Below are 57,671 nucleotides of genomic sequence, written 5' to 3' on the forward strand. Positions count from 1 at the left end.
CAGCTCACCGCTTTCTTCGGTGATGATGGTGTGTTGCGGGTAGGATTTGCGAATCACTTCGACAATCAGACGTTCTGCGTCGCGGTCAACATTGGTAACGAAGTCGTTGCTGCCTTTCTGGCTGGCTTCGACGGCGTCCGGGGTTTCATAATTCTTGGCAATTAAATTTCCGGCCTTGCGCGCTGCGCGCACGGCGATGTTGAGCATCGGATGCATCGGTATCTCTCACTGGATGTTAAAGAACGGGGTGAAAACGGCGCGGAGTATATCAGGGTGTTCAGCAAATGTCCTGCTTTTATGTTAGGATGCGCGCCATCATTTCCTTATCGCTATCTATTATGCTGCAAAATATCCGAATCGTACTGGTAGAAACCTCGCACACCGGCAACATGGGTTCCGTTGCCCGCGCCATGAAAACCATGGGCTTAAGCAACCTGTATCTGGTCAATCCGCTGGTGAAACCGGACTCGCAGGCTATTTCACTGGCTGCCGGTGCCAGCGATGTGATCGGTGAGGCGAAGATCGTCGATACGCTGGATGAGGCGATTGCCGGCTGTAGCCTGGTGGTGGGGACCAGCGCCCGCTCGCGCTCGCTGCCGTGGCCGATGCTTGACTCGCGTGAATGCGGCATCAAAAGCGTGGAAGAGGGCCAGCAGGCGCCGGTAGCGCTGGTGTTTGGTCGCGAACGCGTGGGCCTGACCAACGAAGAGCTGCAGAAGTGCCACTATCATGTCGCCATTCAGGCCAACCCGGAGTACAGCTCGCTCAACCTGGCGATGGCGGTGCAGATTATTGCCTATGAAGTGCGCATGGCGTGGCTGGACGCGCAGGAGAAAGCCAGTCCGCAGCCGCAGTATGAAGCCTCACCGTATCCGCTGGTTGACGATCTGGAGCGCTTCTATCAGCACATCGAGCAGATGATGCTGAACAGCGGCTTTATCCGCCAGGGCACACCGAGCCAGGTGATGAGCAAACTGCGTCGCCTCTATACCCGTGCGCGTCCGGAGCGCGACGAACTCAACATTCTGCGCGGCATGCTGTCGTCGTTTGAAAAACCCAAAAACGACAAGGGTAATAGTTGAGTAAAACACCAGGTTAAATAGTTGAGCGAAATACTCGGTTAAATAGTTGACCAAAATACTCGGGAATGTCAGACTGGCCTCCATTCTTCAGATAACCCGCCAACTCGCTGGCGGACGCTTACGAGGTTGTATGCTATGAGACTGACATCCAAAGGACGTTATGCCGTAACCGCTATGCTGGACGTTGCCCTGCACTCGCACGAGGGCCCGGTACCGCTGGCCGATATTTCAGAGCGTCAGGGCATTTCGCTCTCCTATCTGGAGCAGTTATTCTCGCGTCTGCGTAAGCACGGTCTGGTGGCCAGCGTGCGGGGTCCGGGCGGCGGTTATCTGTTAGGCAAAGACGCCGGCGCGATTGCGGTCGGCGCGGTGATTACCGCGGTGGACGAATCCGTTGACGCCACCAAATGCCAGGGTAAAGAGGGTTGCCAGGGCGGCGAGCGCTGCCTGACCCACGTTCTGTGGCGCGACCTGAGCGAGCGCATCAGCGATTTCCTCAACAACATCACGCTGGCGGAACTGGTTAATAACCAGGAGATCCTCGACGTGGCCGATCGCCAGAACAGCGTTGATAACCGTCGCTTCCAGCAGCATCGCGTGCAGGAAACCATCAACGTCAATCTGCGCGCCTGATCCTCTCCCGTTCAGCCTCTGCTGTTAACCCAGGAGAGGCTGAATCGTGCTATAAAGACGTATGATTTTTTATACGGAGTTTTAGCGCAATGAAATTACCGATCTACCTGGATTACGCAGCGACAACGCCTGCGGATCCGCGTGTCGCCAGCAAAATGATGCAGTTCCTCACTTTGGATGGCACCTTCGGTAACCCCGCTTCCCGTTCCCACCGTTTTGGCTGGCAGGCTGAAGAGGCCGTTGACGTGGCGCGCAACCAGGTTGCCGAACTGATCAACGCCGATCCACGCGAAATCGTGTTTACCTCCGGTGCCACCGAAGCCGATAACCTGGCGCTCAAGGGCGCGGCGCAGCAGCATCAGGCGCGCGGTAAACACATCATCACCAGTCAGACCGAACACAAAGCGGTGCTCGACAGCTGTGCCCAGCTGGCGCGTGAAGGCTTTGACGTCACCTTTCTGCAGCCCGGCGCGGACGGCATCGTCACGCCTGCGATGCTGGAGGCGGCACTGCGCGACGACACCGTGCTGGTGTCGCTGATGCACGTCAATAATGAAACCGGCGTGATTCAGGACATCGCCGCGCTGGGTGCGCTGTGTCACGCGCGCGACATCCTGTTCCACGTGGACGCCACGCAAAGCGTGGGCAAACTGCCGCTCGATGTCAGCGCGCTGCCGGTGGATTTGATGTCGTTCTCAGCGCACAAGCTGTACGGGCCGAAAGGCATCGGCGCGCTGTGGGTGCGGCGTAAACCAAAACTGCAGATCGACGCGCAGATGCATGGCGGCGGTCACGAGCGCGGCATGCGTTCGGGGACCTTGCCGGTGCACCAGATTGTCGGCATGGGCGAAGCCTATCGCATCGCGCGCGAAGAGATGGCGGACGAGAGTGCGCGCCTGGCTACGCTGCGCCATCGTCTGTGGCAGGGCATCAGCACGCTAAGCGACGTACAGCTCAACGGTTCACTCGAACAGGGCGCGCCGAATATCCTCAATATCAGTTTTGCCCACGTCGATGGCGAATCGCTGATCATGGCGCTGAAAGATCTGGCGCTGTCGTCGGGATCCGCCTGTACCTCTGCCAGCCTTGAACCTTCCTACGTTCTGCGCGCCATGGGCGTGGATCAGCAGCTGGCTTACAGCTCGCTGCGCTTTTCGCTGGGTCGCTTTACCACGCAGGAAGAGATCGATTATGCCATCGGGGTGGTACATAAGGCGGTAACGCGCTTACGGGCGCTGACGCCGGCCACTTCCCGCTAAATTTTCGCCCTGCGCCGGTCAGTGCGCAGGGATAACAAACGCAAACGGAGCCACGCGATGACAACACAACCCATGACGATTACGCTCAGCTCCCAGGCCGCCGACGCGCGCTGGGGCGAGAAAGCCTTGCTGAGCAGCAATGAAAGTGGCATGACCGTTCACCTGACCGGTGCCGATGCGCTGATGAGCATTCAACGTGCCGGACGCAAGCTGGACGGCCAGGGCATCCGCCACGTCGCGCTGAGCGGCGAAGGCTGGGATCTGGAGAAATGCTGGGCGTTCTGGCAGGGTTTCCGCAGCCCGAAAGGCCAGCGTCAGGTCGAATGGCCGACGCTGAGTGAGGCCGATCAGGCCGAATTCGATCGGCGCCTGAAGATCGTTGACTGGGTGCGCGACACCATCAACCTGCCTGCGGAAGATTTCAGTCCGGAGCAGCTGGCGCACAGCGCCATCGATCTGATCAGCGAAGTAGGCGGTGACGCGGTGAGCTATCGCATCATCAAAGGTGAGGATCTGCGTGAGCAGGGCTATGCCGGGATTCATACCGTGGGCCGCGGCTCGACGCGTCCGCCAGTGCTGCTGACGCTGGACTTCAACCCCGGCGGCGACGACAGCACACCGGTGTACGCCTGCCTGGTGGGCAAAGGCATCACCTTTGATACCGGCGGCTACAGCCTGAAGCAGAGCGCGTTCATGGATTCGATGAAATCCGATATGGGCGGCGCGGCAACGGTAACCGGTGCGCTGGCGCTGGCGATTGCGCGCGGCCTGGATAAGCGCGTAAAGCTGTTCCTGTGCTGCGCCGATAACATGGTCAGCGGCAACGCGTTCCGCCTCGGCGACATCATCCGCTATCGCAACGGGAAATCCGTTGAAGTGATGAACACCGACGCCGAAGGGCGTCTGGTACTGGCCGATGGACTGATCGATGCCAGCGAACAGCGTCCGCAGCTGCTGATTGATGCGGCCACGCTGACCGGTGCCGCGAAAACCGCGCTGGGCAACGATTATCATGCGCTGTTTACCTTTGACGACGTGCTGGCGGAGTCGCTGCTGGGCAGCGCCACCAGCGAAAACGAAGCCTTCTGGCGTCTGCCGCTGGCCGAGTTCCACCGCAACCACCTGCCGTCCAATTTTGCCGATCTGAATAACATCGCCAGCGCAGCCCACGCGGCGGGCGCCAGCAGCGCGGCAGCGTTTCTCTCGTGGTTCGTCAGCAACTATCAGCAGGGCTGGCTGCACATTGACTGCTCCGCGACCTATCGCAAAAGCGCGGTGGATCAGTGGTCCGCCGGTGCGACAGGCCTTGGCGTGCGGACCATTGCCAGTCTGTTACTGAAATAATCCCGACAACGGCAGGCTGCAACCTGCCGTCTTTTTTGGAAGCCTATCCCTTATGAGTAACCGTCTTGAAGAGGTGCTGAAGCTGGCGGCCACCGAGCCTGCGCACCGTCCGGAATTTTTTCAGCTGTTGCTGGAGGCCGATGTCTGGGTGCCGGGCGAAAGTCCCGCAGAGCAGTTTGATGCCACCTCGCCGGTAGAATTACAGCACTGGGAGAAAGAGGGCGGCGGCAGCGTGATCCCTTTCTTTACCTCAGAAGCAGCGATGAGCGAAGCCATTCAGGGTGAGCAGCCGTATCTGCGTTTACCGACGCGCACGCTGTTTGAAATGACGCTGGGCGAAACGCTGTTCCTCAATCCAAAACTGCCGGCCGGCAAAGAGTTTTCACCCGGCGAGATCGCGCATCTGCTGGGCGAAGAGGGCAGTGCGCTGAGCCAGCAAACGGTGCTGGAGGGCGGTCATGCATTGCTGCTGTCCGAAGTGGCCGAGCCGCCGGCGCAGATGATCGATTCGCTGACCCAGCTGTTTGCGAAATACAAACAGGTGCGTCGCGCCTACGTTGCCAGCATTCGTGAGCGTGCCGATGAACAGGCGAATCTGTTGATTGGGATTGAAGCCGACAGCGATATTGATGCGATTATTCAGGCGGCCGGCAGCGTGGCGACTGATACGCTGCCCGATGACGCGCCAATTGATATCTGTGAAGTGGTCAGTAATGAGCAGGGTGTCAGCCATTTCTTCACCGCGCACATTACGCCGTTTTATGAGCGCCGCTGGGGCAGTTTCCTGCGCGATTTCAAAGGCAGCCAGCGGATTATTTAGTGCCGGTGCGCATCAGTGCGCCGGTAAATCGCACCGATTTCACCCAGGTGCGCATAAATGCGTCATCAACATTGTACCGATTTCACCCAGGTGCGCATTAATGCGTCATCAACATTGCACCGATTCACCCAGGTGCGCATAAATGCGTCATCAAAATCGCACCGATTTCACCCAGGTGCGCATAAATGCGCACCCTACGTGTAGGGTCGCCGTTCACGGCGACCGGATACACTTATTTCTCAATCGGTAAATCGTCGCGGCTGCCCCATTCTCCCCACGAACCGTCGTACAGCGTCACGTCACGTACGCCCAGCGCGGTCAGCGCCAGAATCACCACCACCGCCGTCACGCCGGAGCCGCAGCTGGCGACAATCGGCTGATCCAGCTTAATCCCTGCCTTTGCAAACAGATCGCGCAGCTCGGCGGCCGGTTTCAGCTCACCGTTGGCCACCAGATTGTTCCACGGCATATTCAGACTGTGCGGGATATGGCCGCGCAGCAGGCCGGGACGCGGCTCATCCACTTCGGCATTGAAACGGTTGGCCGCGCGCGCATCGACAATCTGCGCGCCGCCCTCGTGGCTGATCAGCAGGACATCGGTCAGGCGCTTTACCTGGCTGCTGTCGTATTGCGCGTCAAACTCGCCTTCAGGCAGATTCACCGGACCGGTAGCCAGGCTGAAGCCAGCGGCTTTCCAGCCCTGCAGGCCGCCCGCCAGAATCGACACCTGTTCACAGCCAAAGGCACGCAGCATCCACCAGGCGCGCGGCGCGGAGAACAGATTGCCTTCGTCGTACACCACCAGATGTTTATCCTGGCTGATGCCCAGCTCGCGCATCGCCACGGCAAAGGTCTCTGCGCGCGGCATCATATGCGGATACGGGCTGGTGTGATCGGACAGCGCTTCGATGTTGAAAAAAGGCGCATCCGGCAGATGCCCGGCCAGATACTCCGCCGTGATATCGCGCACCGCTTCCTGACCTGGCGGCAGCATGCGGGCATCCAGCACCTGCAAACGCTCTTCGTGGTAATGTTCATTCAACCAATCAGCGGACACAAACATGGCTGTCATAGCAACCTCTTCTCCATCAGCGGCAAAGGCCCAGTGTCCGGGAATGTGAAGGCTATCTCAAGGGTAACATTGCTAAAGTTGGCGGCTTGATGTGAAATTGCGCAGCACAACACGTTTAACCTTTTGGGGCTGGTGAGGGAATTACCATGGCAAGATGTGTAAAACGACTGCTGTTCAGCGTGCTGCTCGGCGGCGCATTACTGGGCGGCGCGCAGCCGTCGCTGCAGGCGGCTGATACGCCTGCGCCGCAGGCCGCGACACGCGATCTCGCGGTGATCGACCTTTCCGAGCTGCAGCTGGACGGCGCGGCGGCGCTGGTACTGACCTTCAACCGCGCGCTCGACGGTCAGCAGGATTTCAACCATTGGATCAGCCTCACCGACGACAGCAGCGGCAAGGTCGACGGAGGCTGGGAGCTAGCGCAGAACGGCAAAGTGCTGCGCTTCCGCCATCCGCAGCCGGCGCGCAAGCTCACCGTCACCGTCAATGCCGGCCTGAAGGCCGCGGATGGCAGTGCCTTAGCCAGCCCATTCAGCCAGACACTCACCACGCGCGACATCCAGCCGATGGTCGGTTTCGCCAGTCGTGGCTCGCTGCTGCCGCTGCGCCTGGCGCAGGGACTGCCGGTGCTGGCGCTCAACGTTAACCAGATCGATGTTGATTTCTTCCGGGTGAAAAATGCCTCGCTGGCGGATTTTCTCGCCCAGTGGAATTACGGCAACAATTTGTCGTACTGGGAATCGCGCGATCTGCTGAAAAACGCCGATCTGGTTTACAGCGGCCGCTTCGATCTCAACCCGGCACGCAATACGCGGGAAAAAATGCAGCTGCCGCTCGGCGACGTCGCGGCGCTGAAACAGCCGGGTGTCTATCTGGCGGTGATGAAACAGGCCGGCACCTACAACTACACGCAACCGGCGACACTGTTCACCCTGAGCGACATTGGTCTGTCGCTGCACCGTTTTCCCACCCAGCTGGAACTGTTTACACAAAGCCTCGCCAGTGGCGATCCGCTGGCGGATGTCAGCGTGCAGCTACTGGATGAAAAAGGCCAACAGCTGGCGAGCGGCAGCAGCGACAGCGAAGGTCATCTGCATTTAGCGGCTAACGCCAAAGGCAAGCTGCTGCTGGCGACCAGTAAAGGCCAGACTTCGCTCATCGACCTTAATCGCCCGGCGCTGGATCTGGCCGAATTCCCGATTGATGGCCCGCAAGGCTACGACAAACAGTTCTTCATTTTTAGCCCGCGCGATCTCTATCGCCCCGGCGAAACGGTCATCGTTAATGCGCTGCTGCGCGATGCCGATGGCAAACCACTGCCGCCGCAGCCGGTGAAAGCTGAAGTGGTGCAGCCGAATGGTGAAGTGGCACAAACCTTCGTCTGGCAGCCAGAGAACGGCGTTTATCAACAACGTTTTGCCTTACCGGCCTCGGCGATGACCGGTAAATGGACGCTGCGTATTAACAGCGGCGACAACCAGCCGCGCAGCTGGCCGTTCAATGTAGAAGATTTCCTGCCAGAACGGATGGCGCTGTCGCTTAAAAGCAACACTCAGCCCCTGTCGCCAGATGCCAACGTCACCTTTGATATCGAAGGTCGTTATTTGTATGGCGCGCCAGCGGCAGGCAACGAACTGCAAGGCCAGCTGTTCCTGCGCCCGGCGCGTGAAGCGGTCGCTGCGTTGCCCGGTTATCAGTTTGGCGACATCACGGAGGAACTGAAACGAAGCCTTGATGATGTGGATGAAAAGCTGGACGACAGCGGCAGGCTGCAGCTTAAGGTCGAAAGCAGCTGGGCGGAGAGCCACTCTCCGCTCAACCTGATTTTGCAGGCCAGCCTGCTGGAGACCGGCGGTCGTCCGGTAACGCGCCGCGCCACGCAAGCGATCTGGCCGGCGGCCGCGCTGCCGGGCATTCGTCCGTTGTTTAACAGCGAATCGGTGTACGACTATCGCACCGATCGTTATAACGATGAGCCAACCGTACCGGAAAACAGCCTCGCCGAATTTGACGTGGTGTACGCCAATGCGCAGGGCGAAAAGCTGGCGGCGCAGGATCTTGATGTGCGTTTGATCCACGAACGTCGCGACTACTTCTGGAGCTTCTCCGACAGCGAAGGCTGGCAGTCACGTTACGATGAAAAAGATCTGCAGGAAGAGCAGCAGCGCATCAGCATTGCGGCGGGCGGCACCCAGAAAGTCAGCTTCCCGGTAGAGTGGGGCACCTATCGTCTTGAAGTGCATGTCGGTGACAACATCGTCAGCAGCGTGCGTTTCCAGGCTGGTTACTGGTGGCAGGATAACACTAACGGCACCGGGGCGCTGCGTCCGGATCAGGTCAAACTGAAGATCGACAAAGCCGCCTATCAACCCGGCGACACCGCGCGTGTCACGGTGGAATCCCCGGCGGCCGGCAAAGGCTATCTGCTGGTGGAGTCGAGCAGCGGCACCTTGTGGTGGCAACCGCTGGATGTGCCGGCGGGCGGCGCTACCATTAATGTGCCAGTCAGTGCGGAGTGGAAACGCCACGATCTGTATCTCAGCGCGATTGTGGTGCGCGACGGCGACAAAGCGAATGGCACCACGCCAAAACGCGCGGTCGGCTTGTTGCATCTGCCGATGGCAACCGCCGCGCGCCGCCTGACGCTGGCGCTGGAGGCACCGGACAGGATTCGGCCGGAACAAACTGTGCAAGTGAAGGTTAAAGCCCGCCGCGAGGGCGGTGCGCTGCCGCAGCAGGTGCAGGTATTGTTGTCGGCGGTGGACAGCGGCGTGCTGAGCATTACCGACTATGCCACCCCCGATCCGTGGAACGGCTTCTTTGGCCGCAAGCGCTACAACGCCGATCAGTATGACGTGTTCGGACAGTTGATTGAGGGTGGTGGCAAACTGGCGGCGCTGCGTTTTGGCGGTGACGGGGATGATGCCGATGCGCTGTCGCGCGGCGGTAAAAAGCCGGTCACCGAGGCGCAGATTGTGGCGCAGCAGCTGCAGCCGGTGACGCTGGATGCCAGCGGCGAGGGCACGCTGGAACTGCCGGTACCGGCCTTTAACGGCGAGCTGCGGCTGATGGCGCAGGTGTGGAGCGAAGACAGTTTCGGCGCGGCGGATCGTAAAATGGTGGTCGCCGCACCGCTGGTAAGCGAACTGGCGACGCCGCGCTTTCTTGCCAGCGGCGATCAATCAACACTGGCGCTGGATTTGACCAACCTCACCGATCAACCTCAAACGTTGAACGTCGCGGTTAACGCCAGCGGCTTGATTGCACTCAACGGCCAAATCCCGGCCAGGGTGCAGCTGGCGAAAGGGGCGCGGACCACGCTGGCGATCCCGGTTAAAGCGCAGGACGGTTTTGGTGAGGGCGACGTGCAGGTGACCGTTTCGGGGCTGAGCCTGCCGAACGAGACGCTGGTACCGAGCGTGCGCCGCTGGAAGATTGGTGTGCGTCCGGCTTATCCGGCGCAAACCCTGAGTTTCGATAACGTAATGAACAGCGGGCAGCGCTGGCAGGTGATGGCGAGCGCGTTCAACGGCCTGCAGGCCAGCACGCTGAGTGGCCAGCTGTCGCTGAGTTCTCAGCCGCCGCTGAATATCGCCAGCTACATCAGCCAGCTTTACGCTTATCCCTATGGCTGTCTGGAGCAGACCGCCAGCGGCATCTGGCCTTCACTCTTCACTAATCACGCCCAGCTCAGCGCGATGGGCATCAAAACCAGCAGTGATGAGGCGCGCCGCGCGGCAATTGACACCGGCATTGCGCGCCTGGCCGGCATGCAGCGCGGTAACGGCAGCTTTGGCCTGTGGAGCAAAGAGAGCAGCGAGGAGTTCTGGCTCACCGCTTACGTCACTGACTTCCTGCTGCGCGCCAGCGAAGCGGGCTACAGCGTGCCGGAGGGCGTGATTAATCGCGCCGACCAGCGCCTGCTGCGTTATTTGCAGGATCCGGCGCAAATCGAAACCAGCTGGAGTAGCAATGCCGATGCGCTGCGTTTTAGCGTGCAGGCCTATGCGGGGCTGGTGCTGGCGCGTCAGCAGCAGGCGCCGCTCGGCGCGCTGCGGGCGCTGTATAACCAACGCGCCCAGGCGAAGTCCGGACTGGCGCTGGTGCAGCTTGGCGTGGCGTTGCAGCAGATGGGCGATACGCAGCGCGCCCAGCTGGCGCTGATGCAGGGCATCGCGCTGCAACGCCAGCCTGACATGTGGCTGGGCGATTACGGCAGTCCGCTGCGTGACCGCGCGCTAACGCTGGCGCTGCTGACGGAAAATCAGCTGCTGCCGGAGCAGCAGGGGCCATTGCTGATTGAACTGGCGCAAACGCTGCACGGGCAGCGCTGGTTCTCTACCCAGGAGAACAATGCGCTGTTCCTCGCCGCGCGGACGCTGCAGCAGCATCAGGGTGAAGCCTGGCAGGCCACACTGCAGGACCAGTCGCTGCGCAGCGATCGACCGCTGAGTCTCGGGCTGAGCGCGCAGCAGTTGCAGCAGGGCCTGACGGTGACCAGCGACACGCCGTCGCCGCTGTACGGCACGCTCAATGTGGTCGGCTATCCGCGCAGTGCGCCGTCACCGGTCAGCAACGTGCTCAGCATCAGTCGCGAATACTTCACGCTGGACGGCAAACCGGCCGATCTCAATAACCTGAAGAGCGGTGAGCTGCTGGTGGTGCGGCTGAAGGTGGGCGCCAGCCAGCGCGTCAGCGATGCGCTGGTGGTGGATCTGCTGCCGGCCGGGCTGGAGCTGGAAAATCAAAACCTGAGCGACAGCAGCGCCAGCCTGGGCGACAGTGCCGATGCGCTGAAAGAGAGCATGATGGACATGCAGCAGGCCAACATCAAACATCTTGAGTTCCGCGACGACCGCTTTGTCGCCGCGCTGGCGCTGGATGGCTACACGCCCGGCACGCTGCTGTATCTGGCGCGTGCGGTGACGCCGGGCAGTTATCGTCTGCCGCCACCGCAGGTGGAGTCGATGTATGTGCCCGCGTGGCGCGCCATCGGCACCACGCCGGAAAAACTTCATGTGCGTTAAGCGCCCGTGACGCTGGGCCACCGACGCCTGTGCGGGCTGACGCTGCTGTTACTGCTGCTGGTGGGCGCAGTATGGCTGCTGGACCGGCTCGATCCGCTGCCGCTGCGCCAGTTACAGCCGGCGCGGGTGGTGGTAGCGGAAGATGGCACGCCGCTGTGGCGCTTTGCCGATCGACAGGGTGTGTGGCGCTATCCGGTGACGCTGGACGAGGTGTCACCGGCCTATATTGAGGCGCTGCTGACCTACGAAGACCGCTGGTTCTGGCACCATCCCGGCATTAACCCGCTGGCGATAGTGCGCGCCGTCGGGCAAAACCTGCTGCAGCACGGCATTGTCTCCGGCGGCAGCACGCTGACCATGCAGGTGGCGCGGCTGATTGATCCGCAGCCGCGTACCCTGAGTGGCAAAGTGGTGCAGGCGTGGCGCGCGCTGCAGCTGGAGTGGCATCTGTCGAAGCGCGAGATCCTCACGCTGTATCTCAACCGCGCCCCGTTTGGCGGCACGGTTGAGGGCGTCGGCGCCGCCAGCTGGATGTGGCTGGGCAAACCGGCCTCGCAGCTTACCCGCGGCGAGGCGGCGCTGCTGGCGGTGCTGCCGCAGGCACCCAGCCGTTTGCGCCCGGACCGCTGGCCGCAGCGCGCTGAAGCTGCCCGCAATAAAGTGCTGGATCGCCTGGCGCAGTATCAGGTGTGGCCGGCGCAGACCGTCGCCGAAATCAAACAGGAGCCGGTATGGCTGCCGCCGCGTCAGCTGCCGCAGCTGGCACCGCTGCTGGCGCGCCGGCTGCTGTCGCTGTCGCCCGACAGCAAAATTACCTCCACGCTGGATGTGTCGCTGCAGCGCGAACTGGAGAACCTCGCTGCGTCGCTGCAAACCCGGCTGCCGCCGCGCACCTCGCTGGCACTGCTGGTTGTCGACCACAGCAGCATGAAGGTGCGCGGCTACGTCGGCTCGGTGTCTTTCAATGACGACAGCCGCTTTGGCCATGTGGATATGATTGCCAGCGTGCGTTCGCCGGGATCGCTGCTCAAGCCGTTTGTCTACGGCATGGCGCTGGATGATGGTCTGATTCATGGCGAATCGCTGCTGCAGGATGTGCCACGCCGCTTTGGCGACTATCGTCCCGGCAATTTCGACAGCGGCTTTCACGGCCCGGTCAGCGCCAGCGAAGCGCTGCAGCGTTCGCTCAACCTGCCGGCGGTACAGCTGCTGGAGGCGCTTGGACCGAAAAACGTCGCCGCGCGGCTGCGCAACGTCGGCCTGAATCTGCGTTTTCCGGCGGGCGGTGAACCGAATCTGTCGCTGGTGCTGGGCGGCACCGGCGCGCGGCTGGACGACATTGTCGCCGCCTACAGCGCCTTTGCCCGCCACGGTAATGCTGCGCAGCTGCGCTGGCTGCCGCAGCAGCCGCTGCTGCAGCGCCCGTTACTGTCGCCCGGCGCGGCGTGGATTGTGCGCCGCATCCTCGCCGGTGAGGCGCAGCCTGCCGCCAGCGGGGCGGTCGCCGATATCGTGCCGCTGGCGTGGAAAACCGGCACCAGCTACGGCTATCGCGACGCCTGGAGCGTTGGTATCACGCCACGCTATCTGATTGGCGTCTGGGTGGGCAGGCCGGATGCCACACCGGTTGCCGGCCAGTTCGGTTACGCGTCGGCGGTGCCGGTGATGCAGCAGGTTAATCACCTGCTGGCGGGACACCTGCCGGCGCGCGGCGTGCCCGGCGATCCGCGCCCGGCGACGGTCAGCGCCGTCAGTATCTGCTGGCCCGGCGGCCAGCCGTTGCCCGCCGGCGACGAGAACTGCCGGCAGCGGCGTTACAGCTGGGTGCTGAATCAGACCGTGCCGCCAACGCTGCTGGCGCCGGGGCAGGAGGGCGTCAATGGCTTACGCCAGCGCTTCTGGCAAAATAGCAAAGGGCTGCGCGTGGCGGCGGATTGTCCGGATGCGCAAAGCCGGGAACGCGTAATGTGGCCGCTGCCGCTTGAGCCGTGGCTGCCACCGGGCGAACGGCGGGCGCAGCGCCTGCCGCCAGTGGATGCGACCTGCCCGCCGCTCAATCAGGGGGACAGCGTGCCGCTGCTGGTGACCGGCGTGATCAATGGCCAGCGCGTGCAGCCGCTGCCTGGTAAGGCCGTATTGCTGCTGCCGGTGGCGGTGCAGGGCGGGCAGGGTACGCAGCGCTGGTGGTTTTTAAACGGGCAGCCGGTGGAGCTTGCTGCGGGAAAAAGCAGCGCCTCGCTGGTGCTGCGCGAGCCCGGTCGTTATCAGCTGGTGGTGATGGATGAGGCCGGGCAGCTGGCTTCGGTGTCTTTCACGCGCGGCTAAACGCAGCGCTATGGCATATTTTTTGCGTGTTTGCCCCGACAGAAATCAATTATTTTCAATAATTCCTCTCTTCACTCATAGGCAAGGCGCGCCGATCTCCCTATAATCGGCGCGTTTTCTTACCGGGAGCGGGTTCCCGGTTTCTTCAGGATGCTAATCAGAGGTAATCATGGCAATCGAACGCACTTTCTCCATCATCAAACCAAACGCCGTCGCTAAGAACGTGATTGGTGCTATCTACAACCGTTTCGAAAGCGCTGGCTTCAAAATCGTTGGTGCGAAAATGCTGCACCTGACCAAAGAGCAGGCTGAAGGCTTCTACGCGGAGCACAAAGGCCGTCCGTTCTTTGATGGTCTGGTTGAGTTCATGACTTCTGGCCCGGTTGTGGTATCTGTTCTGGAAGGCGAAAACGCTATCCAGCGTCACCGCGATCTGATGGGTGCAACTAACCCGGACAACGCGCTGGCCGGTACGCTGCGTGCTGACTACGCAGACAGCTTCACCGAAAACGCCACCCACGGTTCTGACTCTGCAGAATCTGCGGCACGCGAAATCGCTTACTTCTTCGCAGAAAACGAAGTCTGCCCACGTACCCGCTAAGTGCGCGGTAGCGGATGCGGACAGACGTCTTTACACCTTGTAACCGGTGGCTAAGACGTTCCCCTGGCATCACGCAGCAGATGTAGTACAATTATGCGCCCTTGTTGAGCCTGGCTCAGCGAGGGCGCTGTTTTTTTCCTATTCTTAACCAGAGCCGTAACGTGTAACAACGAGGCCAGAGAACATTATGTCCGAACAGATTGTGACGCCGTCGTCCGCTTCCCCCGTGGTTGTTTCCCCGAAAAACGAAAAAATTAACCTGCTGGATCTTAACCGTCAGCAGATGCGCGAATTCTTTGTTGAGATGGGCGAAAAACCGTTCCGTGCCGATCAGGTCATGAAGTGGATGTATCACTACTGCTGCGATGATTTCGAGCAGATGACAGACATCAATAAAGTGCTGCGTGGCAAGCTGATGCAGCGCGCTGAAATTCGTGCGCCGGAAGTGGCGGAAGAGATGCGCTCCAGCGATGGCACCATCAAGTGGGCGATTCGCGTCGGCGATCAGCTGGTGGAAACCGTGTATATCCCGGAAGCCGACCGCGCCACGCTGTGCGTCTCCTCGCAGGTAGGTTGTGCGCTGGAGTGTAAATTCTGTTCGACCGCGCAGCAGGGCTTTAACCGTAACCTGCGCGTGTCTGAAATCATCGGTCAGGTATGGCGTGCGGCAAAAATTATCGGTGCCGCTAAAGTGACCGGCCAGCGTCCGATCACCAACGTGGTCATGATGGGCATGGGCGAGCCGCTGCTCAACCTTACCAACGTGGTACCGGCGATGGAGATCATGCTGGATGACTTCGGTTTCGGCCTCTCCAAACGTCGCGTGACGCTGTCGACCTCGGGCGTAGTGCCGGCGCTGGACAAGCTCGGCGATATGATCGACGTGGCGCTGGCGATTTCGCTGCACGCACCGAATGACACCATCCGCGATGACATCGTGCCAATCAACAAAAAGTACAACATCGAAGCTTTCCTGGCGGCGGTGAAGCGCTACATTGGCAAATCCAACGCTAATCAGGGCCGCGTGACGATTGAGTACGTGATGCTGGATCACGTCAACGACAGCACCGAACATGCGCATGAGCTGGCGGCGCTGCTGAAAGAGACGCCGTGCAAGATCAACCTGATTCCGTGGAACCCCTTCCCGGGCGCGCCGTATGGCCGCAGCTCGAACAGCCGTATTGACCGCTTCTCCAAAGTGCTGATGGAGTACGGTTTCACCACCATCGTGCGTAAAACGCGCGGCGACGACATTGATGCCGCCTGTGGTCAGCTGGCGGGCGATGTTATCGACCGCACCAAGCGTACGCTGCGTAAAAAAATGGCCGGTGAAGCCATCTCTGTGAAGGCGCTCTGAAAGATCGCGCCCGCTGCTACGCATCGGGCGTCAGGCATGGCAGTCTCTGCGCTGAACTGACAGGGAGAGACTGAGATGCGTAAAGGATTACCCGCCGCGCTGCTGGCCGGCTTTGTTGTAACCGGGTGTGTCGAAGCACCGGCGCGGCACGGCGCGGCCGATATCCGGCTGCAGCTGGGATTGCACTATCTGGCGGTGAAGGATTATGCCGCGGCGCAGCGCAATTTGCTGCGCGCGCAGCAGGCCGCGCCGCGCGATTACCGGGTGCCGCTGGCGCTTGCGCGCGTCGCGCAGGCACAGCAGAATAATGCCCGGACGCGCCATTACTACCAGCGCGCGCAGCAGTTAGCGCCGCTGAATGGTTATGTGGCTAACAATTACGGTGCGTTTCTCTGCGGTTTGAGGCAGTATGACGAAGCGCATCAACAGTTTAAGCTGGCAACTGAAGCGCAGCACAGCGACGCCGCTCAGGATGCCCTGCTGTTTTCGGGCTATTGTTACCTGCAGGCGGGAGAGGATCGCGCCGCGCGCCAGCAGTTCGATCTCGCGCTGGATGCCGCACCGGAGCAGGGCAGTATGCTGCTGACGGAAGTGGAACGACGGCTTGAACAGCAGCAGTGGGCTTCAGTGCCGCTGCTTTTAGAAGTTTACCATCAGCATTTGCCGGCAACGGCAGAGAGTCTGGGGTTACAGATACGTTTCGCCGCGCAACAGGGAAACGCTGCTGACGTTACACGTTATGGCGACCGGTTGGCGCGAAGTTTTCCACAATCGATACAGTACCAGCGTTATTTAGCTAATGAATACTGAAGCCACTCAAGAGAATTCTGCAGTACATTCCACAGGTGAACGCCTGCGTCTGGCCCGTGAGCAGATGGGGCTGACCCAGCAAAACGTCGCTGAGCGCCTGTGCCTGAAACTTTCTACCGTGCGTGATATTGAAGAGGATAAATCCCCGGCGGATTTGGCCTCGACCTTCCTGCGCGGCTACATTCGCTCTTATGCGCGTCTGGTGCATGTACCTGAAGATGATCTGCTGCCGATGATGGCAAAGCAGGCTCCGGTGCGTGCGGCGAAAATTGAGCCGATGCAGAGCTTCTCACTGGGTAAGCGTCGTAAAAAGCGTGACGGCTGGTTGATGATCTTCACCTGGCTGGTGATTTTTGTGGTGGTCGGCCTGACCGGCGCCTGGTGGTGGCAGAACCATAAAGCCTCACAGGCGGATCTGGTGTCGATGGCTGACCAGAACGGCAGCAGCAGCGACAACAGCCAGTCGATTCCGCTGGGTGATAACAGCACGGACAGCACTACCGACAGCGACACTAACGCAGCCGGTACGCCGATTGACACCGGTGCCGGTGCGGTCAGCACGCCAGACAACGCTGGCAGTACCAGCAGTGCGCCAGCAGCGACCAGCAGCAACACGGCAACCAGCAGCGACAACGCGGTGGTGTCTCCGAGCCAGGCGCCGATTGATAACGCACCGCCAGCGGCCACCTTACCGGCGCCGGCCAACAGCGTGCCGGCAGGCTCAATGCCAACCGGTACCGCTGCCGTCAGCCAGCCCGCGGGCGATCCTAACGCCGTGGTGATGAACTTCAAAGCTGACTGCTGGCTGGAAGTCACCGATGCGACCGGTAAGAAGCTGTTCAGCGGATTGCAACGTAGCGGCGGTAAACTCAGCCTGTCCGGCACCGCTCCGTATCGTCTGAAAATTGGCGCTCCGGGTGCGGTTGACGTGCAATATCAGAATCAGCCCGTTGATTTAAGTCGTTTTATCCGTAATAACCAGGTTGCCCGTCTGACGCTGGGTGCGCAATAACGCGCAGCGCGCTTTCCGGGTAATTGTGGAGAGAGAATATGCATAACGAAGCACCCATTATCCGTCGCAAATCTACACGTATTTACGTCGGCAAGGTGCCGGTTGGCGATGGCGCGCCTATCGCCGTTCAGTCAATGACCAACACCCGTACCACGGACGTCGAAGCCACGGTGAATCAGATCCGTCAGCTGGAGCGCGTCGGCGTGGATATCGTGCGTGTGTCCGTGCCCACTATGGATGCGGCGGAAGCCTTCAAACTGATTAAGCAGCAGGTCAACGTGCCGCTGGTAGCGGACATTCACTTTGACTACCGCATCGCTCTGAAAGTGGCCGAGTACGGCGTCGATTGCCTGCGCATTAACCCGGGCAACATCGGTAACAACGAGCGTATTCGCCAGGTAGTGGATTGCGCCCGTGACCACAATATTCCGATCCGTATCGGCGTTAATGCCGGTTCGCTGGAAAAAGATCTGCAGGAAAAATACGGTGAGCCAACGCCGCAGGCGCTGCTCGAATCCGCGATGCGTCATGTTGATCACCTCGATCGCCTCAACTTTGACCAGTTCAAAGTGAGCGTCAAAGCCTCCGATGTGTTCCTGGCGGTGGAATCTTACCGTCTGCTGGCAAAAGCCATCGATCAGCCGTTGCACCTTGGCATCACCGAAGCCGGTGGCGCGCGTGCGGGAGCGGTGAAATCAGCGATCGGCCTTGGTCTGCTGCTGGCGGAAGGGATTGGCGATACGCTGCGCATTTCGCTGGCCGCCGACCCGGTTGAAGAGGTCAAAGTCGGCTACGACATCCTGAAATCACTGCGCATCCGCTCACGCGGCATCAACTTCATCGCCTGCCCGACCTGTTCGCGCCAGGAGTTTGACGTCATTGGTACGGTGAACGCACTGGAAGAGCGGCTGGAAGACATCATCACGCCGATGGACGTCTCGATCATTGGCTGCGTGGTGAACGGTCCCGGCGAAGCCACGGTCTCGACGCTCGGCGTGACCGGTGGCAACAAGAAGAGCGGTTTCTACGAAGATGGCGTGCGCCAGCGCGATCGCCTCGACAACAATGACATGATCGATCAGCTGGAAGCGCGCATCCGTGCGAAAGCCACCATGCTGGACGAGAGCCGCCGCATCAACGTGCAGCAGCTGGAAAAATAAAGGACGGTGTGCGCCCGGCGCACGCCAGTTGTGATTGAACCTGTGCGGTTTCATCCTCATAAGGTATGATGCCGGACAGGTTTTTTTGTATTAAGAGATTCTAACGTGGCGAAGAATATTCAAGCGATTCGCGGGATGAACGATTACCTGCCGGCAGATACCGCCATCTGGCAGCGTATTGAGGGCACCCTGAAGCAGGTGCTGGCCAGCTACGGCTACAGTGAAATCCGTCTGCCAATCGTCGAGCAAACCCCCCTGTTCAGCCGCGCGATCGGTGAAGTCACCGACGTGGTTGAAAAAGAGATGTACACCTTTGAAGACCGCAACGGCGAAAGCCTGACGCTGCGTCCGGAAGGCACCGCAGGCTGCGTGCGCGCCGGTATCGAACATGGTCTGCTGTACAATCAGGAGCAGCGCCTGTGGTACATCGGTCCGATGTTCCGCTACGAGCGTCCGCAGAAGGGGCGCTATCGTCAGTTCCACCAGATGGGTGTGGAAGTGTTTGGCCTGCAGGGGCCGGACGTGGACGCCGAGCTGATCATGCTGACCCATCGCTGGTGGAAAGCGCTGGGTATCGCTGACCACGTTGAGCTGGAGCTGAACTCCATCGGTTCACTGGACGCGCGCGCCAACTACCGCAGCGCGCTGGTGGCCTTCCTTGAACAGCATAAAGAGGTGCTGGACGAAGATTGCAAACGCCGCATGTATACCAATCCGCTGCGCGTGCTGGACAGCAAAAATCCGGATATTCAGACGCTGCTGAACGACGCGCCGACGCTGGGTGAATTCCTCGACGAGGAGTCACGTGAACACTTCAGCGGCCTGTGCGCGCTGCTCGACGATGCCGGCATCAAATACCGCATCAATCAGCGCCTGGTGCGCGGCCTCGATTACTACAACCGCACCGTGTTCGAATGGGTGACCAGCAGCCTCGGCTCGCAGGGCACCGTGTGCGGCGGCGGTCGCTATGATGGTCTGGTGGAGCAACTGGGCGGCCGCGCAACGCCGGCGGTCGGTTTTGCCATGGGGCTCGAGCGTCTGGTGCTGCTGGTGCAGGCGGTGAATCCGGAATTTGAACCGACGCGCATTGTTGATGTCTATGTTATCGCTTCGGGGCAGGGCGTGCAGTCCGCCGCGATGCAACTGGCGGAAAAACTGCGTGATGCCGACCCGGCGCTGAAGCTGATGACCAACTTCGGCGGCGGTAACTTCAAGAAGCAGTTTGCCCGTGCAGACAAGTGGGGCGCACGCATTGCGCTGGTGCTGGGCGAAGACGAAGTGAAAGCGGGCCAGGTGGTGATTAAAGACCTGCGCACCGGCGATCAGCAGACGCTGGCGCAGAGCGACGCCGCCGCGACGCTGCACACGCTGCTGCAGTAAGCGCAGCACTGCAACAGGCATTTTAAGGAGAGGGATTGCGTGGAAGTTTACAGCAACGAAAACGAACAGGTTGATGCGCTGCGTCGCTTCTTTGCCAATAATGGCAAAGCGCTGGCGGTCGGGGTCATCGTCGGTATCGCTGCGCTGGGTGGCTGGCGTTTCTGGAGCAGCCATCAGGAAGGAGCGGACAAAGCCGCGTCGGCGCAGTATCAGCAGCTGACCAGCGCCATGCAGGCAGACAAGCCGCAGACGCTGGAAGCGGTCGCCAGCTTCGCCAGCGAGAACAACAACACCTACGGTGCGCTGGCCGCGCTGGATCTGGCTAAACAGTACGTTGCCGCCAATCAGTTAGACAAAGCCATCACGCTGTTACAGAGCGGGCTGAAAGACACCAAAGATGCCAATCTGCAGGCGGTGATCAACCTGCGTCTGGCACGCATTCAACTGCAGCAAAATCAGGCCGATGCCGCCCTTACTACCCTGAACAATGTGAAGGGTGATGGCTGGACAGCCATTGTGGCGGACATTCGTGGCGAAGCACTGCTGAGCAAAGGCGATAAGCAGGGCGCCCGTGATGCCTGGAGCAAAGGTGCGGAATCGCAGGCTTCTCCTGCGCTGAAGCAGATGCTGCAGATGAAGATGAATAACTTAAGTTAAGCCAGTCAAGAGAGCGCACATGGAATTACGTAAATACCTGCTGCCAGGGCTGATGTCAGTCACTCTGCTCAGCGGTTGCTCGCTGTTCAGCGGCGAAGAAGATGTAGTGAAAATGGCCCCGCTGCCGAAGGTTGAAAACCAGTTCACGCCGGAAACCGCGTGGAGCACCTCGGTCGGTGACGGCGTGGGTGATTTCTACTCCAATCTGCATCCCGCCTGGCAGGACGGCACCGTGTATGCCGCCGACCGCTTCGGTATCGTGAAAGCGCTCGACGCCAGCAACGGCAAAGATAAGTGGAAAGTGAACCTCTCTGAGAAGACCGGCTTCTTCTCGAAAAACATTTCGGCACTGCTGTCTGGCGGTATCACGGCCAATGGCGATCGCCTCTACATCGGTAGCGAGCGGGGGCAGGTATTTGCCCTGAACAGCAGCGACGGCAGCATTGCCTGGCAGACCAAAGTGGCCGGTGAAGCGCTGTCGCGTCCGGTGGTCAGCGATGGCCAGGTACTGATTCACACCAGCAACGGTATGCTGCAGGGGCTCGATCAGAGCAGCGGCGCGGTGAAATGGAGCGTGAATCTGGATATGCCAGCGCTGTCGCTGCGCGGTGAATCGGCGCCGGCAGTAGCGTTCGGCGGCGCGATTGTTGGCGGCGATAACGGCCGCGTCAGCGCGGTGATCATGAACCAGGGCCAGCTGATCTGGCAGCAGCGTATCTCCCAGCCAAGCGGCGCAACTGAGATTGATCGTCTTAACGATGTCGACACCACGCCGGTGATCGTCAATGGCGTGGTTTATGCGCTGGCCTACAACGGTAACCTGACGGCGCTGGATCTGCGTTCCGGTCAGATTCTGTGGAAGCGTGAAATCGGCGGCGTCAAAGATCTGATCGTCGATGCCGGTCGCATCTATCTGGTGGATCAGGATGACCGCGTGATTGCGCTCAACGCCGATGGCGGCGTGGCGATCTGGCGTCAGAGCGATCTGCTGCACCGTAACCTGACGTCTCCGGTGCTGTTCAACGGTTACCTGGTGGTCGCCGATAGCGAAGGCTACGTGCACTGGATCAACACCCTGGACGGCCGCTTTGTGGCGCAGCAGAAACTGGACAGCGACGGCTTCCAGACCGAGCCAGTCGTGGCCGGTGACAAGCTGCTGATCCAGGCGAAAGGCGGTGAGGTCTACGCCATCACCCGTTAAGGCGATGGCCCGACGGGCAGCGTTTCGCACGCATTGATACGGCTCCTGATTCGTCAGGGGCCGTTCTGTTTTTAGTCAGGCATGATATTCTTGGCGCCTGCGGCCTGAACCTGACGGCAAATGCCGTTATAATCACGCCATTCGGGCGATTTATTTTTAAAACTGAGGCAAGTGTTATGGTACCTGTGGTCGCGCTGGTTGGGCGTCCCAATGTGGGGAAATCCACGCTGTTTAACCGCTTAACGCGCACACGTGATGCGTTAGTGGCCGATTTCCCTGGACTGACTCGCGATCGCAAATATGGTCGCGCCGAAGTGGAAGGGCGCGAATTTATTGTTATCGATACCGGCGGTATTGATGGCACCGAGGAAGGCGTGGAAAACCGCATGGCGGAGCAGTCGCTGCTGGCGATTGAAGAGGCCGATGTGGTGCTGTTTTTAGTTGATGCGCGTGCTGGCGTCATGCCGGCGGATCAGCAGATCGCCAATCATCTGCGTTCGCGCGATAAAGCGACGTTCCTCGTTGCCAACAAAACTGACGGTCTCGATCCGGATGCTGCGGTGCTGGACTTTTACGCGCTCGGCCTGGGTGAGATTCACCCGATTGCCGCGTCGCACGGTCGTGGCGTCACCAGCCTGCTGGAAACCGCGTTGCTGCCGTGGATGGATGACATCGCGCCGCGGGAAGTCAGCGAAGAGGACGAAAACGAAGCCTACTGGGCCGCGTTAGCCGCCGAAGAGAACGGTGAAGCGCTGGAGGAAGAAGAGGAAGAAGCCTTCGATCCGACCGGTCTGCCGATCAAACTGGCGATTGTCGGGCGTCCCAACGTAGGTAAGTCAACGCTTACCAACCGTATCCTCGGTGAAGACCGTGTGGTGGTGTACGACATGCCGGGCACCACGCGCGACAGCATCTACATTCCGATGGAGCGTGATGACCGCGAGTACATTCTGATTGATACCGCGGGCGTGCGTAAGCGCGGCAAAATCACTGATACGGTGGAAAAATTCTCCGTCATCAAAACGCTGCAGGCGATTGAAGATGCCAACGTGGTGATGCTGGTGATTGACGCGCGCGCGGGCATTTCCGATCAGGACCTGTCGCTGCTCGGCTTTATCCTGAATAGTGGGCGCTCACTGGTGATTGTGGTCAACAAGTGGGATGGCCTGTCGCAGGAGATTAAAGATGAAGTGAAAGAGACGCTGGACTTCCGTCTCGGCTTTATCGACTTCGCGCGCGTGCACTTTATCTCGGCACTGCACGGCAGCGGCGTGGGCAACCTGTTCGAATCCGTGACCGAAGCGTACGACTGCTCGACCAAACGCGTAAATACCTCCATGCTGACACGTATCATGAACATGGCTGCTGATGACCATCAGCCGCCGCTGGTGCGTGGCCGCCGCGTGAAACTCAAATATGCGCATGCCGGTGGTTATAACCCGCCGATTGTGGTGATTCACGGTAATCAGGTGAAGGATCTGCCGGATTCCTACAAGCGTTACCTGATGAACTACTTCCGCCGCTCGCTGAACGTGATGGGAACGCCGATTCGCATCCAGTTTAAAGAGGGTGATAACCCGTATGCGGGCAAACGCAACCTGCTGACGCCAACCCAGCAGCGTAAGCGTAAGCGTCTGATATCGCATCTGAAGAAAAACAAACGCTAAACATGATGAGGGCCCGGATGGGCCCTCTTTTTTTGGCGTAACATCCGGTTTATCACGATCCTCAGCCACGATTCCGGAGTCATCATGCTCACCCCATGCCCTCACTGTCAGCAACCGCTCACTTACAGCGAACAACGCTTCGATTGCCCGCACTGCCAGCGTCATTTCACCGCGCTGGCCTGCTGTCCCGACTGCCAGCAGCCGCTGCAGGTGCTAAAAGCGTGCGGTGCCATAGATTATTTCTGTACCCACGGTCACGGCCTGATCTCCAGCAGGCGCGTGCATTATCGCCCGGAAGACGTCATGGAATGAGGGTTTGCGATAGCGCGAAGTGGCGCTGGCTGCTCGCTTCGCGCTGCGTTTGTAGCAAAAATGCTATTGCCCAGTAACTACCGCGTTATGGATGTTCACTTTTAATTGTACCGGATGGTACAATCCTGCCCGCCTTGTCGCGAATGCCAGCGGATATTGATCCTGCGGCCTCGCTCACAAGCGCTGCATAACGGGCGTAGCTCCCGTACCAACAGATATAAAATAAAGCGTAACGGATAACTTCCTGTCCCTGCTCAGCCAGGAAGACATTGATCGGCTGCTCCCGCATTCCGGCCGCCACGCGTTATTTTTTCAGGAGAGTTTGTGTTATGGCAGAAAATTCCGCTCGTCCCGGTAAAGGGTTGAGTCTCTGGTCCGTGTTATTCGGGCTGGTCCTGCTGGCGATCGGCCTGTTCTTCGCGATCGGTGGCGGTAAACTGGTGGCCCTGGGCGGCAGCTGGTACTTCCTCATTGCCGGTATCGTCATGTTACTGTCGGCGATTCAGTTCTTTCGCCGTAAATCCTCGGCGGTTACGCTGTTCATTCTGGTCTTCGCCGGCACGCTGATCTGGGCGCTGTACGATGCTGGCTGGCAGTTCTGGCCGCTGGTGTCGCGCCTGATGGTGCCGGCCGGCCTGATGGTGCTGGCATTTATTACCTGGCCGGCGCTGCGTAAGCGTGAAGGCAAGGCCTCGCTGGCGAAGCTTTCATATGCGCTGTCAGCGGTGATTGCCGTTGGTATGGTGGTCACCTTTGTCCAGATGTTCCAGCCGCATCCGACTGTGGCTTTCACCGGCAAGCAGCTGCCGCTGATCCCGGTAGATAAGAGCAAACCGCAGCAGGACTGGAGCAGCTACGGCCGTACGCCGCAGGGTGACCGTTTTGCCGCTATCGACCAGATTACCCGCGACAACGTGAAAGACTTGCAGGTTGCCTGGACGTTCCATACCGGCGACACGCCGATCAGCCCGACCGGTAACGGTGCAGAAGATCAGGAAACGCCACTGCAGGTGGGTAACACCCTGTATCTGTGTACGCCGCACAACAACGTGATTGCGGTGGAAGCTGACAGCGGTAAGCAGATCTGGAAGCGCGAAATCAATGCGCAGGCGCAGGTGTGGAACCGCTGCCGTGGTCTGGCGTACTTTGATGCCACCAAACCGGTACAGCAGCCAACGCAGCCGGGCTCCACGCCGGTGCCAGCGGTAACGCTGGCGGCGGGCGATAGCTGCCAGCGTCGCATCCTGATGAACACCATCGATGCACGTCTGATTGCCATCAATGCCGATAACGGCGAGCTGTGTGAAAACTTCGGCAACCACGGTGTGGTCGATCTGAAGCAAGGTCTCGGCAGCGCGCCGGACCCGCAGTATCAGCTGACCTCGCCGCCGCAGGTGGCGGGCACCACGGTCGTGGTGGGCGGTCGCGTCGCGGATAACGTACAGACAGACATGCCTGGCGGCGTTCTGCGTGGCTTCGACGTCATCACCGGCCAGATGCGCTGGGCGTTTGACCCGGGCAATGAAGATCCAAATGCCGTACTGATGCCAGGTCAGGATTACACCCGCAGCACGCCAAACTCATGGGCGCCAATCTCTTACGATCCGGCGATGAACACCGTGTTCCTGCCGATGGGCAGTTCGTCGGTGGACCTGTGGGGTGCCAACCGTACCGCGCTGGATCACAAATATGGCGCGTCGGTGCTGGCGCTGGATGCCACCACCGGTAAAGAGAAGTGGGTGTATCAGACGGTCCACAATGACCTGTGGGATTTCGACCTGCCAATGCAGCCGAGCCTGGTGGACTTCCCGATGAAGGACGGTACCACCAAACCTGCGGTGGTGATCGGCGGGAAAACCGGCATGATCTGGGTGCTGGATCGCCTGACCGGCAAGCCTTTAACCAAAGTTGAAGAGCTGCCGATGCCGCAGGGCCATATCCCGAACGAGCAGTACACCAAAACTCAGCCGCACTCGGTAGAAATGCCAAACATTGGCAATCAGAAACTGACCGAGTCAGACATGTGGGGTGCGACGCCGTTTGACCAGCTGGCTTGCCGTATTGCCTTTAAAGGCATGCGTTATGACGGCCTGTTCACGGTGCCGGACACCGATGTTTCGCTCAGCTTCCCGGGCTCGCTCGGCGGCATGAACTGGGGCAGCATCTCGTTCGATCTGAACAACCAGTACATGTTCGTTAACGATATGCGTCTCGGCCTGTGGGTGCAGATGATTCCGCAGGACACCACCAAATCGGCTGCCAGCAACGGCGGTGAAGCCATCAACACCGGCATGGGTGCGGTACCGCTGAAAGGCACGCCGTACGCAGTAAACAAAAACCGCTTCATGTCGCCGCTGGGCATTCCATGCCAGGCACCGCCGTTCGGTACGCTGTCGGCCATCGACATGAAGACCCGTCAGATTGTGTGGCAGGTGCCGGTGGGTACGGTGCAGGATACCGGTCCGTTTGGTATCAAAATGCATGCGCAGATGCCGGTCGGTATGCCGACGCTGGGCGGTACGCTGGCAACGCAGGGCGGTCTGGTATTTATTGCCGGCACCCAGGATTACTACCTGCGCGCCTTCGACAGCTCAACCGGTAAAGAAGTGTGGAAAGCACGTCTGCCGGTGGGCAGCCAGGGCGGACCAATCAGCTATGTTTCGCCGAAAACCGGCAAACAGTACATCCTGATCTCTGCAGGCGGTGCGCGTCAGTCGCCGGATCGCGGTGATTACGTGATTGCTTACGCGCTGCCCGACAGCAAGTAAGCCGCAGTAAAAGAAAGGCCGACATCATGATGTCGGCCTTTTTTATTAACCGTCCGTGGCGTACTCCTTCCTGTAAGGATCCTTACTTACTTCTGCTTAGAGGGGCGACGGCTTTTTTGACCTCCTTTTCTTCCAGCTTCCCTGGCTCTCTCAGGATCGTTCCTGAAATTGCCCCCACTGACTTTGCCGCCCGCGCTACCGGCTTCCCTGGCGCGCTCCGGGTCCTCTGCAAAGTTCCCGGCACCGCCTCGTTGCTTGGTTTGTGTCATAGCAGAGACCTCATCTAAGGGTATTTTCTTTGATGTGGACTAGCTAGCCACGTTATCCAGTATAGTCAGTTAGTTACGGCGATGCTGTGGGAACTGTCTAAGTTATTCTTCGCCATCGCGCCACAGCGCCTGCAGTTCAGGAGGCGCAACGTTTTCCGGAATCAGAATCACAATCGTTCCGGCTTCGCGGTGGGTCGCGTAGCTAATCTGGATGCGGAAATAGCGCTGGTCGCCGCGCCCGATGCTGGCGGCCTGTTCCTCCGGCTCGCCGAGCGGCAGCGCCTGCTCCAGCACGTTGCACACGCGCTGCTTCTGCGGTTCCGGCAACTGCGCCAGCGCAAATCGCCGCTCGCTGCGCAGGCCGGGGATAAATGCAATGCCGCCTTCACGCGCCAGCTCAATGATGGCGTCATCGGTCAGCTGAATATTCACCTTACACCTACCTCGTGCCACGCGGACTGGATCGCCTGTGCCACCGTATTATCAAAACGTTTTGCGGCATGCTGTACGGTAAAGCGCGCAAAGGTGCTGAAGTCGGCATCCTGCGGCAGTTCCTTGTCGCACAGCGTGTCGTACCATGCCTGACCGGCCCGTTCCCAGGCAAAGCCGCCCAGCGCGGTCGCCGCCAGATAGAAGGCGCGATTGGGAATGCCGGAGTTAAGATGTACGCCGCCGTTGTCTTCGCGCGTGTCGATATAGTGATCCATATCGGCAGGCTGCGGATCTTTGCCGAGCAGCGGATCGTCATAGGCGGTACCGGGCGCGGACATCGAGCGCAGGCCGCTGCCCTTAATACCTGCCGCCAGCAGCCCTTCGCCGATGATCCAGTCGGCCTGATCGGCGCTTTGCTTAAGGTGATACTGCTTCACCAGCGAGCCGAACACATCGGACATCGATTCGTTGAGCGCACCCGCCTGCTGGAAGTAAATCAGCCCGGCTTCGGTTTCGGTCACGCCGTGCGTCAACTCGTGCGCGACCACATCAATGGCAATGGTAAAACGATTGAAGATCTCACCGTCGCCGTCGCCAAATACCATCTGCTGGCCATTCCAGAAGGCGTTCTGGTACTCCTTACCGTAATGCACGGTGCCATCCAGTTTCAGGCCTTTGTTGTCCAGCGAGTTGCGCTGGTAGATCTGCCAGTAGAAATCATAGGTGATGCCGAGATAGTTCCACGCTTCGTCGGCGGCGACGTCACCGTTACCGGGCTGGCCTTCCTCACGGATCAGGGTGCCGGGCAGATTTTGCGTATTACCCGCATCGTAGATAGCACGCAAAACACTGCCGGGCTGCGCAGTGCTGGCTGTGCTGGCGGTGTGAGGATGTTCCGCCATCAGCTGTTGCACGTGGGTGAGGGTGCGCCGCGCGTAATCCTGCTGTGCGCCGGAACAGTTATCGATGATATTTCGCAGAATATACGGAGGAATAACGCTGTAAGGCATGTCGGACTCCCTGACGGATGGGTATGTCAGAAAGTATAGACCCGCTTATCAATCGCGCGCCGCTGCGTCTGCAGTACGCGCGATTTACGGGGTTTTATCAACCATTTATGCGGCTGAAAAGATTATCACGCCTTACGGCTGCGCGTCTTCTGTGGTTGTAACGCCGTCACCTGACTCTCCACCCAGCCATCATCCAGCCGGGTACGCAGCAGATCGCCGGTATGCAGCTGACGGGTCTTTTTCACCACCTGGCCCTGAGCATCGGTGGTGACGCTAAAGCCGCGCGCCAGCGTCGCCAGCGGACTCACGCCTTCCAGCTGTGCTGCCAGCGTACCAAAACGCTGCCGGCTGTGATTGAGCTGTTTTTCCATGCCCTGCTGCAGCCGGTAGTGCCACTGCTGTAACTGCTGCTGAGCGCGCAGAATTCGTCCCTGCGGCTGCTGGGATTGCAGGCGCTGCAGCAGGCGATCCTGCTGGCGATGCGCCAGGCGCAGCCGCTGATCGGCCGCTTCCTGCAGACGACGCTGCAGCTGAATCAGCGTGGTTTGCTGCCGTGCCAGGCGCAGCTGCGGATGCTGCTGTTGCAGACGATGCTGCAGTCGGGTGAAGCGGCGCTGCTGCTGCGCCACGTAATAGTCCATCGCCATCTCCATGCGCTGCTGCTGAGACTGCAAACGGCGCAGCAGCTCGATCTGGTTGCGGCTCACCAGTTCGGCAGCGGCAGAAGGCGTCGGCGCGCGCAGATCGGCAACAAAGTCGGCGATGGTGACATCGGTTTCATGCCCAACGGCGCTGACGATCGGCAGGCGGCTGGCAAAGATGGCCCGCGCCACGCGCTCGTCGTTGAAGCTCCACAGATCTTCCAGTGAACCGCCGCCGCGACCGACGATCAGCACGTCGCACTCGTCACGCTGGTTGGCCAGCTCGATGGCGCGCACGATGGCGGCGGGCGCATCAACGCCTTGCACTGCGGTTGGATAGATCACCACCGGCAGCGAGGGATCACGGCGATGCAGCACGCGCAGCACGTCGTGTAATGCCGCACCGGTGGCGGAGGTGATCACACCCACCTGGCGCGCCGGCTCCGGCAGCGGTTGTTTAAACTGCTGGTCGAACAGCCCCTCTGCCGCCAGCCGGGCTTTCAGCTGCTCAAACTGTTGCTGCAGCAGCCCTTCACCGGCCGGATGCATGCTTTCGATAATCAGCTGATAGTCGCCGCGCGGCTCATACAGCGTGATGCTGGCGCGCACCAGCACCTGCTGACCGTGCTGCGGGCGAAAGCTGACGCGTCGATTGCTGTTGCGGAACATGGCACAGCGCACCTGCGCGCCATCGTCCTTCAGAGTGAAGTACCAGTGACCGGAAGCGGGCTGAGTGAAATTGGAAATTTCAGCGCTGAGCCACACCAGGCCCATCTCATTTTCCAGCAGTTGGCGCACCGTGGTGTTCAGGCGGCTGACAGTAAAAATATTGGCGGTTGGCGGTAGCGACATGTGATGAGGATCAAATTTCAAATCAGAGGGTTAATTAACCGATACTACATGCCTGCCCCGGAGGATCAAGACTTTTTCCGAAAAAACACTGGAGGCAACCGATTTCGGCCTGTATAATGCCGCGGCAATATTTTATCTGTTTTAAACGCCCCAGGTGGAGATATTGCAATGTTAAGAATCGCGAAAGAAGCCCTCACATTTGACGACGTCCTGCTCGTTCCCGCTCACTCCACTGTTTTACCCAACACGGCCGATCTCAGCACCCAGCTGACCAAAAACATCCGTCTCAACATTCCTATGCTGTCTGCAGCGATGGACACCGTGACCGAAGCCGGTCTGGCGATTGCGCTGGCCCAGGAAGGCGGTCTGGGCTTTATCCACAAAAACATGTCGATTGAGCGCCAGGCGGATGAAGTTCGCAAGGTGAAAAAACACGAAAGCGGCGTCGTAACGGAGCCACAGACCGTGCTGCCAACCACCACGCTGGCCGAGGTGAAAGAGCTGACCGAACGTAACGGCTTCGCCGGTTACCCGGTGGTTAACGCCGACAACGAGCTGGTGGGCATCATTACCGGTCGTGACGTGCGCTTCGTGACCGATATGACGCTGCCGGTGACCGCGGTTATGACGCCGAAAGAGCGCCTGGTGACGGTGAAAGAGGGTGAAGCGCGTGAAGTCGTGCTGCAGAAAATGCACGAAAAACGCGTCGAGAAAGCGCTGGTTGTTGACGACAGCTTCCACCTGCTGGGCATGATTACCGTTAAAGATTTCCAGAAAGCCGAGCGTAAACCTAACGCCTGTAAAGATGCGCAGGGTCGTCTGCGCGTCGGTGCTGCGGTGGGTGCCGGTGCCGGCAACGAAGAGCGCGTTGATGCGCTGGTCGCTGCGGGCGTTGACGTACTGCTGATCGACTCCTCGCACGGCCACTCCGAAGGCGTGCTGCAGCGTATCCGTGAAACCCGCGCAAAATATCCAGACCTCGAAATCATCGGCGGCAACGTGGCGACCGGTGCAGGCGCACTGGCGCTGGCTAACGCGGGCGTGAGCGCGGTGAAAGTGGGCATCGGCCCGGGCTCCATCTGTACTACCCGTATCGTTACTGGCGTTGGCGTACCGCAGATCACGGCGGTATCCGACGCGGTTGAAGCGCTGGAAGGTACCGGTATTCCGGTCATCGCTGACGGCGGTATCCGTTTCTCTGGCGACATCGCCAAAGCCATCGCCGCGGGTGCGTCGGCGGTAATGGTTGGCTCAATGCTGGCCGGTACCGAAGAATCGCCGGGCGAAATCGAGCTCTACCAGGGCCGTGCGTTCAAATCCTACCGCGGGATGGGTTCACTGGGCGCGATGTCCAAAGGCTCGTCTGACCGCTACTTCCAGAGCGATAACGCTGCCGACAAACTGGTGCCGGAAGGTATCGAAGGGCGCGTTGCCTATAAAGGCCGCCTGAAAGAGATCGTGCACCAGCAGATGGGCGGCCTGCGCTCCTGCATGGGCCTGACCGGTTGCCCGACCATCGACGATCTGCGCACCAAAGCCGAGTTCGTGCGCATCAGCGGCGCCGGCATCAACGAAAGCCACGTGCACGATGTGACCATCACCAAAGAGTCACCGAACTACCGCATGGGTTCATAATCCCGTAAGATTTCCCGCCCGGCTCCAGCCGGGCGCTTTTATTATTAAGTCCATCCCAATGGAAACGCCTCAATGACGACTGAAAATATTCATAAACATCGTATTTTGATCCTCGATTTTGGTTCTCAGTATACGCAGCTGGTCGCGCGCCGCGTGCGTGAGCTGGGCGTCTACTGTGAACTCTGGGCGTGGGATGTCACCGAAGAGCAAATCCGCCAGTTCAACCCGAACGGCATCATCCTCTCCGGTGGCCCGGAAAGCACCACCGAGCACAACAGCCCGCGCGCGCCGGAATATGTGTTCAACGCCGGTGTGCCGGTGCTGGGCGTGTGCTACGGCATGCAGACCATGGCGATGCAGCTGGGCGGTAAGGTTGAAGGCTCGAACGAGCGTGAATTTGGTTACGCGCAGGTTGAAGTGACAACCCCGAGCGCGCTGGTGCGTGATATCGAAGATGCCATCAGCGCGGCGGGCAAACCGCTGCTAGACGTGTGGATGAGCCACGGTGACAAAGTCACGGCGATCCCGGCAGACTTCGTGACGGTTGCCAGCACCGAAAGCTGCCCGTTTGCCATCATGGCCAACGAAGAGAAGCGTTTCTACGGCGTGCAGTTCCATCCGGAAGTGACGCACACCCGTCAGGGCCTGCGCATGCTGGAGCGTTTTGTGCGCGACATCTGCGGCTGTGAAGCGCTGTGGACGCCAGCCAAAATCATCGAAGATGCGGTAGAGCGCATCCGTGAGCAGGTGGGTGAAGACCGTGTGATTCTCGGCCTGTCCGGCGGCGTGGACTCGTCCGTGACCGCGATGCTGCTGCACCGCGCAATTGGCGAGCGCCTGACCTGTGTGTTCGTCGATAACGGACTGCTGCGTCTGAATGAAGCTGAGCAGGTGATGGACATGTTCGGCGACCACTTTGGTTTGAACATCGTGCACGTTGCGGCAGAAGGGCGCTTCCTCGACGCGCTGGCGGGCGAGAACGATCCGGAAGCCAAACGTAAGATTATCGGCCGCGTGTTCGTAGAAGTGTTCGATGAAGAAGCGCTGAAGCTGACCGACGTGAAATGGCTGGCGCAGGGCACCATCTATCCGGACGTGATTGAGTCGGCGGCTTCAGCTACCGGTAAAGCGCACGTAATCAAATCGCACCACAACGTGGGCGGTTTGCCGAAAGAGATGAAGATGGGCCTGGTTGAGCCGCTGAAAGAGCTGTTCAAAGATGAAGTGCGTAAAATCGGTCTGGAACTCGGCCTGCCTTACGACATGCTGTACCGCCATCCCTTCCCGGGCCCGGGCCTGGGCGTGCGCGTACTGGGTGAAGTGAAGAAAGAGTACTGCGACCTGCTGCGCCGTGCCGATGCCATCTTTATCGAAGAGCTGCGCAAAGCCGATCTGTACAACAAAGTCAGCCAGGCCTTTACCGTGTTCCTGCCGGTGCGCTCCGTCGGCGTGATGGGCGATGGCCGTAAATACGATTGGGTGGTTTCCCTGCGTGCTGTCGAAACCATCGACTTCATGACGGCCCACTGGGCGCACCTGCCGTACGACTTCCTCGGCCGCGTCTCAAACCGCATCATCAACGAAGTGAACGGCATTTCACGCGTGGTTTATGATATTTCAGGTAAACCGCCTGCGACGATTGAGTGGGAGTAACGCCCGCACTGGCAACCGCCAGCACCTGAAGCCTCAAAGCCCGCGTAACTGCGGGCTTTTTTATCCTGCCATCTTTCGCATCGCCCGATCAGCGCAGAATTTAGATACAGCGCCTACAGCCGCGCCGCCTGTTGTTCAATAAATTCCCTGAACCACTGCTGGGCGGGATGCGCGTCGCTGCGCCGGTGCCAGATCAGGTTGAACACCATTTCGGGCAACGACACCGGTGGAGGGAACAGCACCAGCTGGCGACTGGCCTGCGCATGCAGTGCCACGCGCTTCATCACGGTCGCCGTCATGTGGGTTTGCGCCACGATAGACGGCACCGTAAACATCTGCTGGACCGTCAGCCCCAGTCGGCGCTTTTTACCTTGCTGCGCCAGCACCTGATCAACCAGGCCGTACAGTTCACCTTCCGGCGAGACCAGAATATGCGGCAGCGCCAGGTAGCTCTCCATGTCCATGCCGCGTCTGGCCGCCGGATGGTTGCTGGCGACGATGGTGACGAATGCGTCGCGCAATACCGGCCGGGAGATGATGCGGCTATCGCTGTGGGTAGGCATGACGCCGATGGCGACATCAATCGCGCCGGCATCTAACAAATCGACCGCGTGATCGCGGTTAGTAAACGCCTGCACATTCAATGACACGCCGGGGGCGGCGTCCTGTAGCGCCTGCATTAACGAAGGTAGCAACACGAAAGCCGGATACTCCGACACGCCCAGCTTGAAATTTATTTGCGCTTTTTCCGCTGCAAATACGGGCTTTGCCACCAGCGTCGCTTCGAGCTGGCGCAACGCCCCGGCGATGGGGCCGGACAGATCGCGTGCACGCGCGGTCGGCAGTAAACCCTCCGCGCTGCGCATGAACAGCGGGTCACCGAACAGGGTGCGTAACCGCGACAAAGCGGCACTCATCGCCGGCTGGCTGACGCCCACCTGGGTTGCCGCCCGCGTGACGTTGCGCTCGTTCATCAGCGCGTCAAAAGCCACTAACAGATTGAGATCGATGCCATGAAAATCCATACGGCAAATAATCACTCATATTGAATATTTGTTGGACGAATTATAGGGCGCTGCGCAAAATTCCACAACCAACCCCCACCTGAAAGTGAATAACGATGAATCCAGCAGCAGAATACGTACAACGGCTCAAAATTGAACGACAGGCGGTAGAGACGCTCTATCAGGCCTTCAGCGACAATAACCCCGATCTGGTCGATAGCGTGCTGGCTCCGTCATGGGAAGACATTCCGCTGGCGCCAGGACAAGTTGCCGGACCGGAGGGCATCAAGCCGATCATTCGCATGCTGGCGCAGGCCTTTCCGGACGTGAAGATCGTGGTGCATGACATGATTCAGGAACCGGGCCGCATCGCGGCGCGGGCGGAAATCAGCGGCACCCATCTCGGCGAAATTTTCGGTATCGCGCCGACCGGCAAGAAAGTCAGCTTCCGGCTGCATGAGTTCCATGCGCTGGAGGACGGCCGTCTGATCACCACCTGGCACATGGAGGATTGGTTTGGCCTGTTCCTCCAGCTTGGCCAGTTTCCGCCACAAGCCTGAACCTGACCGGAGAGTTGATAATGAAAGCAGCATTGATTGATACGTTTGGCACCGCCGATGTGCTGACGATTGGCGAACGTCAACTTCGCGCCGCCAGTCCGGATGAGGTGACGGTACAGGTTGAAGCGGCGAGCGTTAATCCGCTGGATGTGAAAATCATCTCAGGGCACATGCAGCAGGTTTTCCCGGTGGACCTGCCTTACGTGCCGGGCATGGATTTCTGCGGCGTGATTACAGCGGTTGGCGATCACGTGAGCCATTTAAACGCGGGCGATCGCGTATTCGGACGCACGCCACCTGGCGCAGGCGGGGCTTTTGCACAAAGCCTGGTGATCGCCGCCGATGACGTATGCCTTGTCCCGGCAGCGATGAGCGCCGAACAGGCCGCGGCGCTGCCTACCGCGTTTGGCTCCGCGCAGCAGGCATTGTTCGATGTGGGCCAGCTGCAGCGCGGCGAGCGCGTGCTGATTCACGCCGCCGCGGGTGGCGTCGGCAGCATGGCCGTCCAGCTGGCGCATCAGGCGGGCGCTTATGTCATCGCCACGGCGTCGGCGAAAAACCACGCGCTGGTGACCAGTCTGGGCGCCGATGAAGTGATTGACTACCGCACGCAGGACTTTGCAGCAACGCGCGATATCGACCTGGTGATAGACAGCGTCGGCGGCGAAACGCTGAGCCGCTCCTGGTCCGTGCTGCGCGCCGGCGGGCGCATTGCCACGCTGGTGGAGTTCGGCATCACGCCTGCCAGCGGCCAGCACGGCGAGTTTGTCTTCTTCGCCAGCGCGACGCCGTATCTTGCCCGGGCGAGCAGCCTGTTCCAGGCCGGGCAGTTACAGGTCATCACCGACGCTATCTTTACGCTGGATGATGCACGCTCCGCACTGGAGAAGGTGGCGACCGGCCATGCGCGCGGCAAAGTGATTATCCGCGCCAATCCTTAACGCCTGGCGTCATGTCGCAGTAAAAACGCGCCCGCTACCCCGCAGGCGTTTGTTTACCGGTTTGTCGCAGGGGATAAGGATGTGTTAATAATCTGGCGTTAACGGCAGAGGCTTCAGGAGGAAACGTGCTGTTTAATTTCAGAGCCGCGGGCAAGCGCGCACCACCTGGCAAACGCCCGCTGACATCCATCATCATTCTCTATCTTGTGATGCTGTGCGGTACGGCTTTTCTCGCGTTTCTGCCGCTGATCTGCGCGATGGGCGCGGGATATGTCGCCAGTCTGGCGGGCTGCCAGCTGGACGAAGGCAACGTGCATCCCTGTTACATCCTGGGAGAAGATCGCGGCCAGTTGCTGTATGAATTAGGCGTCATGGGCTGGTTCCTGCTCGGCACCATTCCCCTGGGTGGGATACTGTTTTTACTCGCAACGCTCACCTTCATCGTTCAGCTGGTGGGCTATTACCGGCAAACACGCGCTGAGGGTCATCGGTAATTCACGTCAGGACTGTTCCGCACAAATCTCCAGGCAAAACCCGAGAAATGCCTCCACCGCCGCCGGGGCCAGACGGCGCGAAGGCCGGGTGATAAACAGCGGATAGGTTTCGTCAGGCCAGTCGGGGAAAAGTTCGACCAGTTCACCGCTGGCGATCAGATGTTGCACGCTCAGCGCCAGCACCTGGGCCACGCCGGCACCGCCGACGCACGCCTGTACCATTAAATCCGGATCGGTTGTGGTCAGATGGCCGTGGGTGGCGACCGTCAGCCGCTGCGTGCCACGATGAAACTCCCAGCTAAAGGGCTTATTGCTGCGCGGATCGATGTATTGCAGACAATTGTGCTCAGTCAGCTGCTGCGGCTGCGTCGGGCGGCCACAGCGTGCCAGATAGTCCGGAGCGGCCACCGTCAGGACGCGCGTTTGTAACAGCAGGCGTGAGGTCATGGTGGACGGCGGCTGTGGCCCGAAACGCACCGCCACATCAATACCTTCTGCCACCAAATCGCCCACATCGGGCTGCTGCAAAATCGTCAGTTCCAGATGCGGATAACGGGCACGCAGCAGCGGCAGCTTTGCCGCCAGCACATAGCGGGAAAACAGCGGATTCAGGCTCACGCGCAGCGTACCGCGCACCGTCACGGCGGCGCCGGAGACGTAGTTTGCTGCTTCTTCAATGCCTTCCAGATGCGGCGCCGCCCGCTCATAAAGGCTGGCACCTTCGCTGGTGAGATGCAGGGTGCGGGTGGTGCGATCCAGCAGGCGCACGCCGAGACGCTGTTCCAGTCGCGAAATCGCCCGGCTGACGCCCGAGGCGGACAACCCCAGCACGTCGCCGGCGCGGCTGAAGCTGCCGGCTTCAACCACGGCTGCCAGCACGCTCATGCCGGATAATAGTCGGCCATCAAAACTCATCCTGTTCTCCATCTTTGATTTTCAGCAAAGATCATTTGCCTGAGCCTACCTTTATCAAAAATGCGCTGCAACTTATTGTGTGCCCCGAAACGCGACCGGCACTGAACGCCGGATTCCTGATCCCTTTTGAGGAGAATGTTATGACTGTACGGCGCACCCTTTTTAAAGGCGGCACTATCCTGACGCTGGACGCCAGCGTGCCCGACCTCGTCTGTGGCGATGTGCTGATTGAGGACGATCGTATCGCCGCCGTGGGGGAAAATCTTTCCGCCGACGATGCGCAGGTGATTGATGCCCGCGGCCATATCGTGATGCCAGGCCTGGTGGATGCGCATCACCATATGTGGCTGGGTGCGATGCGCCGCCTGATGCCCAACGTTGACGACCTGTTTGTCTATATCGATGTGGTGGCAGAAACGCTCGGCGCGCATTACCGTCCGCTGGATATGTACCTCAGCACCCGGCTGACGGCGCTGGCATGCCTGGATGCCGGCATCACCACGGTGATTGATGCCTGCCACAGTTCACGCAGTCCGGCGCATACCGATGCGGCGCTCGACGCGCTGCAGGAGAGCGGGATTCGTGCGCTGCACATGGTTGGCGCAGCAATGGATAAGCAGGCTTCCAGCGATCATCTGCCGGGCGATCTGGCCCGTCTCGCTAGCCGCTGGAACCACGCCGGCAGTCGCGTGCAGGTTGGCCTGTTTGGCCAGCTCAACCTGGCGTGGTGGCGCGTGGCGCGCGAGCTGGATATGCGCATTCTCACCGAGTTTATTGGTGACCTGGCGCAGCTGCCGGCGGAGTTTGCCGAAGCCGGCTTGCTGGGTCCGCACAACATTTTCAACCACTGTACGCGCGTACCGGCGCACACCTGGCAGCAGCTGGCGGACGCGGGCGTCAACATTACCGTGAATCCGCGTTCGGATGCGCTGTTTGGTTTCGACGACGACAGCTTTGCCTGGCAGCAGGCGGTCGATCGCGGAATGACGCCGGCGCTCGGTATCGATCTCGATACCGCCTTCGGCAGCGATCTGTTCGGTGAAATGCAGGCGCTGTTTAACCAGCAGCGCTCAGCGATGCGCTATCGCCGCTTCCGGGGCGAAAGCGACGTACCGGCACCGATTAGCGTGGAAGCCGTACTGCGGTCGGCAACGATTAACGGCGCGCGTGCGGCCGGGCTGGAGCAGCAAACGGGCACGCTGACGCCAGGTAAACAGGCCGACGTCATTATGCTGCGCACCGATGGTATTGGCGTTTTCCCGCTGACCAGCGTGACGGCAACGGTGGTGCAGGCGGTGCAACGCGCTGATGTTGATACCGTGATGGTAGCGGGTGAACTGCGTAAACGTCATGGTCAGTTGCTCAACGTCGATGTGGCACAGCTGAACGCGGAAATCACCGCTTCGCGCGACTATCTGCTGAATGCCAGCGGCTATCACCATCCTTTGTTTGCCTGATTTTCCGCAGCGCGGCGGCCTGCCGCGCTGTCTGTTCATTTATGGAGGCTGTTATGTCTGCATTAAGCGCGCAGGCTGAAGCTGCGCATTTGTCGCGACCAGCGACCGGCGTAATTGCCGCGCTGTTTTGCGGTTATCTGGCGGTCGGCTTGCCGCTGCCGGTAATCCCGCTGTTTATCCATCAGCATCTCGGTTTCAGCAACCTGTGGGTCGGGCTGGTGATCGGGATACAGTTTGTTGCCACCGTGCTGACGCGCGGTTACGCCGGTCAACTGACCGATCGCGTTGGCGGTAAGCGCTCGGCGCTGCAGGGCGCGGCGGTGTGTGCGCTGGCTGGCGTGCTCTACTGGCTGGCCGCGCTGCCGGGCTTTTCACCGGCGGTCAGTCTGGCGCTGGTGATTGCCGGACGGCTGGCGGCGGGCATGGGCGAAAGCCAGTTCGTCACCGGCTGCGTGGCCTGGTCAATCGCCTCGGTCGGGCCACAGCGTGCCGGTCTGTCGATGTCCTGGACCGGTATCGCCATGTTTGCCGCGCTGTCGCTCGGTGCCCCTGCCGGTATGATGCTGTATCAGCACGTCGGCTTAGCGGCGGCGATGCTGGCCTGCATCGCGGCTCCGCTGCTGGCGGCGCTCATCGCCACGGCTGCCAGCGGTTATCGCGCGGTCGGGGGAACACGTTTGCCGTTCTATCGGGTGATTGGCCGCATCTGGCGTGAAGGCTGTGGCCTGATGCTGCAGGGCGTCGGACTGGCCGGCCTGACGGCCTTCGCCTCGCTCTACTTCGCCGCGCGCCACTGGCAGCTGGCCGGCTGGGTGATGACCGCGTTTGGCATTGGTTTTATCGCCGTGCGCCTGGTGCTGGGACATCTGCCGGATCGCATTGGTGGCTACCGCGTGGCGGCTTATTCACTGCTGGTGGAGGCGCTGGGGCAGATGCTGCTGTGGTTTGCGCCTGACGAAACCCTGGCGCTCACCGGCGCGCTGATTACCGGTCTTGGCTGTGCGCTGATCTTTCCCGCCCTCGGCGTGGAAGCGCTGAAGCGCGTGCCGCCGGCCAGTCGCGGCAGCGCCATGGGCGCCTTCGTTGCTTTTCTCGACATCGCTTATGGTATTCCGGACCGATTGCCGGTGCCATCGCCAGCCACTTCAGCTATGCCGCCGTCTATCTGTTTGGTGCGGCCTGTGCGCTGCTCGGTGCGCTGCTGGCGCTGACATCGCGCGCCGCTTCACTTCACGCTTAAGGAGTTTTCCATGTCACGTATTTTTATTTCCGGTTCATCCACCGGCCTCGGGCTGATGGCGGCTGAACTACTGGTTGAGCAGGGCCATCAGGTGGTGCTGCACGGACGCAACGCCGCGCGTGCCCGCGCTGCGCAGGAGGCGCTACCGCAGGCTGAAGCCGTGGTCAGCGGCGACGTGATAACCATCGCCGGCGCCCGCAGTGTGGCGCAGCAGGTTAATGCGCTCGGCAGATTTGATGCGGTGATCCATAACGTGGCGGTTGGCTATCGCGAGCCTTATCAGTTAACCGCAGATGGCCTGCCGCATCTGTTCGCCATCAACACGCTGGCACCCTATATTCTTACGGCGCTGATTGAACGGCCGCAGCGGCTGATTTACCTCAGCTCCGGCATGCATCATCATGCCGAAGCTAACCTGGATGATATTTTGTGGCAGCGGCGGCGCTGGCACGCTTCGCAGGCTTATGCTGAGAGTAAACTGCATGATGCCATACTGGCGTTAGCCATCGCCCGGCGCTGGCCGCAGATATACAGCAACGCGCTGGAGCCAGGCTGGGTGCCGACCAAAATGGGCGGTGCCGGGGCACCCGACGATCTTGATCAGGCGCATCGTACCCAGGTGTGGTTAGCCACCGCCGATGAGGCGCGGGTCAGCGGAGAGTACTTTTATCACCGTCAGGCGCTGGCGGCCAATCCGCAGGCGCGCAATCCACGGCTGCAGCAGCAGTTGCTGGCGATATGCGCCGATATCAGTGGTATCGCCCTGCCTGACTAAGGAAAAATCAGCTGACCGGGCACCGCAACGCATTTTTTGTCCACCGCATAGTTGGTGAATACAGACGCTGCCGTTTCGGCGCATCATGGCGGGAGCGTTTTTTCACCACCGGGATGTCCATGCATGTTGCCTGTTAAAGCTGTTTTACTCTCTTTTCTCTGTGTGGTGTTACTGTCGCTGGCGGCCAGCCTGGCGCAGGCGACGCGCAGCGGTGAGTTCACCACCGAACGCGGCGGCTGGGCAACGGCGCGCCGTGATTCGGCCGGACTGGCACCGGATCCGCAGCGCTTCGCCAGTGAGGCGATTGTGCAGGTGTATGCTGCGCCGACCTACGGCTGGAAAGGTGCGGTGGCCGTGCATCCGTGGATTATCTTTAAGCGCGCCGGAGAAACCCGCTACAACCGTTATGAGGTGATCAGCTGGGGCAGCGGCGATAAAGTGCGGCGCAACAGCAATCTGCCGGACGGCTACTGGTACGGTGCGCGTCCGCGTTTGCTGGTGTCACATCGCGGTGCGGCTGCGCAGGCGATGATCCCGCAGATTGAAGCGGCGATTCAATCCTATCCGTGGCCCAACACCTATCATGCGTGGCCGGGCCCCAACAGCAACACCTTCCTCGCTCACATTGGCCGTGAAGTGCCGGCGCTGAAGCTCGATTTGCCCGCCAATGCCATCGGTAAGGATTTCCGTTCGCTGCTGCATCCGCTTGGCCTGCCGCCATCCGGGCGCGGCGTGCAGCTGTCGCTGCTCGGCGTACTGGGCGTCACGCTGGGTGCGGAAGAGGGCGTGGAGGTGAATCTGCTGGGACTGAATCTGGGACTGGATTTCACCCCGCTGCGTCTGCGGCTGCCGTTTATCGGCGGGGTGGGGCAGGATAATTTACAGAAGGATAAGCCCTGAGACGGCGCCGCGCCGTGACAGCATCTGTTCGCGGGCGGCGCGGGCTCGCAGCCGTTAACAGACGCCGAAATCCCCGTCTTCATGATAGAGATTGACGCTGTCGGCCTTCACCTCGATCTCTTTTTTGATCGGATCGTCAACGCGGGCGCACCACAGCGTATCGCCCGCAACGCGCAACACCTGCATTTTTGGACCACCGGTTTTCGCCTGCACAAAATCATCCACGTTAAACATCACTGCTCTCCAGCTGATTAGGGATCAACGCTGATTGTAGCTGCGCTTTAGTGGCCGTGCAGCAGAAACAGCGTGGCCAGACCGAGGAAGATAAAGAAGCCGCCGGTATCAGTGATGGCGGTGATCAGCACGCTGGAGCCGACCGCCGGGTCGCGTTTGAGTTTGGTCATGATGAGCGGAATCAGCACGCCCATCAGCGCCGCCAGCAGCAAATTCAGCACCATCGCCAGCATCATCACGCCGCCCAGTTGCAGGTTGTCGTACATCAGCCAGGTCACGCCGCCCATGATGCCGCCCCAGAACAGGCCGTTAAGCAGCGCCACGCCCAGTTCGCGCGCAATCAGAAACGAAAAGTTGCCGGGTTCAACCTGATGCAGCGCCAGCGCGCGCACGATCATGGTGATGGTCTGATTGCCGGTGTTACCGCCAATGCCGGCGACAATCGGCATCAGCGTGGCCAGCGCCACCAGCTGCGAAATGGTGTCCTCAAATAGGCCAATGACGCGCGAGGCGATAAACGCCGTACACAGGTTGACGGCCAGCCAGGTCCAGCGCTTTCTCACCGCTTTGCGCACCGGTGCAAACACGTCCTCGCCCTGGCTGATGCCGCCCATCTTACGGATGTTGCTTTCGTTCTCTTCGTTCACCAGGTCAATCACATCTTCCACGGTGATACGGCCAATCAGCTTGCCTTTGGCATCGGTCACCGCAGCAGAGATCAGGTTATAGCGTTCGAAGGCGCTGGCGGCCTCTTCCGCTTTGTCATCCAGCTGGAAAGTGGTGGGGCGCGCGTTCATCACCTCGGCCACCAGCGTTTTAGGTTTGTTGAGCAGGATATCGGTCAGCGCCAGTTCACCCAGCAGCTGATTGTGTTCGTCGGTGATGAAGATTTTATCGGTGCCGTCCGGCATGCTTTTGCGCTTGCGCAGAAAGCGTTGCACCGTCGCCAGCGTCACGTCTGAGCGCACGGTCAGGATATTGAAGTCCATCACCTGGCCGACGCGATCGCGATCCAGCTCAATCACGTCCAGCAGTCGGGCGCGCAGGCTGGGATCGAGCGTGGTGAGCAGGCGGCCGGTGAGATCGCGCGGCAGATAACGCGCCAGATAGACCTGATCGTCAATATCCAGCGGCTCGATGGCGCGCAGGATTTCGCGGTCGGTCATCTCTTCCGTCAGGCTGGCCCATACGGTTTCGGAGGCCTCCACCAGCACGCGACCGCGCTGCTCGTAAGGCACCAGCCGCCACAGCGCCAGACGCTCCTCTTCCGGCAGCGCTTCGAGAATGTCCGCCAGGTCGGCCGCGTGCAGCTGCGGCAGTTCATGCTCCAGCTGCTGACGCCAGCCGGTAATTTTGCGCAGTTCGGCGGCGTTGAGGTCGACGGATTTATCCAGCAGCACATCGACTAAATCGTGCTCGCTGAGCAGAAGGTGCAGAATTCGCTGGCGGGTTTCTGATAGTTGTTGTGCGTGCGAAGCAGACATAACGCGTCCTTTGTGTCTGTAAAGTCAGGTCAAAGTGTAGCGCGTTGCGGGTAAAGTGGGCGTAACAAGCAGCATTGCCGCGGCGGACAATGTGATGGCAGAGCGACGATGACCCGCAAATTCCTTAGCGCGTCTCGCTGGTGCTCAGTGTGACCGGTTCAGGTGCGGCTTTCTTTTGCTGATGATGCTCGATGGCACCGGGGATAATGAAAATCAGACGGCCAACCAAAATAAAGAAACTGATCAGCAAAACGATGCGGGTCATGGTACCGGTTTTGGGACGTCTTCGTGCAGAGATGGCGTTATTCACGCGGGGTGGTTCCTGTCAAAGCCCGGCTGGGCGGTGGCAACATTTAGTCACAACCCGACCGGGAGGTCAACCGCTGCGTGAAAAATGAGCAGAAAAGGTTAAGATTGCCTTGATCGATATCAGCCGCCGGGCGAAGCGTGCGTCATCGACTCTGCAGGGGCGTCATTGATGACGACCGAAAGCCGCATACTTTCACCAACCGCACTAATCCGTTGTAGGGTCGCCATTGATGGCGACCGGACCATCTTGTTGCCAGACATCAGTAGCTGGCTTTCTGCGCCAGCAGGGTAGCGAAGCGATACTTAATGCGCTGACCGTGTTCATCGCGGCGATGCAGTTCACCGACCTCTTCGTTGTACTTCACGATGTGCCAGTTACGGTAATAATGGCTCAGCTCGCCCGATTTAAAGGTAAACGGGAAGTTTTGCGTGTTGGGATAATCGTCGGTGCTCATCGCCGCCACAATCAGGTTGTAACCGTACTTGCGCGTGCTGGCCTGCATATCGGCGATCAGCTGCGGAATGGTCGCCGGCTGCAGGAACATCATCACCACGGTAGAAAACACAAACTGATAATCACCGTTGAAGCGCACCTGATTCAGGTCGCACTGTTCGGTATGTATCTGCTGCAGCTGCTCTTCCGCGATGATGCTGTTAAGGCGTTCCAGGCTCTGCGGATTGTTGTCCCAGGCGGTAACAGTAAAACCGTGCTGATTAAGCAGCAGGCTGTTGCGGCCCTGGCCGCAGCCGAGGTCCAGCGCGTTACCCACTGCCAGTTTTGGCAGCGCTGCCAGCACTTCGGAGTGGGGTGGCGTCAGGCCGTATTTCTCCGCAAAATAGTTATCGGGGCGTGTTGTCATAGTGCTATTGCGGGCCTGAAGCCCGCGTTACTCCTCTTCCAGCATCAGTTTCCAGCCGGTGACGTCATTCCAGTAAGCCTGCTCCCGCTCCAGATCCAGCTGAACCAGCGTGTTCTGGCTGAGGAAACCGGCCGGGAAGGTCAGCGTCCAGTGACCATCGTCGGTGCTCAGCTTCAGCGTGTCGGGGCGCGTGGTGGCCTGACGCTGATTGTTCAGCAGGGTGCCGAGCCGCAGCAGGAAGATCATCGGCAGGAACTGTTTCTTTTTAAATAAGGTGAAACGCGGCATCTCATCCTGCTTCACCGCTTTACGGTGGAAGCGTACCAGCGTGGCCAGCAGCATCTGTTGATCCTGATTAAAGCCCGGCATATTGGAGTTCTGCAGGATGTAGGCCGAATGGCGCTGCATACCGCTGTGGTTGATGGTCAGCCCGACTTCATGCAGCAGCGCTGCCCACTTCATCAGCGCCGTCAGCTGGGGATTGGCCAGCTTCGGGTTCTGCTCCAGCCACTGGCTGTACAGCTGTTCGGTGGTTTCCAGCACGCGGCGTGCCTGGTCGCTGTCGATGGCGTAATGATTTGCCAGGCTCTGCGCGGTACGGCTGCGGATATCCTGATGACGGAAGCGGCCCTCCATCTCATACAGCACGCCTTCACGCAGCGCGCCATCCGACAGGCGCAGCTCGCGAATGGCCAGCGCGTCAAACACGCCACACAGAATCGCCAGCCCCGGTACAAACACTGCCTTGCGCTCGTCCGACAGGCCCGGCAGGCTCAGGGCAGCAAAGGATTTGTGCTTCAGCACTTCGCTCACCAGCATGTCGAGGTTTTCCGGCGTCACGCGCTTCTCTTTCTCGCCCATCGCCAGCAGCACTTCGCAGGCCGCTTTGATACTGCCGGACGCGCCCAGCGCATACTGCCAGCCCTGCAGACGGTACTGCCACGCCAGCGTTTCCAGCTTTTGCGCGGCGGCCAGCCGGGCGCGGCGGAAATTCTCCTGGCTGATCTCGCCTTTTGGGAAGTAGAGGTTGGCGAAGCTGACGCAGCCCATGCGGCGACTCTCCACCAGCTGCGGCTCAAAATCTTCGCCGATCACCAGCTCGGTTGAACCGCCGCCGATATCAATCACCAGCTTGCGGCCTTTCTCCGGCTGCGTGTGCTCAACGCCCATAAAGATCAGGCGCGCTTCTTCATTACCGGAAATCACCTCAATCGGATAAGGGATGACCTCCGCGGCGCGCTGCAGAAACTCTTCCGCGTTGGACGCGATGCGCAGCGTGTGCGTACCGACGATGGTGACGTTGGCGGCACTGAACCCCTGCAGGCGCTCGGCAAATAGCGCCAGGCAGCTCAGCCCGCGCTCCATCGCCTCTTCGCTCAGGCGATTTTGCGCATCCAGCCCGTCGGCGAGGTGCACGCGCTGTTTCAGGCGTCCCAGCACCTGCATGGCGCCATCCACCACACGGGCAATCACCATGTGGAAGCTGTTCGAGCCGAGATCGATGGCGGCGAATTCCTGCGGTTTCGGCGTACTTTTATGGGAGATTGGCATAGGCGTTATTCGGGTTGTTCCAGTTTCTTGATGTAATCGTAAATCGCCAGCTGCGAGCGCACCTTCTTGCGATTGCCGCGCGGAACATAACGGTTACTCAATTCTTTGTCTACGATGCGGGCTTTTACCGTATCACTTAACAGAATGGCAATGATATCCAGTATGCGCTGTTTCAGGCGCGGATCGAGCACCGACACCGCCACTTCGATACGATAATCGATGTTGCGCGTCATCCAGTCGGCCGACGACAGGAATACTTTTTTATCGCCGCCGCTTTCAAAAATATAGACGCGGTCGTGCTCAAGGTAGCGGTCAACGATACTGGTGATGCGAATATTTTCACTGATGCCCGGCAAATCGGGGATTAGCGAGCACATGCCGCGCACCAGCAGGTTGATCTTCACGCCGGCCGATGAGGCGGCATACAGCCGATCCACCAGACCATTGTCCACCAGGTTGTTGATTTTCAGCGTAATGCCCGAAGGATTGCCCTGCTGCGCGTTGGCAATCTCGTTATCAATCAGCTGATACAGCATGGCGCGCGAGTTTTGCGGCGACACCATCAGGTGTTCGAACGTTACCGGGCGATACGGGTTTTCGATAAAGTTAAATACGCGTCGCACTTCGTTGGTGATGCGCGCATCGGCGGTCAGCAGCGAATAGTCGGTGTAAATACGCGCGGTTTTTTCGTTGAAATTGCCGGTTCCGATGTGGGCGTAACGCACCACTTCTTCGCCCTCGCGGCGGGAGATCAGGAACAGCTTGGCGTGAATCTTCAGGCCGGGCGCTGAGAAGATCACGTGCACGCCCGCTTCGGTCAGCCGCTTCGCCCAGCGAATGTTGGCTTCTTCATCAAAGCGCGCCTGCAGCTCGACCACCACCGTGACCTTTTTACCGTTGTAGGCGGCGTGGATCATCGCATCCATAATGCGCGAATTCTTGGCCACGCGGTAAATGTTGATCTTGATGGCCAGCACGTTCGGGTCGAATGACGCCTGACGCAGCAGCTCCAGCACGTGCTCAAAGGTGTGGTACGGATAGTAAAGCAGCACATCGCGGTTGCGGATGGCATCAAAGCCGTTGCGGAAGCCATCAAAACCGATATGACGAATCTGCGGCAGCGGGCGATTTTCCAGGTTGGCTTTGCCCACGTTCGGGAAGCCGATGAAATCTTTGAAGTTATGATAACGGCCGCCCGGCACAATCGAGTCGTAGCTGGAGATCGACAGCTTATGGCGCAGCATTTCCACCATCGCATCGGGCATATCGCGCTGATAGACAAAGCGCACCGGCTCAGCGGTCAGGCGCTGTTTCAGGCTGGAGGACATCAGCTCCAGCAGGCTGGATTCCATCTCCGTGACCAGGTCGTACTCGGCGTCGCGCGTCATTTTCATTGAGTAGGCGTTCAGCGCGTCGTAATCAAAGAAGCCTTTGAAAATCTCATCAAGGCAGTAGCGCAGAATGTTATCCAGCAGAATCATTGGCTTGCGACGGCGCGGCGATTCTGCCGGCAGATTCACAAAGCGCGGCACTTTATCGGACGGGATCTCCAGCAGGGCGTAACGGATTTCTTCGCCGCGGATAATCTCCACCGCCAGATAGGTGTAGTCGTCTTTCAGGAACTCAATCAGGTCGGTGTCGTGGTTGATCAGAATGGGCGTGACGTGCTGGCGCAGCTGATGCTTAAAGTAGTAGCGCAGCCACTCCTGCTGATTGGGTGACAGCTGGCGCTCGTTGATCAGGAAAATCTGGTTGCGCGCCATCTCCAGCAGCAGATCGTTATACAGCGCATCGAACTCCTGATCCGATTTCTGTACCCGCAACTGAATCTTTTTCAGCAAATGGCGCAGGGTGGTGGGCGTCCCCTGTTCTTCGCCAATCAGAATGCGGCGCTTGAGATCGGCAAAGCGCACTTTGTAAAACTCTTCCAGGTTGTTGGAATAGATGCCGAGAAAACGCATGCGCTCAATGAGCGGATTGCTTTTATCAGCGGCTTCCTGCAGCACGCGTTCGTTAAAGGTTAACCAGCTTAGTTCTTTTTCTATATACAGCTTTTCCTGACCCATTCTGACTCCGTGATGCTGTTGCTGGACGGAATGTCCGGCGGAATAAACGCAAAATTGCGGTTCCGCTCAGTGTCCTCCACCATTATGGCGAGAGTATGGCAGCCTTGTCCAACCTCAACAGTTGTCTTATCAATCAGCTACGGGCAACATAGCGGCATAACTTCAAGGGTAACTCTGGCCTGCATGAGCATAAATCGTATTCCTGTCCACTTTAGTGACCGTCGTCGACGCGCCATCGATCAGTTCGTGCGCCGCATCGTCACGGCCTGCGGTGTGGGAATTTTACTTCTGATGCTGCTGCTGTTCTTCTGGCTGATCTGGGTGGTGATGCCGCTGTTCAGCGCGCCGGGAATGCAGCCGACGCTCAGTCAGCAGCTGTGGGACAAAGCCCCGGCGCTGGCGCTGGGCAGTGAAGGCCAGCTCGGCTGGCGCATCAGCCGCAACGAAGCGCGCTTTATTCCGCTCGACGGCCAGCCAGCGGGCGACGCGCTGGCGCTGAACGGCCAGCCGCAGGCGGCGGTGACCAGCAGCGACGGCAGCAGCGTATTGCTCAATATGCAGGGCGATCTGTTGCTGATGCAACCGCTCATCCACCGCCAGCACGGTGAATGGTATTTCCCGCTGGGCGATCGGCCGCTGCATCTGCCGCAGGGCGCGGTCAGCCAGATGGCGCTGGCAGTGCCGGGCGATCATCAGTGGCGCATCGCCGCACAAACGCCGGTCGGTATCAGCCTGCTGACCTTTGCCGGCCAGAAACGCGTCGACCAGATTGTATTGCCCGGTGAGCAGGCCGACCTGATGCGGTTGTCGCCGGACGGCTCGCTGCTGTACACCAGTGCCGGACGGCTGTTGCGGGTGTGGCAGATTACGCCGCAGGGCGCGCAGCTGCGGGAAACCCAGACGCTGACTCAGCAACCGCTCAGCCTGCAGCTGCTGGCGGGCGGGCGCAGCTTACTGATTCAGGATGCGCGTGGCATTCAGCAATGGTTTGCCATCACCGGTGACCACGGGCCACGGCTGCAGCAGATTCACACCTTCACGCACAGCGCGGGTGTGCTCGGTATCGTGCCTGAGGCGCAGCGGCGCGTTTTTGCCAGCTTTGACGCGCAGGGCGTGGTGCGCCTGTTCGCCAGCAAGCAGGCGGGCCCGATTGTCACGCGCCAGCTGGCCGCGGACCTCAGCGCGCTGGCGTTGTCTCCGCACGGCGATAGCCTGATCGTCGAACGTGCCGGACAGTGGCAGCAGTTCGCGCTGGATAATCCGTGGCCCGATTTCAGCTGGCGCAATCTGTGGCAGAAAATCTGGTATGAAAACTATCCGCAGCCGGACTGGGTATGGCAGTCCACCGCCGCTGGCGACAGCTATCAGGCTAAATTCAGCCTGATGCCGCTGGTGATCGGCACGCTGAAAGCGGCGTCGCTGGCGCTGCTGTTTGCCACGCCGCTGGCGCTGGCGGCGGCGATGTATACCGCATGGTTTATGTCGCCGGGCCTGCGCCGCTGGGTCAAGCCGGGCATTGAAATGATGGGCGCGTTGCCGAGCGTGGTGATTGGCCTGATCGCTGGCGTGTGGCTGGCGCCGCACATCAGCCGCGCGCTGCCTGGCGTGATGCTGCTGCCGCTGGTGCTGGCCGCCACGCTGCTGGTGTGCGGCGTGTTCAGTCCGCGTTTGCCTGCGCGCTGGCGGCGGCCCGGTTTTGAAGTGCTGCTGCTGATGCCGCTGCTGTTACTGGTGACGTTACTGACGCTGTGGCTGCCGACACTGTGGTGGCCGCAGATGGGCGAACAGCTGGCGCACTATGAGCAGCGTAACCTGCTGGTGGCGGCGCTGGCGATGGGCTTTGCGCTGGTGCCGCTGATCTTTACCCTGGCGGAAGATGCGCTGTTTAGCGTGCCGGTGGCGCTGGGGCAGGGCTCGCTGGCGCTGGGTGCGACACCGTGGCAAACCCTGACGCGCGTGGTGCTGCCGGGCGCGTCGGCAGGCATTTTTGCCGCGCTGATGATCGGCTTTGGTCGTGCGGTGGGCGAAACCATGATTGTGCTGATGGCCACCGGCAACACCCCGGTGAGCGAAGGCGGACTGTTTGCCGGGCTGCGCGCGCTGTCAGCCAATATCGCCATTGAAATGCCGGAAGCCGCGGCGGGCAGCGCCCATTATCGCATCCTGTTTCTCAGTGCGTTGCTGCTGCTGATATTCACGCTGGCGATCAACACCGTGGCGGAACTGATTCGTCAGCGGCTGCGCCAGCGCTACAGTCAGCATGAGGGGCAGGCATGAGCGCGCTGCGTCAAAACGATCGCTGGCGCTGGCTGACTGCCGGTGCGGTTTCCGTCTGCCTGCTGGCATTTACCTTATTAATCGGCCTGCTGGGCTGGCAGGGCGTCAGGGCGTTCTGGCCGCAGCCGGTCGATCAGTATCAGTTCCAGCCGCCGCAGGGGGCACCGCTGATGGTGCTGGGTGAAACGCTGGATCGCCAGCAGCAGGGCGATCGCTGGCGCTACGTAGTGAAAACCGGCAACCGCGATTTTGCCGCGCCGGATTTCCGCGTCATCGTCAGTCAGGGCGAAGCGCAAACCCGACGCCCGGCAGAAGTGCTGGTGCTACAGCGACGCAGTGGCGGCAATGCCTACGGCTGGCTGGTGGAGCTGCGTGAGGACAACGAGGTGCTGACCGCGCGCGACCGCGATGCACTGCTGCAGCAGCGGCTGAAGCAGGTGCATGAGCAGCTGCGCCAGGCGAGCAACATCCGGCGTATCGAAATGGCGCGCCTTAACGCGCAGCTGGAGAGTCTGCAACAGCAGGCCGATGAGCAGCGGCGCGGTGGTCACTTCAGCCTGCAGGATCAGTCAGAACTGGATGCCAACAGCGCGGCGCTGCATAAACGCTTCGGCGCGCTGGCGCAGCAGCTGGCGCATCTGCAGCATGAAAGCCAGCGCGATACGCTGGTACTGCGCGACGTGCAGGGCGACGATCATCTGATTCCGCTGGCGCAGGTGGTGGCCGCCTGGTATCCAAACAGCCTGAGCCTCGGGCAGAAAATCGGGCATTTCCTCAGTCAGATCTGGCAGTTTGTCAGTGACTCGCCCACCTCGGGCGGCAGTGAAAATGGCGCGCTGCCGGCGATTTTCGGCACCGTTTTGATGGTGCTGCTGATGTCGGTGATTGTCATGCCGCTGGGCGTGGTGGCCGCCGTCTGGCTGCATGAATACGCCGGGCGTAACGCGCTCACCCGGCTGGTGCGCATTGCGGTGGTGAATCTGGCTGGCGTGCCGTCGATTGTGTATGGCGTGTTTGGCCTCGGCTTTTTTGTCTGGCTGATTGGCGGCACCCTCGATCAGCTGTTCTTCTCCCGCTCGCTGCCCAATCCTACCTTCGGCACGCCTGGCCTGCTGTGGGCGGCGCTGACGCTGGCGCTGCTGACGCTGCCGGTAGTGATTGTCGCCACCGAAGAGGGGCTGTCGCGTATTCCGGACAATCTGCGTCAGGGCTCGCTGGCGCTGGGCGCAACCCAGGCGGAAACCCTGTGGCGCGTGGTGCTGCCGCTGGCGGTACCGGCGATGCTCACCGGCCTGATTCTGGCGGTGGCGCGCGCCGCCGGCGAAACCGCACCGCTGATGCTGGTGGGCGTGGTCAAAATGGTGCCAGAGCTGCCGGTCGATGCGGTGTTTCCTTACCTGCATCTTGACCGTAAATTTATGCATCTCGGTTTTCAGATTTACGATCTGGCCTTCCAGAGCCCGAACATCGACGCCGATCGACCGCTGGTGTATGCCACGGCACTGCTGCTGGTGGCGATCATTCTGTCGCTTAACCTGCTGGCGATGGTGCTGCGCCATCGGCTGCGCGAGCGCTACCGGCTTATGACGCACTAATAAGGTTTACACATGACGCCCGATTACGCTATTGCGCTCACCGTTAACCAGCTGTCGCTGTGGTACGGCGAACGCCAGGCGCTGAATAACATTGATTTGCAGATCCCGAAGCATCGCATCACGGCGCTGATTGGGCCCTCCGGCTGCGGTAAATCGACGCTGCTGCGCTGCTTCAATCGCATGAACGACGTCATTGATGGCTGCCGCATCGAAGGAGAGATTCTGCTCGATAGCCACGCGGTGATGCAGGCGAACCAGGATCTGCCGGCGCTGCGGCGGCGCATCGGCATGGTGTTCCAGCGCCCGAATCCGTTCCCCAAGTCGATCTATGAGAATGTGGTTTACGGTCTGCGCTTGCAGGGCGTGCGCGATCGTCGCGTGCTGAATGAGGCCTGCGAGCGCGCGCTGCGGGCGGCGGCGCTGTGGGGGGAAGTGAAAGATCAGCTGGGGCAGAATGCGCTGACGCTGTCGAGCGGTCAGCAGCAGCGTCTGGTGATTGCGCGCGCCATCGCCATCGAGCCGGAAGTGCTGCTGCTGGATGAACCCACCTCGGCGCTGGATCCGATCTCGACGCTGGTGATTGAAGAGTTGATGACCACGCTGAAGCAGCATTTCACGCTGGTGCTGGTGACGCACAACATGCAGCAGGCAGCGCGCGTATCCGATTACACCGCGTTTATGCATAACGGGCAGCTGGTGGAGTTTGATGAAACCGACCGGATTTTCACCGCACCGCAGGCGCGGCGTACCGAGGATTATATTACCGGCCGGTTTGGGTAAGTATTGTTAGGTTAGCGCGCAGAATCGCGCCGCTACGAAATGTGCAATAAATCAGGCAGTAATAAAACCCGGCACAGCCCCGTAGCGGCGCAATTTATTGCGCAATTCCTGCAAGCGCACGGCGCCAAGGTCAATCAATCGTGCGCATAACCTTCCGGCGGCAACGGTTCACCATCTAACCACGCTTTGCCCGCGCGCATCTGCAAGCGTCCTTCGACAAACCAGCTGATCACCAGCGGATAAATCGCGTGCTCCTGATGCTGCACGCGGGCGCTGATCTCAGCTTCGTCATCGTCAGCAAATACCGGCACGCGCGCCTGCAGAATGATCGGTCCACCGTCCAGCTCGTCAGTCACAAAATGCACCGACGTCCCGTGTTCCGCGTCCCCGTTCGCCAGCGCCTGGCGATGCGTATGCAAACCGGGATATTTCGGCAGCAGCGACGGATGAATATTCAGCAGACGATCGTGATAGTGCGCGACAAACGCCGGGCTCAGAATGCGCATATAACCGGCCAGCACCACCAGATCCGGCGCATAAGCGTCGATCTGCTGCATCAGCTGGCGGTCAAAGGCGTCGCGATCGGGGAAATCCTGCGCGGACAGCGCGTGAGCAGGCACGCTGGCCTGCTGCGCACGCGTCAGACCATAGGCCGAGGCTTTATTACTGAAAACGGCAGCCACGCTGCCGTTGATACGCCCGCTCTCGCAGGCGTCGAGGATGGACTGAAGATTGCTGCCGTTACCGGAGATCAGTACAACCAGTTTCTTCATGGGTTAATAACCACACGCTCTTCGGCATCAGACGCGTTAATCACGCCAATTTTCCACGCCTGCTCGCCAGCCGCGGTCATCAGCTGTACCGCTTTGTCGGCATCGGCCGGGCTCAGCGCAATCACCATGCCCACGCCGCAGTTAAAGGTGCGGTACATCTCGTGACGGCTGACGTTACCGGCCTGCTGCAGCCAGCTGAATACCGCCGGCCACTGCCAGCTTTTCTCGTCAATCACCGCCTGGGTGTTATCCGGCAGTACGCGCGGAATGTTTTCCCAGAAGCCGCCGCCGGTCAGGTGAGCAATGGCATGCACGTCCACCTGCTCAATCAGGCTGAGGATATTTTTCACGTAGATGCGGGTCGGCGCCAGCAGGTGATCGGCCAGCGGTTTGCCTTCCAGCTGTTTAGTGGTGGGATCGGTCTGGCTGACTTCAAGAATTTTACGCACCAGCGAGTAGCCGTTAGAGTGCGGACCGCTTGAGCCCAGCGCGATCAGCACGTCGCCATCCTGCACTTTGCTGCCGTCGATGATCTCGGACTTTTCCACCACGCCGACGCAGAAACCGGCCACGTCGTAATCTTCGCCGTGATACATGCCCGGCATCTCAGCGGTTTCACCGCCGACCAGCGCACAGCCCGACTGCAGACAGCCTTCGGCGATACCGGTGATCACCGCGGAAGCGGTATCCACATCCAGCTTACCGGTGGCGTAATAGTCGAGGAAGAACAGCGGCTCCGCGCCCTGTACCACCAGATCGTTCACGCACATCGCGACCAGATCGATGCCGATGCTGTCGTGGCGTTTGAGATCCATCGCCAGACGCAGCTTGGTGCCGACGCCATCAGTTCCGGAGACCAGCACCGGCTCGCGGTATTTCTGCGGCAGCGCACACAGCGCGCCAAAGCCACCCAGTCCACCCATCACTTCCGGGCGGCGGGTTTTCTTTACTACGCCTTTAATACGGTCAACCAGATCGTTACCAGCATCAATATCAACACCGGCGTCTTTGTAGCTGAGAGAGGTTTTGTCGGTCACTGCGGAATCCCCACGCGATTGCGGTTGGTGGCAAAAATTAAGCGCGGCAATTCTACCAGCGCAGGCAAACGTTTGCGAGTCCCATCTCAGGGCACCTTTGCAGCGTGCTGATTTTTCGCTAATCCTTATTCTCAGGCGATTTGTGCACGTTACCTGACCAATCACCGGTGGCGCGGCGGTAAAAAGGCGGTATAATCCGGCGATTTTTTTTTAGCTCAACTCAATTCCGGGAGAATAATCATGAAGATCGTGGAAGTCAGACACCCGCTGGTCAAACATAAACTGGGCCTGATGCGTGAGCATGATATCAGCACCAAGCGCTTCCGCGAGCTGGCCTCGGAAGTGGGCAGCTTACTGACCTATGAAGCCACCGCCGATCTCGAAACCGAGCGCGTGACCATTGAAGGCTGGAACGGTCCGGTCGACGTCGATCAAATCAAAGGCAAAAAAATTACCGTCGTCCCGATTCTGCGTGCTGGCCTTGGCATGATGGAAGGTGTGCTGGAACACGTACCGAGCGCGCGCATCAGCGTGGTGGGCGTTTACCGTGACGAAGAGACGCTGGAGCCGGTGCCTTACTTCCAGAAGCTGGTGTCAAACATCGAAGAGCGTATGGCGCTGGTGGTTGACCCGATGCTGGCGACCGGCGGCTCGATGATCGCCACCATCGATCTGCTGAAGAAAGCCGGCTGCAACAGCATTAAAGTGCTGGTGCTGGTGGCCGCGCCGGAAGGCATTGCCGCGCTGGAGAAAGCGCATCCGGACGTTGAGCTGTACACCGCGTCAATCGATCAGGGCCTGAACGAGAAGGGGTACATTATCCCGGGCCTCGGCGATGCCGGCGACAAGATTTTCGGAACCAAATAAATAAACCAGCCGGCCAGAGAGTCGGCTTTTTTTTGGCAAAAATACCGTTCAGTCAGACACCGTATCGACAGGATGCACATTTTGTAGCGGCGCGATTTATCGCGCTGATGCCGGGCAAGCTATGGCGCCCGTCCGGACAAGGCGCAATGAATTGCGCCACTACGATAAGGTGCGGTGTTGACGAACGAGCATAAAAATAAACGTATAGGGGATAAATGATGACTCGCAGAGCCATAGGCGTTAGCGAACGCCCGCCACTGTTGCAAACCATTCCGCTCAGCCTGCAGCACCTGTTCGCCATGTTCGGCGCCACCGTGCTGGTGCCGATTCTGTTCCACATCAACCCGGCTACCGTGCTGTTGTTCAACGGCGTCGGCACGCTGCTGTATCTGTTTATCTGTAAAGGCAAAATTCCTGCCTATCTTGGCTCCAGCTTTGCCTTTATCTCGCCGGTGTTGCTGCTGCTGCCGCTCGGTTATGAAGTGGCGCTCGGCGGCTTTATCCTGTGCGGCGCGCTGTTCTGCATTGTGGCGCTGATTGTGAAGAAGGCCGGCACCGGCTGGCTCGATGTCATGTTCCCACCGGCGGCGATGGGTGCCATCGTGGCGGTTATCGGTCTCGAACTGGCTGGCGTAGCGGCGAATATGGCCGGGCTGCTGCCCGCTGACGGCACCACAGCGGACAGTAAAACCATCATTATTTCGCTGGTGACGCTGGCGGTGACGGTGTTTGGCTCGGTGCTATTCCGTGGTTTCTTCGCCATTATCCCAATCCTGATTGGCGTGCTGGTTGGTTACGCGCTGTCGTCGGCCATGGGTATCGTTGACTGGAGCGCAGTGGAAAACGCGCCATGGTTTGCGCTGCCGACCTTCTACACGCCGCGCTTTGAGTGGGCCGCGATGCTGACCATCCTGCCCGCAGCGCTTGTGGTGATTGCCGAGCACGTGGGCCATTTAGTGGTGACCGCCAACATCGTGAAGAAGGACCTGATTCGCGATCCGGGTCTGCATCGCTCGATGTTCGCCAACGGCCTGTCGACCATGATCTCCGGCTTCTTTGGTTCCACGCCGAATACCACCTATGGTGAAAACATTGGCGTCATGGCGATCACCCGCGTTTACAGCACCTGGGTGATCGGCGGTGCGGCGATCTTCGCCATTCTGCTCTCCTGCGTCGGTAAACTGGCGGCCGCGATTCAGGCGATTCCGGTACCGGTGATGGGCGGGGTGTCGCTGCTGCTGTATGGCGTGATCGGCGCTTCCGGTATTCGCGTGCTGATTGAATCCAAAGTCGACTACAACAAAGCGCAGAATTTGATCCTCACCTCGGTGATCCTGATCATTGGCGTCAGCGGCGCGAAGGTGCACGTGGGCGCCGCCGAGCTGAAGGGCATGGCGCTGGCCACCATCGTCGGCGTTGGCCTGGCGCTGATTTTCCGCCTAATCAGTCTGTTACGTCCGGAAGAGGTGGTGCTGGACGCGGAAGAAAAACGCGAGCTTTAAAGGATCCTGCGGGCAGGGAAGCCCGGTTCATCTCTGCGGAGGATCGTGATAAACTTGCCCGGTTTTCTGCCCGCTCATCCGTTGAGGTACTTCTGAACACGCCGGCACAGCTTTCACTGCCACTCTATCTACCCGATGATGAAACCTTTGCCAGTTTCTGGCCGGGGGAAAATCCGTCACTGCTGGCGGCGCTGCAGGGCGCGCTGGCGCAACAGCACGGCAGCTATCTCTACTTCTGGTCGCGCGAAGGCGGCGGCCGCAGCCATTTGCTGCACGCAGCCTGCGCCGAAATGTCCGCGCGCGGCGAAGCGGTGGGTTACGTGCCGCTCGATAAGCGCACCTGGTTCGTGCCGGAAGTGCTGGAAGGCATGGAGAATCTGGCGCTGGTGTGCATTGATAATATTGAGTGCATCGCCGGCGAAGCCGAGTGGGAGATGGCGATCTTCGATCTCTACAACCGCATTCTGGAAACCGGCAAAACCCGCCTGCTGATCACCGGCGATCGCCCTCCGCGTCAGCTCAATCTGGGCCTGCCGGATCTGGCGTCACGTCTCGACTGGGGACAAATTTACCGCTTACAGCCGCTGTCCGACGAGGACAAACTGCAGGCGATGCAGCTGCGTGCCGGCCTGCGCGGCTTTGAGTTGCCGGAAGATGTTGGGCGTTTCCTGCTGAAACGCCTCGACCGCGAAATGCGCACGCTGTTTGACACGCTTGATCGTCTCGATCGCGCCTCGATCAGCGCACAGCGCAAGCTGACCATTCCCTTCGTGAAAGAGGCGCTGGGGCTTTAGAGTATCTCCAGCACCGCTTCTGGCGGACGACCAATGCGTGCGCGGTCGCCCTGAATCACAATCGGCCGCTCGATCAGTTTTGGATGCTCCACCATCGCCTGTAACAGCTGTTGTTCGCTGAGATCGTTACTGGCCAACCCCAGCGTTTTATAGATTTCCTCGCCACGACGCATCAGCTCGCGCGCGCTGTGCATGCCCAGCTGTTGCAGCAGCGTTTTCAGCGTATCGATGTCCGGCGGCGTATCGAGATACAGCACCACCTGCGGTTCAATGCCCT

The 57,671-nt window shown here is 59.9% G+C and carries 50 protein-coding genes (2 of these 50 only partly in view); 33 read left to right on the forward strand and 17 right to left on the reverse strand.

The window, feature by feature from the left end:
- Positions 1-216, reverse strand: partial view of an inositol-1-monophosphatase gene (gene suhB / locus FT726_RS01820; RefSeq protein WP_058758291.1) — the 5' portion only. 588 nt of this gene lie to the left of the window's left edge; the window shows 216 of its 804 coding nt (coding positions 1-216); the start codon lies at positions 214-216; its stop codon lies off the left edge, out of view.
- A gap of 122 nt (positions 217-338) precedes the next feature.
- Here suhB and trmJ point away from each other — a divergent pair, with 122 nt between their 5' ends.
- The 5 genes from trmJ (at position 339) to sseB (ending at position 5,138) form a co-directional block, all read left to right on the forward strand.
- Complete coding sequence (gene trmJ, locus FT726_RS01825; protein ID WP_031279390.1) at positions 339-1,082, forward strand: tRNA (cytosine(32)/uridine(32)-2'-O)-methyltransferase TrmJ; 744 nt, start codon at positions 339-341, stop codon at positions 1,080-1,082.
- Positions 1,083-1,217: 135 nt separating this feature from the next.
- Entirely contained in the window at positions 1,218-1,715 is a 498-nt protein-coding gene (gene iscR / locus FT726_RS01830; protein WP_031279392.1) for a Fe-S cluster assembly transcriptional regulator IscR, read from the forward strand.
- Positions 1,716-1,804: 89 nt separating this feature from the next.
- Positions 1,805-2,974 carry an IscS subfamily cysteine desulfurase gene (locus tag FT726_RS01835; RefSeq protein WP_136545942.1) on the forward strand — a complete coding sequence of 390 codons (1,170 nt, stop codon included), beginning with the start codon at positions 1,805-1,807 and terminating at the stop codon, positions 2,972-2,974.
- Positions 2,975-3,031: 57 nt separating this feature from the next.
- Positions 3,032-4,318 (forward strand): aminopeptidase PepB, encoded by a 1,287-nt coding sequence (pepB, locus tag FT726_RS01840; RefSeq protein WP_346302348.1) that lies wholly within the window; start codon positions 3,032-3,034, stop codon positions 4,316-4,318.
- A gap of 52 nt (positions 4,319-4,370) precedes the next feature.
- Entirely contained in the window at positions 4,371-5,138 is a 768-nt protein-coding gene (gene sseB, locus FT726_RS01845; RefSeq protein ID WP_058758294.1) for an enhanced serine sensitivity protein SseB, read from the forward strand.
- Positions 5,139-5,370: 232 nt separating this feature from the next.
- Here sseB and sseA read toward each other — a convergent pair whose 3' ends face one another.
- The gene (gene sseA / locus FT726_RS01850; protein WP_141496580.1) at positions 5,371-6,210 is read right to left on the reverse strand and encodes a 3-mercaptopyruvate sulfurtransferase; all 840 of its coding nucleotides are present in this window, start codon (positions 6,208-6,210) and stop codon (positions 5,371-5,373) included.
- A gap of 146 nt (positions 6,211-6,356) precedes the next feature.
- On the opposite strand from sseA, the gene FT726_RS01855 reads away from it, so the two are divergent.
- The 13 genes from FT726_RS01855 to FT726_RS01915 all read left to right on the forward strand — a co-directional run bounded on the left by FT726_RS01855 (position 6,357) and on the right by FT726_RS01915 (position 26,487).
- Positions 6,357-11,237: an alpha-2-macroglobulin gene (locus tag FT726_RS01855; RefSeq protein ID WP_346302349.1), complete on the forward strand. Its 4,881-nt coding sequence runs from the start codon at positions 6,357-6,359 to the stop codon at positions 11,235-11,237.
- A 27-nt stretch (positions 11,238-11,264) separates the two neighbouring features.
- Positions 11,265-13,562: a peptidoglycan glycosyltransferase PbpC gene (gene pbpC / locus FT726_RS01860; RefSeq protein ID WP_346302360.1), complete on the forward strand. Its 2,298-nt coding sequence runs from the start codon at positions 11,265-11,267 to the stop codon at positions 13,560-13,562.
- A gap of 169 nt (positions 13,563-13,731) precedes the next feature.
- Complete coding sequence (gene ndk / locus FT726_RS01865; RefSeq protein ID WP_021506555.1) at positions 13,732-14,163, forward strand: nucleoside-diphosphate kinase; 432 nt, start codon at positions 13,732-13,734, stop codon at positions 14,161-14,163.
- A gap of 187 nt (positions 14,164-14,350) precedes the next feature.
- Positions 14,351-15,520 (forward strand): bifunctional tRNA (adenosine(37)-C2)-methyltransferase TrmG/ribosomal RNA large subunit methyltransferase RlmN, encoded by a 1,170-nt coding sequence (locus FT726_RS01870; protein WP_021506556.1) that lies wholly within the window; start codon positions 14,351-14,353, stop codon positions 15,518-15,520.
- Between the two features lie 75 nt (positions 15,521-15,595).
- Positions 15,596-16,330, forward strand: a complete 735-nt coding sequence (gene pilW, locus FT726_RS01875; protein WP_058770850.1) for a type IV pilus biogenesis/stability protein PilW — start codon at positions 15,596-15,598, stop codon at positions 16,328-16,330.
- Positions 16,320-17,342, forward strand: coding sequence for a cytoskeleton protein RodZ (gene rodZ, locus FT726_RS01880; protein ID WP_282995568.1), 1,023 nt, complete (start codon positions 16,320-16,322; stop codon positions 17,340-17,342). Before pilW ends, rodZ begins: the two co-directional genes overlap by 11 nt.
- Positions 17,343-17,380: 38 nt before the next feature.
- Positions 17,381-18,502 carry a flavodoxin-dependent (E)-4-hydroxy-3-methylbut-2-enyl-diphosphate synthase gene (ispG, locus tag FT726_RS01885; RefSeq protein WP_021506559.1) on the forward strand — a complete coding sequence of 374 codons (1,122 nt, stop codon included), beginning with the start codon at positions 17,381-17,383 and terminating at the stop codon, positions 18,500-18,502.
- 105 nt (positions 18,503-18,607) lie between these two features.
- The gene (gene hisS / locus FT726_RS01890) at positions 18,608-19,882 is read left to right on the forward strand and encodes a histidine--tRNA ligase (protein ID WP_031279395.1); all 1,275 of its coding nucleotides are present in this window, start codon (positions 18,608-18,610) and stop codon (positions 19,880-19,882) included.
- 39 nt (positions 19,883-19,921) lie between these two features.
- Entirely contained in the window at positions 19,922-20,539 is a 618-nt protein-coding gene (locus FT726_RS01895) for a YfgM family protein (RefSeq protein ID WP_021506561.1), read from the forward strand.
- A 19-nt stretch (positions 20,540-20,558) separates the two neighbouring features.
- Positions 20,559-21,740, forward strand: a complete 1,182-nt coding sequence (gene bamB / locus FT726_RS01900; RefSeq protein WP_346302350.1) for an outer membrane protein assembly factor BamB — start codon at positions 20,559-20,561, stop codon at positions 21,738-21,740.
- Between the two features lie 176 nt (positions 21,741-21,916).
- Complete coding sequence (gene der, locus FT726_RS01905; RefSeq protein WP_021506563.1) at positions 21,917-23,407, forward strand: ribosome biogenesis GTPase Der; 1,491 nt, start codon at positions 21,917-21,919, stop codon at positions 23,405-23,407.
- A gap of 84 nt (positions 23,408-23,491) precedes the next feature.
- Positions 23,492-23,719 (forward strand): zinc ribbon domain-containing protein, encoded by a 228-nt coding sequence (locus FT726_RS01910; RefSeq protein WP_058758301.1) that lies wholly within the window; start codon positions 23,492-23,494, stop codon positions 23,717-23,719.
- A 329-nt stretch (positions 23,720-24,048) separates the two neighbouring features.
- Complete coding sequence (locus FT726_RS01915) at positions 24,049-26,487, forward strand: glucose/quinate/shikimate family membrane-bound PQQ-dependent dehydrogenase (RefSeq protein WP_282995565.1); 2,439 nt, start codon at positions 24,049-24,051, stop codon at positions 26,485-26,487.
- Between the two features lie 86 nt (positions 26,488-26,573).
- Here FT726_RS01915 and FT726_RS01920 read toward each other — a convergent pair whose 3' ends face one another.
- The 4 genes from FT726_RS01920 to xseA form a co-directional block, all read right to left on the reverse strand.
- Positions 26,574-26,756, reverse strand: coding sequence for a general stress protein (locus tag FT726_RS01920; RefSeq protein WP_071813581.1), 183 nt, complete (start codon positions 26,754-26,756; stop codon positions 26,574-26,576).
- A gap of 102 nt (positions 26,757-26,858) precedes the next feature.
- Positions 26,859-27,188, reverse strand: a complete 330-nt coding sequence (locus tag FT726_RS01925; RefSeq protein WP_021314501.1) for a protealysin inhibitor emfourin — start codon at positions 27,186-27,188, stop codon at positions 26,859-26,861.
- Positions 27,185-28,198, reverse strand: coding sequence for a M4 family metallopeptidase (locus FT726_RS01930; RefSeq protein ID WP_141496584.1), 1,014 nt, complete (start codon positions 28,196-28,198; stop codon positions 27,185-27,187). The genes FT726_RS01925 and FT726_RS01930 overlap by 4 nt, the downstream gene beginning before the upstream one ends.
- A 125-nt stretch (positions 28,199-28,323) precedes the next feature.
- A complete protein-coding gene (gene xseA / locus FT726_RS01935; protein ID WP_058770878.1) occupies positions 28,324-29,691 on the reverse strand; it encodes an exodeoxyribonuclease VII large subunit in 1,368 nt (455 codons plus the stop codon).
- 168 nt (positions 29,692-29,859) lie between these two features.
- Here xseA and guaB point away from each other — a divergent pair, with 168 nt between their 5' ends.
- On the forward strand, positions 29,860-31,326 hold the full coding sequence (gene guaB / locus FT726_RS01940) for an IMP dehydrogenase (RefSeq protein ID WP_021506568.1): 1,467 nt from the start codon (positions 29,860-29,862) through the stop codon (positions 31,324-31,326).
- 72 nt (positions 31,327-31,398) lie between these two features.
- Complete coding sequence (gene guaA / locus FT726_RS01945; protein ID WP_021506569.1) at positions 31,399-32,979, forward strand: glutamine-hydrolyzing GMP synthase; 1,581 nt, start codon at positions 31,399-31,401, stop codon at positions 32,977-32,979.
- Between the two features lie 113 nt (positions 32,980-33,092).
- Here the strand turns inward: guaA and FT726_RS01950 are convergent, their stop codons facing one another.
- Positions 33,093-34,004 carry a LysR family transcriptional regulator gene (locus FT726_RS01950; RefSeq protein ID WP_346302351.1) on the reverse strand — a complete coding sequence of 304 codons (912 nt, stop codon included), beginning with the start codon at positions 34,002-34,004 and terminating at the stop codon, positions 33,093-33,095.
- 95 nt (positions 34,005-34,099) lie between these two features.
- Between FT726_RS01950 and FT726_RS01955 the strand changes: the two genes are divergently transcribed.
- From FT726_RS01955 to FT726_RS01965, 3 genes are all read left to right on the forward strand, one after another.
- Positions 34,100-34,543, forward strand: a complete 444-nt coding sequence (locus tag FT726_RS01955; RefSeq protein WP_264442226.1) for an ester cyclase — start codon at positions 34,100-34,102, stop codon at positions 34,541-34,543.
- Positions 34,544-34,563: 20 nt separating this feature from the next.
- Complete coding sequence (locus tag FT726_RS01960; protein ID WP_346302352.1) at positions 34,564-35,484, forward strand: NADP-dependent oxidoreductase; 921 nt, start codon at positions 34,564-34,566, stop codon at positions 35,482-35,484.
- Positions 35,485-35,609: 125 nt separating this feature from the next.
- The gene (locus FT726_RS01965) at positions 35,610-35,978 is read left to right on the forward strand and encodes a hypothetical protein (protein WP_275028237.1); all 369 of its coding nucleotides are present in this window, start codon (positions 35,610-35,612) and stop codon (positions 35,976-35,978) included.
- A gap of 6 nt (positions 35,979-35,984) precedes the next feature.
- Here the strand turns inward: FT726_RS01965 and FT726_RS01970 are convergent, their stop codons facing one another.
- Complete coding sequence (locus tag FT726_RS01970; RefSeq protein WP_275028238.1) at positions 35,985-36,893, reverse strand: LysR family transcriptional regulator; 909 nt, start codon at positions 36,891-36,893, stop codon at positions 35,985-35,987.
- A 140-nt stretch (positions 36,894-37,033) separates the two neighbouring features.
- Between FT726_RS01970 and FT726_RS01975 the strand changes: the two genes are divergently transcribed.
- The 4 genes from FT726_RS01975 (at position 37,034) to FT726_RS01990 (ending at position 41,265) form a co-directional block, all read left to right on the forward strand.
- Complete coding sequence (locus FT726_RS01975) at positions 37,034-38,350, forward strand: amidohydrolase family protein (RefSeq protein WP_238561655.1); 1,317 nt, start codon at positions 37,034-37,036, stop codon at positions 38,348-38,350.
- Positions 38,351-38,403: 53 nt separating this feature from the next.
- Positions 38,404-39,561, forward strand: a complete 1,158-nt coding sequence (locus FT726_RS01980) for an arabinose transporter (RefSeq protein ID WP_346302353.1) — start codon at positions 38,404-38,406, stop codon at positions 39,559-39,561.
- A 39-nt stretch (positions 39,562-39,600) separates the two neighbouring features.
- Positions 39,601-40,365, forward strand: a complete 765-nt coding sequence (locus FT726_RS01985) for an SDR family oxidoreductase (protein WP_282995969.1) — start codon at positions 39,601-39,603, stop codon at positions 40,363-40,365.
- Between the two features lie 123 nt (positions 40,366-40,488).
- A complete protein-coding gene (locus tag FT726_RS01990) occupies positions 40,489-41,265 on the forward strand; it encodes a DUF3750 domain-containing protein (RefSeq protein WP_021506578.1) in 777 nt (258 codons plus the stop codon).
- 54 nt (positions 41,266-41,319) lie between these two features.
- Here FT726_RS01990 and FT726_RS01995 read toward each other — a convergent pair whose 3' ends face one another.
- The 6 genes from FT726_RS01995 to ppk1 all read right to left on the reverse strand — a co-directional run bounded on the left by FT726_RS01995 (position 41,320) and on the right by ppk1 (position 47,769).
- Positions 41,320-41,499 (reverse strand): hypothetical protein, encoded by a 180-nt coding sequence (locus FT726_RS01995; protein WP_010617609.1) that lies wholly within the window; start codon positions 41,497-41,499, stop codon positions 41,320-41,322.
- Between the two features lie 47 nt (positions 41,500-41,546).
- Positions 41,547-42,983, reverse strand: coding sequence for a magnesium transporter (mgtE, locus tag FT726_RS02000; protein WP_021506579.1), 1,437 nt, complete (start codon positions 42,981-42,983; stop codon positions 41,547-41,549).
- A 124-nt stretch (positions 42,984-43,107) separates the two neighbouring features.
- A complete protein-coding gene (locus FT726_RS02005; RefSeq protein ID WP_021506580.1) occupies positions 43,108-43,293 on the reverse strand; it encodes a YfgG family protein in 186 nt (61 codons plus the stop codon).
- Positions 43,294-43,552: 259 nt separating this feature from the next.
- Positions 43,553-44,152: a tellurite resistance methyltransferase TehB gene (gene tehB, locus FT726_RS02010; RefSeq protein WP_021506581.1), complete on the reverse strand. Its 600-nt coding sequence runs from the start codon at positions 44,150-44,152 to the stop codon at positions 43,553-43,555.
- A gap of 27 nt (positions 44,153-44,179) precedes the next feature.
- The gene (gene ppx / locus FT726_RS02015) at positions 44,180-45,703 is read right to left on the reverse strand and encodes an exopolyphosphatase (RefSeq protein ID WP_021506582.1); all 1,524 of its coding nucleotides are present in this window, start codon (positions 45,701-45,703) and stop codon (positions 44,180-44,182) included.
- Positions 45,704-45,708: 5 nt separating this feature from the next.
- Positions 45,709-47,769, reverse strand: coding sequence for a polyphosphate kinase 1 (ppk1, locus tag FT726_RS02020; RefSeq protein WP_021506583.1), 2,061 nt, complete (start codon positions 47,767-47,769; stop codon positions 45,709-45,711).
- A 183-nt stretch (positions 47,770-47,952) separates the two neighbouring features.
- Here ppk1 and FT726_RS02025 point away from each other — a divergent pair, with 183 nt between their 5' ends.
- The 3 genes from FT726_RS02025 to pstB are packed head-to-tail and all read left to right on the forward strand — an operon-like array spanning position 47,953 to position 52,421.
- Positions 47,953-50,046, forward strand: coding sequence for an ABC transporter permease subunit (locus FT726_RS02025; RefSeq protein WP_346302354.1), 2,094 nt, complete (start codon positions 47,953-47,955; stop codon positions 50,044-50,046).
- Positions 50,043-51,641: a phosphate ABC transporter permease PstA gene (pstA, locus tag FT726_RS02030; RefSeq protein ID WP_346302355.1), complete on the forward strand. Its 1,599-nt coding sequence runs from the start codon at positions 50,043-50,045 to the stop codon at positions 51,639-51,641. Before FT726_RS02025 ends, pstA begins: the two co-directional genes overlap by 4 nt.
- Positions 51,642-51,653: 12 nt before the next feature.
- Positions 51,654-52,421: a phosphate ABC transporter ATP-binding protein PstB gene (gene pstB / locus FT726_RS02035; RefSeq protein ID WP_021506586.1), complete on the forward strand. Its 768-nt coding sequence runs from the start codon at positions 51,654-51,656 to the stop codon at positions 52,419-52,421.
- Between the two features lie 134 nt (positions 52,422-52,555).
- On the opposite strand, the gene purN is transcribed toward pstB, so the two are convergent.
- Both purN and purM read right to left on the reverse strand, forming a co-directional pair.
- Positions 52,556-53,194: a phosphoribosylglycinamide formyltransferase gene (purN, locus tag FT726_RS02040; protein WP_104094091.1), complete on the reverse strand. Its 639-nt coding sequence runs from the start codon at positions 53,192-53,194 to the stop codon at positions 52,556-52,558.
- The gene (gene purM, locus FT726_RS02045) at positions 53,191-54,231 is read right to left on the reverse strand and encodes a phosphoribosylformylglycinamidine cyclo-ligase (protein ID WP_021506588.1); all 1,041 of its coding nucleotides are present in this window, start codon (positions 54,229-54,231) and stop codon (positions 53,191-53,193) included. The genes purN and purM overlap by 4 nt, the downstream gene beginning before the upstream one ends.
- Before the next feature lie 240 nt (positions 54,232-54,471).
- Between purM and upp the strand changes: the two genes are divergently transcribed.
- From upp to hda, 3 genes are all read left to right on the forward strand, one after another.
- On the forward strand, positions 54,472-55,098 hold the full coding sequence (gene upp, locus FT726_RS02050; RefSeq protein WP_010617600.1) for a uracil phosphoribosyltransferase: 627 nt from the start codon (positions 54,472-54,474) through the stop codon (positions 55,096-55,098).
- A 218-nt stretch (positions 55,099-55,316) separates the two neighbouring features.
- Complete coding sequence (gene uraA, locus FT726_RS02055; protein WP_159378656.1) at positions 55,317-56,600, forward strand: uracil permease; 1,284 nt, start codon at positions 55,317-55,319, stop codon at positions 56,598-56,600.
- Between the two features lie 92 nt (positions 56,601-56,692).
- Positions 56,693-57,394, forward strand: a complete 702-nt coding sequence (gene hda, locus FT726_RS02060) for a DnaA inactivator Hda (RefSeq protein WP_031279417.1) — start codon at positions 56,693-56,695, stop codon at positions 57,392-57,394.
- Here hda and arsC read toward each other — a convergent pair.
- A protein-coding gene (arsC, locus tag FT726_RS02065; RefSeq protein ID WP_127834429.1) for an arsenate reductase (glutaredoxin) crosses the window boundary here: on the reverse strand, positions 57,391-57,671 show its 3' portion. Its footprint extends 67 nt past the window's final position; 281 of the gene's 348 nt are visible here — the last part of the coding sequence; the start codon falls outside the window, past its right edge — the gene reads right to left on this strand; its stop codon occupies positions 57,391-57,393. The two genes, hda and arsC, sit on opposite strands and share 4 nt — an antisense overlap.

Origin of the sequence: Pantoea sp. Morm (assembly GCF_016643525.1) — a bacterium.
Lineage (GTDB): Bacteria > Pseudomonadota > Gammaproteobacteria > Enterobacterales > Enterobacteriaceae > Pantoea > Pantoea dispersa.

Bases quoted from the DNA above. Each gene is read 5' to 3' on its own strand.
- pilW (WP_058770850.1), top strand. From the start codon at position 15,596: ATGCGTAAAGGATTACCCGCCGCGCTGCTGGCCGGCTTTGTTGTAACC.
- FT726_RS01950 (WP_346302351.1), bottom strand. From the start codon at position 34,004: ATGGATTTTCATGGCATCGATCTCAATCTGTTAGTGGCTTTTGACGCG.
- FT726_RS01870 (WP_021506556.1), top strand. From the start codon at position 14,351: ATGTCCGAACAGATTGTGACGCCGTCGTCCGCTTCCCCCGTGGTTGTT.
- der (WP_021506563.1), top strand. From the start codon at position 21,917: ATGGTACCTGTGGTCGCGCTGGTTGGGCGTCCCAATGTGGGGAAATCC.
- guaB (WP_021506568.1), top strand. From the start codon at position 29,860: ATGTTAAGAATCGCGAAAGAAGCCCTCACATTTGACGACGTCCTGCTC.
- pstA (WP_346302355.1), top strand. From the start codon at position 50,043: ATGAGCGCGCTGCGTCAAAACGATCGCTGGCGCTGGCTGACTGCCGGT.
- ispG (WP_021506559.1), top strand. From the start codon at position 17,381: ATGCATAACGAAGCACCCATTATCCGTCGCAAATCTACACGTATTTAC.
- purN (WP_104094091.1), bottom strand. From the start codon at position 53,194: ATGAAGAAACTGGTTGTACTGATCTCCGGTAACGGCAGCAATCTTCAG.
- FT726_RS01930 (WP_141496584.1), bottom strand. From the start codon at position 28,198: ATGCCTTACAGCGTTATTCCTCCGTATATTCTGCGAAATATCATCGAT.
- FT726_RS01920 (WP_071813581.1), bottom strand. From the start codon at position 26,756: ATGACACAAACCAAGCAACGAGGCGGTGCCGGGAACTTTGCAGAGGAC.
- sseB (WP_058758294.1), top strand. From the start codon at position 4,371: ATGAGTAACCGTCTTGAAGAGGTGCTGAAGCTGGCGGCCACCGAGCCT.
- bamB (WP_346302350.1), top strand. From the start codon at position 20,559: ATGGAATTACGTAAATACCTGCTGCCAGGGCTGATGTCAGTCACTCTG.
- FT726_RS01975 (WP_238561655.1), top strand. From the start codon at position 37,034: ATGACTGTACGGCGCACCCTTTTTAAAGGCGGCACTATCCTGACGCTG.
- mgtE (WP_021506579.1), bottom strand. From the start codon at position 42,983: ATGTCTGCTTCGCACGCACAACAACTATCAGAAACCCGCCAGCGAATT.
- FT726_RS01955 (WP_264442226.1), top strand. From the start codon at position 34,100: ATGAATCCAGCAGCAGAATACGTACAACGGCTCAAAATTGAACGACAG.
- ndk (WP_021506555.1), top strand. From the start codon at position 13,732: ATGGCAATCGAACGCACTTTCTCCATCATCAAACCAAACGCCGTCGCT.
- FT726_RS01855 (WP_346302349.1), top strand. From the start codon at position 6,357: ATGGCAAGATGTGTAAAACGACTGCTGTTCAGCGTGCTGCTCGGCGGC.
- ppx (WP_021506582.1), bottom strand. From the start codon at position 45,703: ATGCCAATCTCCCATAAAAGTACGCCGAAACCGCAGGAATTCGCCGCC.
- rodZ (WP_282995568.1), top strand. From the start codon at position 16,320: ATGAATACTGAAGCCACTCAAGAGAATTCTGCAGTACATTCCACAGGT.
- xseA (WP_058770878.1), bottom strand. From the start codon at position 29,691: ATGTCGCTACCGCCAACCGCCAATATTTTTACTGTCAGCCGCCTGAAC.
- FT726_RS01960 (WP_346302352.1), top strand. From the start codon at position 34,564: ATGAAAGCAGCATTGATTGATACGTTTGGCACCGCCGATGTGCTGACG.
- FT726_RS01990 (WP_021506578.1), top strand. From the start codon at position 40,489: ATGTTGCCTGTTAAAGCTGTTTTACTCTCTTTTCTCTGTGTGGTGTTA.
- upp (WP_010617600.1), top strand. From the start codon at position 54,472: ATGAAGATCGTGGAAGTCAGACACCCGCTGGTCAAACATAAACTGGGC.
- trmJ (WP_031279390.1), top strand. From the start codon at position 339: ATGCTGCAAAATATCCGAATCGTACTGGTAGAAACCTCGCACACCGGC.
- FT726_RS01915 (WP_282995565.1), top strand. From the start codon at position 24,049: ATGGCAGAAAATTCCGCTCGTCCCGGTAAAGGGTTGAGTCTCTGGTCC.
- FT726_RS01995 (WP_010617609.1), bottom strand. From the start codon at position 41,499: ATGTTTAACGTGGATGATTTTGTGCAGGCGAAAACCGGTGGTCCAAAA.
- FT726_RS02025 (WP_346302354.1), top strand. From the start codon at position 47,953: ATGAGCATAAATCGTATTCCTGTCCACTTTAGTGACCGTCGTCGACGC.
- FT726_RS01985 (WP_282995969.1), top strand. From the start codon at position 39,601: ATGTCACGTATTTTTATTTCCGGTTCATCCACCGGCCTCGGGCTGATG.
- iscR (WP_031279392.1), top strand. From the start codon at position 1,218: ATGAGACTGACATCCAAAGGACGTTATGCCGTAACCGCTATGCTGGAC.
- guaA (WP_021506569.1), top strand. From the start codon at position 31,399: ATGACGACTGAAAATATTCATAAACATCGTATTTTGATCCTCGATTTT.
- FT726_RS01980 (WP_346302353.1), top strand. From the start codon at position 38,404: ATGTCTGCATTAAGCGCGCAGGCTGAAGCTGCGCATTTGTCGCGACCA.
- pstB (WP_021506586.1), top strand. From the start codon at position 51,654: ATGACGCCCGATTACGCTATTGCGCTCACCGTTAACCAGCTGTCGCTG.
- pepB (WP_346302348.1), top strand. From the start codon at position 3,032: ATGACAACACAACCCATGACGATTACGCTCAGCTCCCAGGCCGCCGAC.
- FT726_RS01910 (WP_058758301.1), top strand. From the start codon at position 23,492: ATGCTCACCCCATGCCCTCACTGTCAGCAACCGCTCACTTACAGCGAA.
- ppk1 (WP_021506583.1), bottom strand. From the start codon at position 47,769: ATGGGTCAGGAAAAGCTGTATATAGAAAAAGAACTAAGCTGGTTAACC.
- uraA (WP_159378656.1), top strand. From the start codon at position 55,317: ATGACTCGCAGAGCCATAGGCGTTAGCGAACGCCCGCCACTGTTGCAA.
- FT726_RS01970 (WP_275028238.1), bottom strand. From the start codon at position 36,893: ATGAGTTTTGATGGCCGACTATTATCCGGCATGAGCGTGCTGGCAGCC.
- FT726_RS01835 (WP_136545942.1), top strand. From the start codon at position 1,805: ATGAAATTACCGATCTACCTGGATTACGCAGCGACAACGCCTGCGGAT.
- tehB (WP_021506581.1), bottom strand. From the start codon at position 44,152: ATGACAACACGCCCCGATAACTATTTTGCGGAGAAATACGGCCTGACG.
- sseA (WP_141496580.1), bottom strand. From the start codon at position 6,210: ATGACAGCCATGTTTGTGTCCGCTGATTGGTTGAATGAACATTACCAC.